The 56,543-nt window shown below is 71.6% G+C and carries 51 protein-coding genes (1 of these 51 cut by a window edge); 29 read left to right on the forward strand and 22 right to left on the reverse strand.

All coding sequences use genetic code 11. The features are described 5' to 3' along the window. Positions 1-309: 309 nt before the first annotated feature. The 7 genes from glnII (at position 310) to ACFW01_RS20900 (ending at position 8,018) form a co-directional block, all read left to right on the forward strand. Complete coding sequence (glnII, locus tag ACFW01_RS20870) at positions 310-1,341, forward strand: glutamine synthetase (RefSeq protein WP_234953906.1); 1,032 nt, start codon at positions 310-312, stop codon at positions 1,339-1,341. Between the two features lie 86 nt (positions 1,342-1,427). After that, positions 1,428-2,357, forward strand: coding sequence for a DUF6891 domain-containing protein (locus tag ACFW01_RS20875; protein WP_384505403.1), 930 nt, complete (start codon positions 1,428-1,430; stop codon positions 2,355-2,357). 332 nt (positions 2,358-2,689) lie between these two features. Continuing rightward, positions 2,690-3,289 carry a winged helix-turn-helix domain-containing protein gene (locus tag ACFW01_RS20880; RefSeq protein WP_384505406.1) on the forward strand — a complete coding sequence of 200 codons (600 nt, stop codon included), beginning with the start codon at positions 2,690-2,692 and terminating at the stop codon, positions 3,287-3,289. A gap of 59 nt (positions 3,290-3,348) precedes the next feature. Beyond that, on the forward strand, positions 3,349-4,380 hold the full coding sequence (locus ACFW01_RS20885; protein ID WP_384505409.1) for an SDR family oxidoreductase: 1,032 nt from the start codon (positions 3,349-3,351) through the stop codon (positions 4,378-4,380). Between the two features lie 51 nt (positions 4,381-4,431). Then, a complete protein-coding gene (locus ACFW01_RS20890) occupies positions 4,432-5,691 on the forward strand; it encodes a sensor histidine kinase (RefSeq protein ID WP_384505412.1) in 1,260 nt (419 codons plus the stop codon). After that, entirely contained in the window at positions 5,682-6,335 is a 654-nt protein-coding gene (locus tag ACFW01_RS20895) for a response regulator transcription factor (protein WP_234953916.1), read from the forward strand. Before ACFW01_RS20890 ends, ACFW01_RS20895 begins: the two co-directional genes overlap by 10 nt. Positions 6,336-6,479: 144 nt before the next feature. Next, the gene (locus ACFW01_RS20900) at positions 6,480-8,018 is read left to right on the forward strand and encodes a DUF1996 domain-containing protein (protein WP_384505415.1); all 1,539 of its coding nucleotides are present in this window, start codon (positions 6,480-6,482) and stop codon (positions 8,016-8,018) included. A gap of 81 nt (positions 8,019-8,099) precedes the next feature. On the opposite strand, the gene ACFW01_RS20905 is transcribed toward ACFW01_RS20900, so the two are convergent. Beyond that, a complete protein-coding gene (locus ACFW01_RS20905; protein ID WP_384505418.1) occupies positions 8,100-8,540 on the reverse strand; it encodes a hypothetical protein in 441 nt (146 codons plus the stop codon). A 94-nt stretch (positions 8,541-8,634) separates the two neighbouring features. Here ACFW01_RS20905 and ACFW01_RS20910 point away from each other — a divergent pair, with 94 nt between their 5' ends. From ACFW01_RS20910 to ACFW01_RS20930, 5 genes are all read left to right on the forward strand, one after another. After that, positions 8,635-9,186 (forward strand): tetratricopeptide repeat protein, encoded by a 552-nt coding sequence (locus ACFW01_RS20910; protein WP_234953922.1) that lies wholly within the window; start codon positions 8,635-8,637, stop codon positions 9,184-9,186. A gap of 61 nt (positions 9,187-9,247) precedes the next feature. Further along, positions 9,248-11,179, forward strand: a complete 1,932-nt coding sequence (locus ACFW01_RS20915) for a hypothetical protein (RefSeq protein ID WP_384505421.1) — start codon at positions 9,248-9,250, stop codon at positions 11,177-11,179. A 99-nt stretch (positions 11,180-11,278) separates the two neighbouring features. Continuing rightward, positions 11,279-12,160: a metal-dependent hydrolase gene (locus ACFW01_RS20920; RefSeq protein WP_384505424.1), complete on the forward strand. Its 882-nt coding sequence runs from the start codon at positions 11,279-11,281 to the stop codon at positions 12,158-12,160. Further along, a complete protein-coding gene (locus tag ACFW01_RS20925) occupies positions 12,157-13,215 on the forward strand; it encodes a PDR/VanB family oxidoreductase (protein WP_384505427.1) in 1,059 nt (352 codons plus the stop codon). The genes ACFW01_RS20920 and ACFW01_RS20925 overlap by 4 nt, the downstream gene beginning before the upstream one ends. An 80-nt stretch (positions 13,216-13,295) precedes the next feature. Next, the gene (locus tag ACFW01_RS20930; RefSeq protein ID WP_234954662.1) at positions 13,296-13,961 is read left to right on the forward strand and encodes a TetR/AcrR family transcriptional regulator; all 666 of its coding nucleotides are present in this window, start codon (positions 13,296-13,298) and stop codon (positions 13,959-13,961) included. Between the two features lie 23 nt (positions 13,962-13,984). Here ACFW01_RS20930 and ACFW01_RS20935 read toward each other — a convergent pair whose 3' ends face one another. The 7 genes from ACFW01_RS20935 to ACFW01_RS20965 all read right to left on the reverse strand — a co-directional run bounded on the left by ACFW01_RS20935 (position 13,985) and on the right by ACFW01_RS20965 (position 26,595). Further along, positions 13,985-14,338: a 5-carboxymethyl-2-hydroxymuconate Delta-isomerase gene (locus tag ACFW01_RS20935; protein WP_384505430.1), complete on the reverse strand. Its 354-nt coding sequence runs from the start codon at positions 14,336-14,338 to the stop codon at positions 13,985-13,987. A 50-nt stretch (positions 14,339-14,388) separates the two neighbouring features. Continuing rightward, positions 14,389-19,806 carry a pullulanase-type alpha-1,6-glucosidase gene (gene pulA / locus ACFW01_RS20940; RefSeq protein ID WP_384505433.1) on the reverse strand — a complete coding sequence of 1,806 codons (5,418 nt, stop codon included), beginning with the start codon at positions 19,804-19,806 and terminating at the stop codon, positions 14,389-14,391. A 133-nt stretch (positions 19,807-19,939) separates the two neighbouring features. Beyond that, positions 19,940-21,310 carry an alpha-amylase family protein gene (locus tag ACFW01_RS20945; protein ID WP_234953934.1) on the reverse strand — a complete coding sequence of 457 codons (1,371 nt, stop codon included), beginning with the start codon at positions 21,308-21,310 and terminating at the stop codon, positions 19,940-19,942. 146 nt (positions 21,311-21,456) lie between these two features. After that, the gene (locus tag ACFW01_RS20950) at positions 21,457-23,163 is read right to left on the reverse strand and encodes a glycoside hydrolase family 13 protein (protein ID WP_234953936.1); all 1,707 of its coding nucleotides are present in this window, start codon (positions 23,161-23,163) and stop codon (positions 21,457-21,459) included. Between the two features lie 121 nt (positions 23,164-23,284). Continuing rightward, complete coding sequence (locus ACFW01_RS20955; RefSeq protein ID WP_234953938.1) at positions 23,285-24,196, reverse strand: ABC transporter permease subunit; 912 nt, start codon at positions 24,194-24,196, stop codon at positions 23,285-23,287. 13 nt (positions 24,197-24,209) lie between these two features. Beyond that, a complete protein-coding gene (locus tag ACFW01_RS20960; protein WP_384505437.1) occupies positions 24,210-25,214 on the reverse strand; it encodes a carbohydrate ABC transporter permease in 1,005 nt (334 codons plus the stop codon). Between the two features lie 109 nt (positions 25,215-25,323). Next, positions 25,324-26,595 carry an extracellular solute-binding protein gene (locus tag ACFW01_RS20965; protein ID WP_234953942.1) on the reverse strand — a complete coding sequence of 424 codons (1,272 nt, stop codon included), beginning with the start codon at positions 26,593-26,595 and terminating at the stop codon, positions 25,324-25,326. A 378-nt stretch (positions 26,596-26,973) separates the two neighbouring features. Here ACFW01_RS20965 and ACFW01_RS20970 point away from each other — a divergent pair, with 378 nt between their 5' ends. Further along, complete coding sequence (locus tag ACFW01_RS20970) at positions 26,974-28,008, forward strand: LacI family DNA-binding transcriptional regulator (protein ID WP_234953944.1); 1,035 nt, start codon at positions 26,974-26,976, stop codon at positions 28,006-28,008. Between the two features lie 86 nt (positions 28,009-28,094). Further along, the gene (locus ACFW01_RS20975; protein WP_234953945.1) at positions 28,095-28,949 is read left to right on the forward strand and encodes a phosphatase PAP2 family protein; all 855 of its coding nucleotides are present in this window, start codon (positions 28,095-28,097) and stop codon (positions 28,947-28,949) included. 24 nt (positions 28,950-28,973) lie between these two features. Here ACFW01_RS20975 and ACFW01_RS20980 read toward each other — a convergent pair whose 3' ends face one another. Further along, positions 28,974-31,967 carry a bifunctional [glutamine synthetase] adenylyltransferase/[glutamine synthetase]-adenylyl-L-tyrosine phosphorylase gene (locus ACFW01_RS20980; protein WP_234953947.1) on the reverse strand — a complete coding sequence of 998 codons (2,994 nt, stop codon included), beginning with the start codon at positions 31,965-31,967 and terminating at the stop codon, positions 28,974-28,976. A 165-nt stretch (positions 31,968-32,132) separates the two neighbouring features. On the opposite strand from ACFW01_RS20980, the gene ACFW01_RS20985 reads away from it, so the two are divergent. Next, positions 32,133-32,579, forward strand: coding sequence for a VOC family protein (locus ACFW01_RS20985; RefSeq protein WP_234953949.1), 447 nt, complete (start codon positions 32,133-32,135; stop codon positions 32,577-32,579). A 19-nt stretch (positions 32,580-32,598) separates the two neighbouring features. Here the strand turns inward: ACFW01_RS20985 and ACFW01_RS20990 are convergent, their stop codons facing one another. The 3 genes from ACFW01_RS20990 to ACFW01_RS21000 form a co-directional block, all read right to left on the reverse strand. Then, on the reverse strand, positions 32,599-34,353 hold the full coding sequence (locus ACFW01_RS20990) for an NAD+ synthase (protein WP_384505443.1): 1,755 nt from the start codon (positions 34,351-34,353) through the stop codon (positions 32,599-32,601). A gap of 112 nt (positions 34,354-34,465) precedes the next feature. Beyond that, a complete protein-coding gene (locus ACFW01_RS20995; protein ID WP_384505446.1) occupies positions 34,466-35,092 on the reverse strand; it encodes a DUF305 domain-containing protein in 627 nt (208 codons plus the stop codon). Next, on the reverse strand, positions 35,089-35,757 hold the full coding sequence (locus tag ACFW01_RS21000; RefSeq protein ID WP_234953956.1) for a DUF3105 domain-containing protein: 669 nt from the start codon (positions 35,755-35,757) through the stop codon (positions 35,089-35,091). Before ACFW01_RS21000 ends, ACFW01_RS20995 begins: the two co-directional genes overlap by 4 nt. Before the next feature lie 292 nt (positions 35,758-36,049). Here ACFW01_RS21000 and glnA point away from each other — a divergent pair, with 292 nt between their 5' ends. Continuing rightward, entirely contained in the window at positions 36,050-37,411 is a 1,362-nt protein-coding gene (glnA, locus tag ACFW01_RS21005) for a type I glutamate--ammonia ligase (protein ID WP_365642950.1), read from the forward strand. A gap of 55 nt (positions 37,412-37,466) precedes the next feature. Here the strand turns inward: glnA and ACFW01_RS21010 are convergent, their stop codons facing one another. Together ACFW01_RS21010 and ACFW01_RS21015 are read right to left on the reverse strand one after the other, a co-directional pair. Further along, a complete protein-coding gene (locus ACFW01_RS21010; RefSeq protein ID WP_384505451.1) occupies positions 37,467-37,904 on the reverse strand; it encodes an RNHCP domain-containing protein in 438 nt (145 codons plus the stop codon). A 28-nt stretch (positions 37,905-37,932) separates the two neighbouring features. Beyond that, positions 37,933-38,304 carry an RNHCP domain-containing protein gene (locus ACFW01_RS21015; RefSeq protein WP_384505454.1) on the reverse strand — a complete coding sequence of 124 codons (372 nt, stop codon included), beginning with the start codon at positions 38,302-38,304 and terminating at the stop codon, positions 37,933-37,935. Between the two features lie 593 nt (positions 38,305-38,897). Here ACFW01_RS21015 and ACFW01_RS21020 point away from each other — a divergent pair. After that, positions 38,898-39,107, forward strand: a complete 210-nt coding sequence (locus tag ACFW01_RS21020; RefSeq protein ID WP_283015061.1) for a hypothetical protein — start codon at positions 38,898-38,900, stop codon at positions 39,105-39,107. Between the two features lie 234 nt (positions 39,108-39,341). Here the strand turns inward: ACFW01_RS21020 and ACFW01_RS21025 are convergent, their stop codons facing one another. Beyond that, the gene (locus ACFW01_RS21025) at positions 39,342-39,566 is read right to left on the reverse strand and encodes a hypothetical protein (protein ID WP_234953964.1); all 225 of its coding nucleotides are present in this window, start codon (positions 39,564-39,566) and stop codon (positions 39,342-39,344) included. A gap of 99 nt (positions 39,567-39,665) precedes the next feature. Then, on the reverse strand, positions 39,666-40,208 hold the full coding sequence (locus ACFW01_RS21030) for a flavoprotein (RefSeq protein ID WP_234953965.1): 543 nt from the start codon (positions 40,206-40,208) through the stop codon (positions 39,666-39,668). A gap of 116 nt (positions 40,209-40,324) precedes the next feature. Between ACFW01_RS21030 and ACFW01_RS21035 the strand changes: the two genes are divergently transcribed. The 8 genes from ACFW01_RS21035 to ACFW01_RS21070 all read left to right on the forward strand — a co-directional run bounded on the left by ACFW01_RS21035 (position 40,325) and on the right by ACFW01_RS21070 (position 45,464). Then, complete coding sequence (locus ACFW01_RS21035; RefSeq protein ID WP_384505457.1) at positions 40,325-41,509, forward strand: helix-turn-helix domain-containing protein; 1,185 nt, start codon at positions 40,325-40,327, stop codon at positions 41,507-41,509. A 224-nt stretch (positions 41,510-41,733) separates the two neighbouring features. After that, positions 41,734-41,931: a hypothetical protein gene (locus ACFW01_RS21040; RefSeq protein WP_234953969.1), complete on the forward strand. Its 198-nt coding sequence runs from the start codon at positions 41,734-41,736 to the stop codon at positions 41,929-41,931. Then, on the forward strand, positions 41,928-42,296 hold the full coding sequence (locus ACFW01_RS21045) for a DUF6415 family natural product biosynthesis protein (RefSeq protein ID WP_234953971.1): 369 nt from the start codon (positions 41,928-41,930) through the stop codon (positions 42,294-42,296). The genes ACFW01_RS21040 and ACFW01_RS21045 overlap by 4 nt, the downstream gene beginning before the upstream one ends. After that, positions 42,293-42,505 (forward strand): hypothetical protein, encoded by a 213-nt coding sequence (locus ACFW01_RS21050; RefSeq protein ID WP_384505461.1) that lies wholly within the window; start codon positions 42,293-42,295, stop codon positions 42,503-42,505. Before ACFW01_RS21045 ends, ACFW01_RS21050 begins: the two co-directional genes overlap by 4 nt. A 221-nt stretch (positions 42,506-42,726) precedes the next feature. Further along, positions 42,727-42,963: a DUF397 domain-containing protein gene (locus tag ACFW01_RS21055; protein WP_114533869.1), complete on the forward strand. Its 237-nt coding sequence runs from the start codon at positions 42,727-42,729 to the stop codon at positions 42,961-42,963. 73 nt (positions 42,964-43,036) lie between these two features. Beyond that, complete coding sequence (locus tag ACFW01_RS21060; protein WP_384505464.1) at positions 43,037-43,564, forward strand: hypothetical protein; 528 nt, start codon at positions 43,037-43,039, stop codon at positions 43,562-43,564. Positions 43,565-43,681: 117 nt separating this feature from the next. Then, positions 43,682-44,470, forward strand: a complete 789-nt coding sequence (locus tag ACFW01_RS21065; RefSeq protein WP_384505466.1) for a JmjC domain-containing protein — start codon at positions 43,682-43,684, stop codon at positions 44,468-44,470. A gap of 658 nt (positions 44,471-45,128) precedes the next feature. Beyond that, complete coding sequence (locus ACFW01_RS21070; protein ID WP_384505469.1) at positions 45,129-45,464, forward strand: hypothetical protein; 336 nt, start codon at positions 45,129-45,131, stop codon at positions 45,462-45,464. A gap of 51 nt (positions 45,465-45,515) precedes the next feature. Here the strand turns inward: ACFW01_RS21070 and ACFW01_RS21075 are convergent, their stop codons facing one another. From ACFW01_RS21075 to ACFW01_RS21085, 3 genes are all read right to left on the reverse strand, one after another. Beyond that, positions 45,516-46,079 carry a Uma2 family endonuclease gene (locus ACFW01_RS21075; RefSeq protein ID WP_384505472.1) on the reverse strand — a complete coding sequence of 188 codons (564 nt, stop codon included), beginning with the start codon at positions 46,077-46,079 and terminating at the stop codon, positions 45,516-45,518. 120 nt (positions 46,080-46,199) lie between these two features. Continuing rightward, positions 46,200-47,420 carry an MFS transporter gene (locus ACFW01_RS21080; RefSeq protein WP_384505475.1) on the reverse strand — a complete coding sequence of 407 codons (1,221 nt, stop codon included), beginning with the start codon at positions 47,418-47,420 and terminating at the stop codon, positions 46,200-46,202. 101 nt (positions 47,421-47,521) lie between these two features. Continuing rightward, a complete protein-coding gene (locus ACFW01_RS21085; protein WP_234953986.1) occupies positions 47,522-48,574 on the reverse strand; it encodes an endonuclease/exonuclease/phosphatase family protein in 1,053 nt (350 codons plus the stop codon). A gap of 308 nt (positions 48,575-48,882) precedes the next feature. On the opposite strand from ACFW01_RS21085, the gene panB reads away from it, so the two are divergent. The 3 genes from panB to ACFW01_RS21100 all read left to right on the forward strand — a co-directional run bounded on the left by panB (position 48,883) and on the right by ACFW01_RS21100 (position 51,755). Further along, complete coding sequence (panB, locus tag ACFW01_RS21090; RefSeq protein WP_161331065.1) at positions 48,883-49,758, forward strand: 3-methyl-2-oxobutanoate hydroxymethyltransferase; 876 nt, start codon at positions 48,883-48,885, stop codon at positions 49,756-49,758. A gap of 162 nt (positions 49,759-49,920) precedes the next feature. Continuing rightward, positions 49,921-50,946, forward strand: a complete 1,026-nt coding sequence (locus ACFW01_RS21095; protein WP_384505480.1) for an ATP-binding cassette domain-containing protein — start codon at positions 49,921-49,923, stop codon at positions 50,944-50,946. Further along, on the forward strand, positions 50,943-51,755 hold the full coding sequence (locus ACFW01_RS21100; protein ID WP_122620423.1) for an ABC transporter permease: 813 nt from the start codon (positions 50,943-50,945) through the stop codon (positions 51,753-51,755). The genes ACFW01_RS21095 and ACFW01_RS21100 overlap by 4 nt, the downstream gene beginning before the upstream one ends. 32 nt (positions 51,756-51,787) lie before the next feature. On the opposite strand, the gene ACFW01_RS21105 is transcribed toward ACFW01_RS21100, so the two are convergent. Further along, positions 51,788-55,204, reverse strand: coding sequence for a BTAD domain-containing putative transcriptional regulator (locus ACFW01_RS21105; RefSeq protein WP_384505484.1), 3,417 nt, complete (start codon positions 55,202-55,204; stop codon positions 51,788-51,790). A 164-nt stretch (positions 55,205-55,368) separates the two neighbouring features. On the opposite strand from ACFW01_RS21105, the gene ACFW01_RS21110 reads away from it, so the two are divergent. Then, complete coding sequence (locus ACFW01_RS21110) at positions 55,369-56,166, forward strand: site-2 protease family protein (RefSeq protein WP_234953992.1); 798 nt, start codon at positions 55,369-55,371, stop codon at positions 56,164-56,166. A gap of 6 nt (positions 56,167-56,172) precedes the next feature. Here ACFW01_RS21110 and ACFW01_RS21115 read toward each other — a convergent pair whose 3' ends face one another. Both ACFW01_RS21115 and npdG read right to left on the reverse strand, forming a co-directional pair. After that, entirely contained in the window at positions 56,173-56,433 is a 261-nt protein-coding gene (locus tag ACFW01_RS21115) for a hypothetical protein (protein WP_384505488.1), read from the reverse strand. Between the two features lie 4 nt (positions 56,434-56,437). Beyond that, a protein-coding gene (gene npdG / locus ACFW01_RS21120) for an NADPH-dependent F420 reductase (RefSeq protein ID WP_384505491.1) crosses the window boundary here: on the reverse strand, positions 56,438-56,543 show its final stretch. 602 nt of this gene lie beyond the right edge of the window; the window shows 106 of its 708 coding nt (coding positions 603-708); its start codon lies beyond the right edge, outside the window — the gene reads right to left on this strand; it ends in the stop codon at positions 56,438-56,440.

Consider the following 56,543-nt stretch of genomic DNA (forward strand, 5'->3'; position numbering starts at 1 on the left):
TGGGGGGCTGGGCGGGGGGGTCTTTTTGTTTTTGGGGGGGTCGGTCTCCCCCCCGGGCGGGGTTGCTCGGCCGGGGGGGGGCGCGCCCCCGGCCGCCCCCCCACCCCGGCGGGGTCATGGCCCGCTGTTCCCGTGCGCGCCGTGAGAGACGGGCCACACTCACCCCAGGTAACACGGGGTTCACACATGGGCAACGGTCGGGAAATCGCCTGTTGACACGCTGCTGCGCAGTAGAGGCGGCGCCCCAGTGCCGCAGCGCCGCAGCACCCGCAAGTGCGCCCGTAGACCCACCCCGAAGGATGTGGCCCCGTGACCTTCAAGGCTGAGTACATCTGGATCGACGGCACCGAGCCGACGGCCAAACTCCGTTCCAAGACGAAGATCATCACGGGTGCCCCCGCCGGTCTCGACGCCCTGCCGATCTGGGGCTTCGACGGCTCCTCCACCAACCAGGCCGAGGGCAGCTCCTCGGACTGCGTGCTCCGGCCCGTCTTCTCCTGCCCCGACCCGCTCCGCGGCGGCGACGACGTGCTGGTGCTGTGCGAGGTCCTGGACACGGACATGACGCCGCACCCGTCCAACACCCGTGCCGCGCTGGCCGAGCTGTCGGACCGGTTCGCCGCGCAGGAGCCGGTCTTCGGCATCGAGCAGGAGTACACCTTCTTCAAGGGCGCCCGCCCGCTCGGCTTCCCCGAGGGCGGCTTCCCGGCCGCGCAGGGCGGCTACTACTGCGGTGTCGGCTCGGACGAGATCTTCGGCCGTGACGTCGTCGAGGCGCACCTGGAGAACTGCCTGAAGGCCGGTCTCGGCATCTCCGGCATCAACGCCGAGGTCATGCCCGGCCAGTGGGAGTTCCAGGTCGGCCCGCTGGCGCCGCTGGAGGTCTCCGACCAGCTGTGGGTGGCCCGCTGGCTGCTCTACCGCACCGCCGAGGACTTCGAGGTCTCCGCCACCCTCGACCCCAAGCCGGTCAAGGGCGACTGGAACGGCGCGGGCGCGCACACCAACTTCTCCACCAAGGCGATGCGCGAGGGCTACGAGGCGATCATCACCGCCGCCGAGTCGCTCGGCGAGGGCTCCAAGCCGCTCGACCACGTCAAGAACTACGGCGCCGGCATCGACGACCGTCTGACCGGCCTGCACGAGACCGCCCCGTGGAACGAGTACTCCTACGGCGTCTCCGACCGCGGCGCCTCGGTGCGCATCCCGTGGCAGGTCGAGAAGGACGGCAAGGGCTACATCGAGGACCGCCGCCCCAACGCCAACGTCGACCCGTACGTGGTGACCCGCCTGCTCGTCGACACCTGCTGCTCGGCGCTGGAGAAGGCCGGCCAGGTCTGACCAAGGCCCCACCCGCTCCCGAGGGGCGTCCACCGCGACGGTGGACGCCCCCGCGCTTTGTCAGTGGCGCGTGCCATGGTGGGGACATGGAGAACGACGGGGGCCTCACCATCAAGGTCGAGACGGAGAACGGGCGGACGCACTCCCGGATCACGGCGGCGGAGCTGCGCGGGCTGGTGACGCGGATCGGCGCCGCCGGCGACCGGTTCCTGGTGGTCCAGCGGATACCCGACATCCCCGACGTGTTCGCCCAGGTGTGGCACGAGGAGGGCGGGGACTACCGGCTGGAGCACCGGGCCGCCGAGGACGCGTTCTTCGGGGCGGATCTCGCGGACCCCGGCCGCGTGGCGGACCTGCTGACCGGCTGGGCGCGCCAGGAGACCGGCTGGGACGCGGGCGTCGGCTGGGAGCCGATCGCTCTCGGACCGGAGGAGGACGTCCCGGACCTGCCGGACGAGGTCCGCGAGCAGGTCGAGCGGCGGGTGCGCGAACGGCTGCTCTGCGGCTACGACGACCGGTCGGTGCTGGCCGAGATCGCCGAGGACCACCTCGTGGGCGGCGACCACGGCGAACGGCCGGTGTCGAGGGCCCAGGCGCGGCGGTTGGTGGACCGGCTGTGGCTGGAGCGGCTGGCGGAGCAGGAGTCCTGGGGCGAGGCGGCCACCGACCCCGACCGGCTCACCCGGGTCTTCGCGGCCCTGGACGCGGCCGGACTCACGGCCCGGGAGAACTTCACCTGCTGCCGCCGCTGCGGCACTACGGAGATCGGCGCGGAGCGAAGGGGGGCGCGCGGCTTCGTCTTCTTCCACCAGCAGAGCACCGAGGCCGCCGCCGAGGGGTACGGACTCACGCTGTACTACGGCGGTTTCGACGGTTCCGAGGAGACGAGCGCGGCCGTCGGGCGCGAGGTAGTGGCCGCGTTCGCCGGGTCCGGGCTGTCCACGGAATGGGACGGCGATCCGGGCCGCGCGATCACCGTCACCCCGCTGAACTGGCGCAGACGGCTGGAGGGATGATCCGGCCGGGGATCACTTCACGCCAGTCCGCGTCCACGCAGTGAGAGGAGTCTCCTGCCCGGCGCCGCCGTCTGCTTCAATGGGCCCATGGCCAGCTTCCGGAAGTACGCAGCGACGGGTCGCCATGACCTCGAGCCCTTCTGGCCCTCCCGTCAGCACGACGACTTCGACCGGGTGTGTTGCCGCGCGACGATCGCGCCGGCCCGCTAGAAAGCCGCACATCCCAGGCCTTCGGCCGGCGCGCACGACGTACGTCCCGCGACGCGCCCGACCATGAACTCGCGCCCGTCGCCCCTCCCGACGAACTTCTCGCGCGAAAGAGCTGACGTCTCATGGCGACCACCCGTTCCCTGTCCACCCTCACCGTCGACTCCCCCACCCCCGCCGCCGGCCTGCCCGGTTCCGGCGGTCCCCGTCACCGGCTGCGCGCCGTCGACCGCGACGAGGTGGTGGACGTCGCGGACCTGCTGCCGCCGGGCGCCACCTGGCTGCCCGCACCCCCGCACACCCTGCCGTCGCTGCCGGGGCGCCCGCCGATGGTCGGCTACCTGGTGCTCGTCCCGGCCGACCAGCAGCCGCCGTTCCCGCGCGAGGCCGGACCGGCGGCCGTGCCGTCCCGGCCGGACGCGGAGGACGGCGACGCGCTCGTCCGGATCGACGCCGCGCGGCGCACCGCGGCCGTGGACGGGCGGGAACTCGACCTGACGTACCTGGAGTTCGAGCTGCTCGCCCACCTCGTGACGCATCCGCACCGGGTGCACACCCGCGACCAGCTGGTCACCACGGTGTGGGGCTACGGGTACGTGGGCGACGGCCGGACCGTCGACGTGCACGTGGCCCGGCTGCGGCGCAAGCTCGGCGCGGCCCACCGGCAGACGATCCAGACCGTGCGGCGCGTCGGCTACAAGTACACGCCGCCCACGGGGCGCTGAGCGTCTGCTGTCGGCAGAGCGCCGTTCCCTCCGGGCGGCGGGCCGGGCACAGTGATCGCATGAGGCTACTGGTGCTGGGCGGTACGGAGTTCGTGGGGCGGGCCGTGGTGGAGGAGGCGCTCGGGCGCGGCTGGGAGGTGACCGTCTTCCACCGCGGGCGCCACGCGCCGCCGCCCGGGGTGCGGGCGCTGCACGGTGACCGCACCGCGCCCGACGGGCTCTCCGCCCTGGCCGACGGCTCCTGGGACGCCGTCGTCGACACCTGGTCGGGGGCGCCCCACGCGGTGCGGGACACGGCGCGGCTGCTGCGCGAGCGCGTCGGCCGGTACGTGTACGTGTCGAGCTGCTCGGTGTACGCCTGGGCCCCGCCCGCCGGGTACACCGAGGAGGCGCCGCTGGTCGAGGGCGCCTCGGCGGACGCCGGGCGGCTCGACTACGCCCGGGACAAGCGCGGCGCCGAGCTGGCCGTGCTGGACGCCTTCGGCGCCGATCGCTCGGTACTCGTCAGGGCGGGGCTGATCCTCGGCCGGTACGAGAACATCGGCCGCCTCCCCTGGTGGCTGAACCGTGTCGCGCGCGGCGGCCCGGTCCTCGCGCCCGGCCCGCACGACCTGCCCCTCCAGTACATCGACGTCCGTGACCTCGCCGACTGGGTGCTCGGCGCGGTCGAGCGGGAGCTGAGCGGCCCCTGCAACCTGGTCTCCCCGCCGGGGCACACCACCATGGGCGCCCTGCTCGAAGCCTGCGTGCGGACGACGGGCGGCGCGGCTCAGCTCCGCTGGACCGACCCCGGCACCCTGCTCGCCGCCGGTGTCGAGCCCTGGAGCCAACTGCCGGTGTGGACGCCGCCGGGCAGCGAGCTGCACGACGCCGTGCAGAGCGCGGACGTCTCCCGGGCGCTGGCCTCGGGCCTGCGCTGCCGGCCCGCCGAGGACACCGTCGCCGACACCTGGAGCTGGCTGCGCGGCATCGGCGGCACGGCACCCCACCGCCCCGACCGCCCGCCGGTCGGCCTGGACCCGGAGACGGAGGCGAGGATCCTCACCGCGGCGGACGGGCCCGGCGTGGGTGTACCTGGCACCACCCCCTGACCGGGTGCCCGGCCCCGTGACCGGCGCCGCCGCCTCCGGAAGACTGACGGCATGAGCATCGAGACGAAGAGCGGGAACCGTTCGGAACGCACCCGGGGTGTGGCGCTGTCGGCCGTGCGGGGACTCGCGGTGGCACTCATCGCCCTGCCCGGGGCGGTGCTGTGCTTCTGCCTGGCGCTGGTGTCGATCGCCCTCGTCCCGATCGGTGTCGGCATCGTGACCACGCCGTGGGTGCTGACCGGGGTACGGGCGTTCGCGGACTGGCGTCGGCTGCTCGCCGCCCGGTGGGGCGGGGTGCGGATCCCACGGGCGTACCGGCCGCTGCCCGCGGACGCCAACCCGTGGGCGCGCACCTTCGGGATGCTCCGTGACCCGGCGACCTGGCGGGACCTGCTGTGGCTGCCCGTCGACATGACGGCGGGCTTCGTCACCGCGCTGCTGGCCTTCGCGCTGGCGCTCTACCCGCTGGAGGGCTTCGCGATCGCCGCCGGACTGTGGCGGGTGCTGCCCGAGGGGTACTGGTACGGGTTCGTCCGGGTCACCGACCAGACGTCCGCCCTCTACGCCGCCGGCCTCGGGGCGGTGCTGCTCGTCGTCGCCCACCGGCTCACCCCGCTCCTGCTGCACGCCCACTTCCGGCTCACCGGCGCGGTCCTCGGCTCCGGCCAGGGGGAACTGGCCGAGCGGGTGCGGGTGCTGACCGAGACCCGTCGCGACGCCGTCGACACCTCCGCCGCCGAACTGCGCCGCATAGAGCGGGACCTGCACGACGGGGCACAGGCCCGGCTGGTCGCCATGGGCATGGACCTCGGCACCGTCGAGGCGCTGCTGGAGAAGGACCCGGCCAAGGCCCGGGAGCTGCTCGCGCGGACCCGTGCCTCCTCCGCCGAGGCCCTGACCGAGCTGCGCGAACTCGTGCGGGGCATCCACCCGCCGGTCCTCGCCGAACGGGGTCTCGGCGACGCCGTGCGGGCCCTGGCGCTGCGGCTGCCCGTCGCGTCCGAGGTGAACGTGGACCTGCCCGGCCGCGCCGACGCGCCGGTGGAGGCCGCCGCCTACTTCGCGGTCAGCGAGGTCCTCACCAACGCCGTGAAGCACTCCGGCGCCGACCGGCTCTGGATCGACCTGCACCACACCGAGGGACGGCTCCGCGTCACCGTCACCGACAACGGCAAGGGCGGAGCGGTGGTCGGAGCGGGGTCGGGGCTGGCCGGGGTGGAGCGGCGGCTCGGTACATTCGACGGCGTCCTGGCCGTCAGCTCGCCCGCGGGCGGCCCCACCATGGTCACCATGGAGATCCCTTGCGCGTAGTCCTGGCCGAAGACCTGTTCCTGCTGCGCGACGGCCTGGTCCGGCTCCTCGAAGCCCACGGCTTCGAGATCGCCGCGGCCGTCGAGACCGGCCCCGAGCTGTCCCGGGCCCTGGCCGAACGGGAACCGGACGTGGCGGTGGTCGACGTACGGCTGCCGCCCACGCTGACGGACGAAGGGCTCCAGTGCGCCCTGAAGGCCCGCCGCGACCGCCCGGGGCTGCCGGTCCTGGTGCTCTCCCAGCACGTGGAGCAGCTCTACGCGCGCGAGCTGCTGGCCGACGGCAACGGCGGGGTGGGGTACCTGCTCAAGGACCGGGTGTTCGACGCCGAGCAGTTCGTGGACGCCGTGCGGCGGGTGGCGGCGGGCGGTACGGCCATGGACCCGCAGGTCATCCAGCAGCTGCTCAGCCGGCGTGCGGCGGAGGACCGGCCGCTGGAGCGGCTGACGCCCCGGGAGCTGGAGGTGCTGGAGCTGATGGCACAGGGCCGGACCAACGCGGCGATCGCCGGGCGGCTCGTCGTGACGGAGCGGGCGATCGCGAAACACACGGCGAACATCTTCGCCAAGTTGAGCCTCGAGGTTTCGGACGACGACAACCGCCGTGTCCTGGCGGTTCTCGCCTATCTGGACCGCGGACGCTGACCCATTCGCCCCTCTCACGCGCCCCACGGGCCCCAGCAATCTCCGTGACGGGTGAACACCCCTGCGGCGGCTTGCGTATCCATGGGAGCCGCTTCACTCCTGTCGGGCGCCCTCGATGCCCCGCAAGGAAGTCAGAGGAGTTCCATGGGACGCAATACAAGAAAACGTCGTTCGCCGCTGGCCACCAAGGTCGTAGCCGGGGCGGCGGCCCTGGCGGTCGGCGGGGGCGGGCTGGTCTGGGCCAACTTCTACGCCTCGGCGCACGAGTCGGAGTCGTCGCACAACCGCACCAGGTCCGCGGGGGCGCAGGTCGCCACGATCCAGTGCCCGGACGTCGGCCAGAAACTGCGGAAGGTGCCGAGGGGGGCGCGGGCCGGCGTCGACAAGGAACTGGCGCAGCTCGACAAGCAGATCACCGAGGCCTACGCGCGGCTCGCGTCGACGCGCCAGGCGCAGGCCGGGGACGCGAGCTACGTCCAGAACGCCATCCTCGGCCCCCTCAAGTCCAAGCGGACCGCCGCCCTGGACCGGATCGGGACCAACATCCGCCGGGTGGGGGGCAACGCCCCGCAGGGCCTCGACCGCTTCGCCGAGTGCCGGGGCATGGGCGTCGACCAGCCGAACGACGGCAACGGCAACGGCGACGAAGGGAACGGCCAGGACGACCAGAACAACGACGGTCAGGGCCAGGACAACGGCCAAGGCCAGGACGGCGGTCAGGACGGCGGTCAGAACCAGGGCGACAACGGCAACGGTGCCGCGGGCCCCTTCGCCGACGACTTCGTGGACATCAACGACGTCCAGCCCGGCTCCAGGGACCTGGAGAACGGCTTCGCCGCCAACGGGGACGGAGGGTCCCAGGGCTCCTTCACCGCGGTCTGCGGCGTGAACGAGAACAACCTGTTCAACAGCGACAACCTGATCGTCGCCCCCGGTGTCGACAACGGCGCGCACCACACGCACGACTATGTCGGCAACCAGGACAACGACGCCTTCTCCAGCGACGAGGACCTCGCGAACGCCGAGACCTCGTGCCAGAACCAGGGCGACAAGTCCACGTACTACTGGCCGGTGCTGCGGCTCCAGGACGGTACCCAGGAGTTCGACGCGGGCGACCTGGGCGGTGGCGCCGAGGGCAACGTCGGCAAGATCCTCAAGGCCTCCGAGGCGGAGATCAAGTTCGTGGGCAACCAGCAGAGCGACGTCGTCGCGATGCCGAAGTTCCTGCGCATCATCACCGGTGACGCCAAGGCCTTCACGAACGGGGTCGCCAACGCCAACAGCTCCTTCAGCTGCACCGGCTTCGAGGACAGGCAGGTGACGGACAAGTACGTGCTGTGCCCGGAGGGCAGCCAGGTCGTGCGGACGTCCAACTTCCAGAGCTGCTGGGACGGCCAGAACATCGACAGCGCCAACCACCGGGACCACGTCGCCTTCGTCCAGCAGGACGGCAGCTGCCCGAACGGCTTCCAGGCGATCCCCCAGCTCCAGGTCCGCCTGGTGTACGACGTGCCCGCCCCGACCATCGAGAACGGTCAGGTGCAGAACCCGTACGCCGTCGACGGTTTCCCGGAGCAGCTGCACAAGCCGATCACCGATCACAACGACTTCATCAACGTGATGGACGAGAACCTGATGAACGAGGTGGTCGACTGCATCAACAGCGGTGAGGACTGCCAGTAGTCCGCACCGGAACGGGGTGAGCAGACGAAGGGGGCCGGTGGCGGATTCCGCCACCGGCCCCCTTCGTCGTGCCCCGGGAGGTCAGCCGCCGTGCCCGGCGTGTTCGCCGCCTCCGCCCGAGTGTCCGCCGCCGCCGTGCACCGTTCCCTGCTCCAGGGTCCCGCCGAGCCTGCCGCGCAGGCCGGCCACCACGTCCTCGTGGCCGACGGCGACCCACTTGCGGCCGACGAGGTAGAAACCGCCGTAGTCCTTGGCGGTGTTGATCCACTCCCGCTGGCCGCGGTCGGTGGAGAAGGTGGCGAGGACGTACTTCTCGTCGCCCTGCTCGCAGATGGCCTGACGGATGGTGTCGGCGTCGGTCTGCATGTTCGGGGCGCACTTCGCCTCGGCGGCCAGGTGTTCCAGGCTGCCGGTCGCTGTCTCGGGCACGGCGGCCTCGCCGTCACCGCCGGATCCGCAGCCCGTCAGCGCCAGTACCGCCGCCAGGGCGGCCGGCGCGAGCATCGGTCGGGTCAGCCTCATGTGTTCCTCCGGTCCGTTCCGGCGACATGCCGCACGGAGCCCCGGCCAGGGGCTCTGGTCATCGGTACGGGCGCGGGGCCCGAAGTATTCACGGATGCGGGTGACCTTCTGGTGGCACCCGTGCGAAAGTGGCGCCGTGGACCAGGACTGGGAAGACCGCGTGAACGCCGCCTGGACGGCGTTCGACGCTTACGCCGAAGACGACGCCGCCGAGTTCCGGGCGGTGATCGACGCCCTCGCCGACGAACTGCCGGCGGACAGCCCGCTCGCCCTGTTCGAGAGGGCCTGCGCCTGGGACTCCACCGGCCACTCCGACCGCGCCGTGCCCCTCTACCGGGAGGCCCTGGAGCGCGGACTGGGCGAAGCGAGCGCCTACAAGGGGCGCCGGGCGAAGATCCAGCTCTCCAGTTCCCTGCGCAACACCGGGCACCCGGAGGAGGGCGTGAAGCTGCTCTCGCCGGAACTGGTCGCTCCCTCGGACGAGTTGGACGACGCCGTACGGGCCACACTGGCGCTGTGCCTGTCGAGCATGGGCCGCGACCGGGAGGGCCTGTCGCTGGTGCTCGGCGCCCTGGCCCCCCACCTCCCGCGCTACCAGCGGTCGATGGCCGCCTACGCCCGGCTGCTGGTGGAGCCGGAGGAGTAGCCCTCCCCCGCCCCGGTGGCGCCCATGGTGACCATCCCCCCGTTCGCTCGTTCTGCTGAACGTGCAGCCACAGGATGTCGCCCCGCGCCCCGCACCGCCCTCAACCTCCCCGGCCGACCCGGTCGTCGACGTCGAGCAGGCCGAGGCGGCGCTCGTCGAGCACTATCCGCGCCTGGCCCGGCTGGCCTATCTGGTGCTGCCGCAGGGTCTCGGCCGCGGCCGCCGCGTCCTGACCGCGCACGCCCTCACCCAGCGCGCGCTGCCCCGCGGCCGGACGACGACCCCGGTGATCCCGGCCCAGTCGACCGGTCAGGAGGTCGATCCCGGCTACGCCCTGGTCCGCCTGCGGGTCGTCCGTACGGCGCTGGAGGCGGGGCGTCCGCTGCGGCGGCGGGCCTGGCCCACGCGGGCCCAGCTGCCGCCCCTGCTGCCCCACGTCCGCGGCCTCAAGCTGTTCCCGCGTTCCGGCGGCGCCGACGAACTCGCCCTGGACCAGCGGCTGTCCGCGCTCTCCGGGCCCGCCCGGGCGGCGTACGCGCTGCGGGGTCTGGAGGGGCTCTCCGAGGACGGTGTCCGCCAGGTGCTCCGGGCCGCCGGGGCCGAGGACGTGGACGCCGCCCTGCGGGAGGCCGGCGCGCTGCCGGACGAGCCCGCGCTCCTCGGCTCCCCCGAGTTCGACCCCTGCTCCCTCCAGGCCAGGCCGACCGATCTGATGCGCCGGCGCCAGCACCTGAAGGCGGCGCTGGTCGCCGGGGCCGCCCTGGTGGTGTGCGGGGCGCTGCTGGGCCTGCCCGGCGACGGCTGGGGTCCGGACGGTGCCGCCGCCCCGGCGTACGCGCAGAACCCGGCGGCCCGGGCGGCCCTCGATCCCGGCAGGCTCACGAAGGTGGCCCCCACCGCGTGGGAGACGTCCGCGCGCACGGACTTCTCGGTGTGGCCGGCGCGCGGTGACCGCACCGGCGACGAGGAGCTGCTGCGCCGCGCCCTGGCCGTCTGGGCGCGGCCCGGCGAGAGCGTGGGGGTGTCCGCGACGCCGGGCACCGTGACCGGCGGTCCGGCCGGGCCGCCGCAGCTGCTGTACGCCGGGGACGTCGACAACGCGCGCGTGGTGATCCTGCACGACGGTCTGCGCGTCGTCCGGTACGCCGAGCCGAAGGACGGCACGGCCGGTGCCGCCCTCGACCTGGCGCGGACCGACGGGGCCGACCGGGCCGGGGCGACCGCGGTGGTCCTGGGCCGGGCCGACGGCAACGTCCGCTATCTGACGGCGCCCTGGATCACGAAGGCGGCCGGGCGGGACCTCGGCGCGCCGGACGCCGCGGCGCGGGAGCTGGCGCTCACCGACGGTGTCACCGCGCCGCTGGCCAGCCCGGCGCAGCAGCGGTCGGGCGCGTGCACGTCCTGGAACGTGCTGGAGCTGACGGACGGCGCCGACACCCGCGTGGTGACCGACCTCGGCGAGCTGGTCCCGGCCCGACTGACCACCGGCCGTCCCGGCTCGGCGCGGGACGCCTCAGGCCCTCAGGCGCTGCGCTCCTGGGCGCCGTACGCCTGCTCGCTCGGCGCGGTGCGCGGGCAGGGGGTGCGGTCGGTGAACGCCTGGGAGTTCGCGAAGCAGCCGCTGCCCGACGCGACCGGGTCGGGCGCCTGGGTGTGCACCCGGGCCGAGACCTGGCGCGGCGACGGGGCCCGGGTGCTGGCCCAGTTCCGCACGCCGGGCGGCACGCAGGGGGCGGTGGCGGCCAAGGCGGAGTCCGTGCCCGCCTGCGGCGAACGCGACCCGCACGTCCTGGCCGGGGTGCTGTGGAAGTCGGCGGGCGGGCACTGGTACCTGCTCGCCGCCGGCAGCCGCGACACCGAGTCGATCGAGGCGACGGGCGGCATCAGCGACTCGGCGGACGGAAACCTGCTGACGGCCAAGGCCGAGCAGGGTGCCCGCGCCGAGCTGCAGGGCACGCTGGAGGACGGCCGGACCATCGGCGGACTGCGCTAACGGCCCCGGGCCACCAATCCCACCCCCCTGCTGACACCCGCGTCAACAAGTGGGCGCACGAGGGTTCCCTGCACCCTTACCCGTCAGTACATTGACGCCATGTCTAACACGCATGTCCCGCTCAAGGCCCGCAAGGTGTCCTTCGCCTGGGAGGCCACCCCGCTGCACTGGGTGCCGGGGGATCCGTTCACGACGCACACCATCAACGTGCTGCACCTGCTGCTGCCCGCCGGGGAACGCTGGTTCGTGCACGTCTACAAGCAGGTGCTGCCGCTCATCCGGGACGAGCGGCTGCGCGAGGACGTCATCGGGTTCATCGGGCAGGAGGCGATGCACTCCCAGGCCCACGACGAGGTGCTGCCGCACCTGCGGGACCAGGGGCTCGACCCGACGCCGTACACCGCGCAGGTCGACTGGCTCTTCGAGAAGCTGCTCGGCGACCGCACCCTGCCGCCGGGCCGGCCGCGCCGCTGGTGGCTGATGGAGCGGGTGGCGCTGATCGCGGCCATCGAGCACTACACGGCGTTCCTCGGCGACTGGGTGCTCAACGCCGAGGCACTCGACCGGCACGGCGCCGACCCGACCATGCTGGACCTGCTGCGCTGGCACGGCGCCGAGGAGGTCGAGCACCGGTCGGTGGCCTTCGACCTCTTCGAGCACCTGGACGGGGGGTACGCGCGGCGGGCCCGCACCTGGGCGACCGCGTTCGCGGCCCTGGTGTTCCTGTGGCAGCGCGGTGCCCGGTTCTTCATGGCGAACGACCCGACGCTGACCGACGGCCGCGCCACCTTCGGCGACTTCCACCGGCGCGGGCGCAGCGGCCTGCTGCCCGCCACCGGCGCCGTACTGCGCTCCATACCCGGCTATCTGAGCCGGGACTACCACCCGTCCAAGTTCGGCTCCACCGAGCAGGCCGTGGCCTATCTCGCGGCCTCCCCCGCCGCCGTGGCCGCCGAGAAGTTCCAGGAGGCGTCCGCATGAGGCCCGTACCGACGGCTCTGCTGCTCGCGGCCGGTGCCGCGCTGGTCGCCCGGCGGGCGCTGCGGCGCCGCGTCCAGGGCTCTCCGCTGTGGCCGATGCCCGCCCTGGACCCGCCGGTCTCGGGGCGGCCGCGCTCGCGCGCGCTGACGCTGCTGGTCACCTCGCGGGAGCTGGTGGCCGACGGGGTGGTCCGGATCCGCCTGGAGGGTCACGACCTGCCGCGCTGGGAGCCGGGGGCGCACCTGGACCTGGTGCTGCCGTCGGGTCTGGTGCGGCAGTACTCGCTGTGCGGCGACCCCGAGGACACCTCGTCGTACACCGTCGCCACCCGGCTGGCCGAGGGCGGGCGGGGCGGTTCGCGCGAGGTGCACGAGCAGGTGCAGGAGGGCACGGAGCTGGAGGTGCGCGGGCCGCGCAACCGCTTCCCGCTGGTCGAGGCGCCCGCGTACGTCTTCGTCGCCGGCGGCATCGGCATCACGCCGGTGCTGCCGATGCTGCGGGCGCTGCCGGAGGGCGCCGAGTGGCGGTTGCTGTACGGCGGCCGGACGCGGGCCTCGATGCCGTTCCTGGAGGAGATCGGGAAACTGGACCGGGAGGGCGGGAGGGTGACCGTCGTCGCCGAGGACGAGGACGGGCGGCCCGGGCTCGACGCCTTCCTGGCTCAGCTGCCCGAGGGCACGGCCGTGTACTGCTGCGGCCCGGAGGGGCTGATCGCGGCCGTCGAGGAACGCCTCCCCGCGGGCACCGCCCTGCACCTGGAGCGGTTCGCGCCGCGCACCACGGCCGACGGCGAAGGCGAGTTCGAGGTCGAACTGCACCGCAGCGGGCGCACGCTGACCGTGCCCGGCGACTCGTCGGTGCTGGCCGCGGTGCGGGCCGAGCTGCCGGGCACCCCGTACTCCTGCGAGCAGGGCTGGTGCGGGACCTGCCAACAGAAGGTGCTGGAGGGCGAGATCGATCACCGGGACGAGCTGCTGACCGACTCCGAGCGCGGCGACTCGATGCTCATCTGCGTGTCCCGTGCCCGCGGCACCCGGCTCGTGCTCGACATGTGAACACCGATGCCCGGTCCGGCCCTTCGGGGGCTGGATTCGATCGGTAAGGTGTTCGTATGACTACCGGGGTACGCCGCAGAATGGGCGTCGAGGAGCGGCGGCAGCAGTTGATCGGCGTCGCGCTCGAACTCTTCAGCCGCCGCTCGCCGGACGAGGTGTCCATCGACGAGATAGCGTCGGCCGCGGGCATCTCGCGCCCGCTGGTGTACCACTACTTCCCCGGCAAACTCAGCCTGTACGAGGCCGCGTTGCAGCGTGCCTCGGACGATCTGGCGGCCCGGTTCGTGGAGCCGGCCCAGGGCCCGCTGGGGGCGCGGCTGCTACGGGTGATGGGGCGCTACTTCGACTTCGTCGAGGAGCACGGGCCCGGTTTCTCGGCCCTCATGCGCGGCGGTCCGGCGGTCGGCTCCTCGACCACCAACGCCCTCGTGGACTCGGTGCGGCAGGCCGCGTATGTCCAGATCCTTTCGCACCTGGAGGTCACGGATCCGCCGGCGCGGCTGGAACTGGTGGTCCGCTCCTGGATCTCGCTCGCCGAGTCGACGGCCCTGATCTGGCTGGACGGGCGCCGCATCCCACGCGCCGAACTGGAGACGCAGCTGGTGCACGACTTCGCCGCGCTGACCGCGGTGAGCGCCGCCCACGACGAGGAGATGGGCGCCCTGCTGCGCCGCGTCATCGAGGCCGAACCGGCCGACGGCCCCTTCGGGGACCTGGTCGGCCGGCTGATCTCGCTGGCGTCCTGAGGGCCCTGTCGCAGCCCCCTGTCTCAGACCTCGGCCTTGCGGTAGGACGGGTCGAGATCGCGCACCTCGGCCGACAGGTGCAGGGTGACGCCGTCCCTGGGCGCGACGTGCTTGCGGAGCAGCTCCACCACGGCCTCGGTGAGCCGCGCCTTGGCCTCGTCGGAGCGTCCGGCGAGCAGCGCGATCGAGACGTCCACGATGGCGTGCCGCTCCTTCTCGCCGCCGACGACCTCGTCCTCGCCGCGCAGGACCCGCGTCTTGCACGCCTGCAGCCGCGCGGCCACCGTTTCCACGATCACCGGGTGCAGGGCGAGAGCGAACTCCTCCCAGTCGACGTCGTCGAGAGACGGGGAACGGTCGATGGTGATCTGCGGCATGGGTGCTCCTGTTCTACGGCGGACAGGAGCACCCTAACCGCAGCGTTCCGCTAGCCCGCGCGGGTGAAGACCGCCACCGTGCGCGCCGGGACCGTGAAGGTCCCCGACGCCTTCGCGTAGGCGGCGTCCCGGACGACCGGGTCCGCTCCGGACGCCTGGGCCGGGTGCAGCCGGTATCCGGTGCCGGCCGACCCGCTCAGCCGCTGCCGCTGCTCCTGCGGGGTGGCGTTGAAGACGACCACCAGGTCACCGAGGCGCATGGTGATCACGCCGGGTGTCTCGTCCTTCCCGGAGAGCGGGAAGGAGAGCCGGGACTGCACCTGGCCCGCCGTGGCGAGGGAGAAGTCCCGCTCGCCGGTACGGATCTTCAGCAGGTCCCGGTACGCGGCCGAGGCACCCGTGATCTGCGGGCAGCCGACCGAGACCGAGCCGAGCAGCGGCTTGGCGTACGGCCACTTGTCCTGGTTGTCAGCCGCCGGCGGCAGCCCGCGTCCGAAGCCGTTGCCGTCGGCGCAGCTCCAGTGGATGGCGTTGAACCAGTCCCCGCTGTCGTAGGAGTTGCGGTCCAGCGACTTGGAGCGCAGCAGGTCGGTGCCCGCCTGGGAGAGCGCCGGGCCCTGCGAGAGCGCGGCGGTCGCCATGGCGAGGACCTGCATGCGGGCCCGGTCGGCGGCGGACGTGTCCTTCGGCAGCTTGAAGGCGAGCGCGTCGAACAGGGTCTCGTTGTCGTGCGCGTCGGCGTAGGCGAGGGCGTCGCCGGGTGCCGCCGCGTATCCGGCGGGGGCGCCATTGTAGTCGACCTCGGAGCCCCGGACCTCCTTGCCGCTGGTGTCGGTGAAGCGGTATCCGGCGAGGTTCCCGGAGAGGCCGACCTTGATCAGGTCCTGGTAGTGCAGCAGGCGGGCCTTCTGCTCGGCCTCGGTGCCGTTGGCCTCCGCGGAGTTGGGGTCGGTGAACAGGCCCGAGGCGAAGCCCTGGACGCCGGGGTCCTCGTCGAAGGGGCCGCCGCCGCGCACGGCGTCGCGGGCGCGGTCGGAGAAGGTGGCGACGCCGGTGCCGGCCATGTTCTTCTGGGTGGCCTGGGTGAAGCGGGCGTCGTCGGCGACCTCGCCGAAGTTCCAGCCCTCGCCGTACAGGATGATCTTCTTGCCGTCGACGCCGTCCTTCTTGAGGGTCAGCGCGTCGAGGGCCTCGCGGACGGCGAGGATGTTGGCCTTCGGGTGGTGGCCCATGAGGTCGAAGCGGAAGCCGTCGACCTTGTACTCCTTGGCCCAGGTGACGATCGAGTCGACCACCAGCTTGCCCATCATGGCGTTCTCGGTGGCGGTGTTGGCACAGCAGGTGCTGTTCGCCACCGATCCGTCGGCGAGGAGCCGCTGGTAGTAGCCGGGCACGATCCGGTCCAGGACGCTGGTCTTCGCCTGGCCGCCGGCGGCGGTGTGGTTGTAGACGACGTCCATGACGACCCGCAGTCCGTCGTCGTTGAGCGCCTTGACCATCTCGCGGAACTCGACGGTGCGGGCGGTGCCGTCCGGGTCGGTGGCGTAGGAGCCCTCGGGGACCGTGTAGTGGTACGGGTCGTAGCCCCAGTTGTAGGCGTCCTTGGCGGCGGCCCGGGCCACGCACTCCTGCTGCTCGTCGGAGTCGGCCGGCAGCGCGGCCAGGTCGCAGTCGACGGTGGCCTGGTCGGACTTCTTCTCGGGGATCGTGGCGATGTCGAAGGCCGGGAGCAGGTGGACGTACGAGGTGCCCGCCTCGGCCAGTTCGCGCAGGTGGATCGAGCCGTCGCTCTGCTTGTCGGTGAAGGCGAGGTAGGTGCCCCGGTGGCCGACGTCCGCCGTCCGGTCCGCGACGGAGAAGTCACGGACGTGCAGTTCCTGGATCTGGGCGTCCCTGAGCGGCACGGCCTTGGGCTTGTCGTACCCGTTCCAGCCGCGCGGGGCGAGGTCGCGGTCGGCCAGGTCGACGACGAGGCTGCGCTCGGAGTCGGTGGTCAGGGCGAGCGAGTAGGGGTCGGTGACCTTGTTGGTGACGACCTCGCCGGCGTCGGGCGCCCACACCTTCACGACGTAGCGGTACTCCTTGCCCTTCCAGGACTTCGGACCGTTGACGGACCAGACGCCGGAGTCGTCGTCGCGCCGCATCCGGACCGTGCGGTCGCCGATCTCCAGCCGCACGCTCTGCGCGGTCGGCGCCCACAGGGAGAGCGTGGGGCGGCCGTGCCGGAAGACGGCTCCGAGGTCGGCCCCGGTCGCGTCCCGCGCGTACAGGTCGTCCAGCGCGCCGGCGATCTGCACGCCGGTCGCCGCGAGGACGGCGCCGGTGGCGGCGCGCTGGGAAGCGACGACCTGGCCGCGCAGGGCCTCGCGGACCCGGTCGCGGTCGCGCGGGTCGACCGACCAGGCGGCGTACTCCTTCAGGTGCGGGTACTTCGCCTTCTGGGCGTCGGTGAGGGAGGTCTTGGTGAGGCGCAGCCAGGTGGCCCCGTCGTCACCGGTCAGTCTGCCGTTCGCGGCCTTGACCGAGCCGGTGCGGGAGGCGAGCAGCTGGGTGGAGGCGGCTCCCTCGGCGCCGTTCCAGGCGATGGTGTTCCGGTCGATCCAGACCGCCTTGGAGGTGGCGAGGTCGACGGCCGCCGCCGAACCCGCGGGCTGGGGCAGCAGGTAGGTCTCCTGACCGCTCAGCAGCCACACCTCGTGGCCGTCGGCGGTGAGGTCCAGGGCCTGGTCGGTGGGCAGGTCCTTCTCGTCGCCCTTGTGGATGATGTAGCTGAGGCCGGTGGCGCCCTCGGTGAGCGGTACCTCGAAGACCGCGCCGTAGGAGTCGGTCCGCACCGGCATCAGCGGTTTCGCCCAGTCGGTGGGGTTCGCGGCGCCGCTCCAGACGTGCATGCCCCAGCCGTCGTAGTTCCCGTCGGCGCGGTGGTAGTGGAGGACGGCCTTGGTCTTGTCCTGGGCCGGGTACTCGGGCCGTTCGGTGACGACCTGCTCCTTGCCCTGCTCGATCCAGACCTCGCCCGTCCGGGTGACGTCGATGGTGCGGTCGGCGGCGACGTCCTTGTTGCCGTCCTTGTCGACGACGAGGAAGTCGACGTCGCTCGCGCCGGGCTTGAGCTTGACGTAGGCGAAGGCGCCGTAGGCGTCCCGGCCGACGAAGGGGTGGCTGTCCGGCCACTCGGTTGCCTCACCGTCGGCGAGGTCGCCCCAGGCGTACAGGCCCCAGTCCTCGTAGTTCCCGTCCGCCCGCTTGTAGTGGACGATCGCGTGGTCGCGGGAGGCGGCGGCGGGCGGCTCCTCGGCCGGCGGGGTGCCGGTCGTCGAGGCGGCCGTGGCGCTCGCGGTGCGGCCCGCCGAGTCGACGGCGACCGCCTTGTAGCGCAGGGCGGTGCCGGCCGGGGTGTCCTCGCCGATGGTGTGGGTGACCTTGTAGGGGGCGTGGTCGGCGGAGCCGAGGGTGCGCCACTCGCCGTCGCCGGTCTGGGCGGCGAAGACGACGCGGTTGAGCTGTCCGCCCTCGACGTCGGCGGTCAGTTCGACGGTGCCGGTGGCGCCGGGGCCGGGGGCGGTGAGGGTGACCGTGGGCCTGGTGGCGGGCTCGGCGAGCTTGTCCGCGGCCTTGAGGACGACGGCCGACCCGGCGGGCACGGTGACCGTGACCTTCTTGTCGGCGCCGGACCTGGCGTCGTCGTCGGTGCCGTAGAGGGCGCGGAAGGTCATGTCCGCCGAGCCGGTGGCGAAGGTGGCCGTCCTCGCCTCGTCGGCGTTGTTGAAGGCGACGACGTACTCGGTACCGCGGGCGGCGTCGGTGCGCGAGAAGGCGTAGACGCCGGCGCCGTCGTCCGCGTGGCGCTCGGTCTGGACGCCGTCGGCGAGGGCCGGGTGGGCCTTGCGGAGCTTGGCGAGGGTGCTGATCTGCCGGTACAGCGGCGCGTTCGGGTCGTAGGCCGGCTCGGCGTGGGTGCGGTCGGTGCCGAGCTGGTCGTCGTCCAGGTAGTCGGCGGTGCGGGAGGCGAACATCGGCTGGCGGGCGTCCTTGTCGCCGCCCGCGCCGGTGAAGCCCTGCTCGTCGCCGTAGTAGACCACCGGGTTGCCGCGGCTGAGGAACATCAGCTCGTTGGCGAGCCGGTCCTTCTTCAGCAGTTCGGCGTCGGTGGCCGTCGGGTCGTCCTGCCTGAGGAAGGTGCCGATGCGGCCCATGTCGTGGTTGCCGAGGAAGGTGACCTGCTCGTACGCGTTGGCCTTGTCGGTCGTGTACTTGTAGTCGTCGCCGAAGACCGAGGCGAGCTTCTGTGCGCTGCCGCCCTGGGAGGCGTAGGCGCGGGCCGCGTCCTGGAAGGGGAAGTCCAGCGTGGAGTCCAGGCGGCCCTCGGTGACGTACGGGGAGGTGACGGCGGTGTCGGCGGAGTAGACCTCGCCGAACATGAAGAAGTCGTCGCGGCCCTTCCTCGCGGCGTACGCGTCCAGCGCGGTCGCCCACTGGGTCCAGAACTCCATGTTGACGTGCTTGACCGTGTCGATGCGGAAGCCGTCGATGGCGAAGTCCTTCACCCACCGCTGGTAGATCTTCTCCATGCCGCTGACGACCTCGGGACGCTCGGTCCACAGGTCGTCCAGGCCGGAGAAGTCGCCGTACGTGGTGGACTCGCCGGCCCAGGTGGAGTCGCCCCGGTTGTGGTACATCGCGGGGTCGTTGAGCCAGCGCGGAACCTTGAGGTTCTTCTTCTCGGCGGGGACGACCGGCGTACGCGGGAAGGAGCCGGTGCCCACGCGGGGGAACCCGCGGTCGCCGTCCGCGTGGTCGGCGTCGTCGAAGGGCTTCCCGTCCTTGGTCAGATAGGGGAAGGCGCCCTTGGAGAGATAGTCGTACGACTTCTCCTCGTAGTCCACGACGTCGGCGGTGTGGTTGGTGATGACGTCGAAGAAGACCTTCATGCCCTTGGCGTGCGCCTTGGAGACGAGGTTCTTGAGGTCCTGGTTGGTGCCGAAGTGCGGGTCGACCTGGGTGAAGTCGGTGATCCAGTAGCCGTGGTAGCCGGCCGAGGCGTTCTCCCCCGTGCCCTGCACGGGCTGGTTCTTGAAGAGGGGCGCCATCCAGATGGCGGTGGTGCCCATGCCCTTGATGTAGTCGAGCCGGTCGGTCAGGCCCTTGAGGTCGCCGCCCTGGTAGAAGCCCTTGTCGGTGGGGTCGTAGCCGGTGGCGAGACGGGTGCCGGTCAGGCCGCCCCTGTCGTTGCGGGTGTCGCCGTTGGCGAAACGGTCCGGCAGGACGAAGTAGAACTGCTCCCGGGTGAGGTCGTGCCGGGTGTCCGCCTTCGCGAGCTTCGCGTCGGACGGGGGCGCGGGCGGGGTGTCGGCCCGCGCGGCCAGGGGTGGGAGGAGGGCTGCGGCGAGCGCGGTCACGGTGACGGCCGCGACCCGTCTCACTCGTGTGGTGCGGCGCGCGACAGGCACCGGCCATCTGGGTATCACGGGCGTGAACTCCTTGTACTGACGGCTCGATCGGGTCCGACCCCGGCGTGACCGTAGCGCTGCCGCAAGTCTTGCGGCAAGGGTCGTGAAAGTACCGGTAAGAATTTTCACGACCCCTGCCCTCGGGGCCCGTTCAGCAGGCGGACCTGCCCGCGTGCAGCGCGAGCGCGGTGTGGGCGCCGAGCGTCGCCGTGAACTGCCCGGAGCCGTTGACGCTCACCGTGTTGCCGCTCTGGACGTCGCAGTACGTCCCGGCGGGCAGCGAGGTCTGGTAGGTGCGGTTCAGCGCGCCCGACTCGTGGTTGACGGCGACGAAGCCCTTGTTGCCGCGCCCGAAGGCGATGGCGTCGTTGCCGTTGTCCCACCAGTTCGTGACCGCCTGCCCCCGGGTGGCGTTGCGGAAGGCGACCATCGACTTGATCTCGGGCCAGGCGTGCTGGCACTTCCAGCCGTCCTGCCAGCAGGCGTCCACCCGTCCGCCGTTGGGCGGTCCGGCGTCGGCGTTCGACCACTCGTAGCCGGAGTTGACGTCGGGGGCGCCGTAGGGCCAGGCGAGCATGAAGACGTTGGCCAGGGTGTAGGTGGCGTTGTCCTTGTAGCTGAGCGTGGAGCCGTTGCGCTCGGTGTCGTGGTTGTCGACGAAGACGCCGGAGACACCGCTGCCCATGTACCCCCAGCCCTCGCCGTAGTTCTTCAGGTAGGCGAGGTTCTCGTTGTTGAAGACGCGCTTGAGGTCGTAGGCGTACCGGAACTCCTGGACGTCCCCGGTGCCGGTGTACTCGCTCGGCTGGACGGCCTCGCCGGCGCCGAAGATGGCCTCCTGCTTCCAGTACACGCCCGGGTTGCTCAGCCGCGACTTGATGTTGGCGAGGTCGGCGGCCGGGATGTGCTTGGCCGCGTCGATCCGGAAGCCGTCGACGCCGAGCGAGAGCAGGTCGTTCAGGTACCCGGCGACGGTCTTGCGGACGTACTCCTCGCCGGTGTCGAGGTCGGCGAGGCCCACCAGTTCGCAGTGCTGGACGTTGTAGCGGTCCTGGTAGTTGGAGATCTGCGAGCGGCAGTCGTCGAAGTCGGGCGACGAGTAGAGCCCCGGGTAGTCGTACTTCGCGTACGTGGAGCCGCCGGTGCCGGTGCCGCCGCCCGCCGACATGTGGTTGACCACGGCGTCGGCGACGACCTTCACACCGGCCGCGTGGCAGGTGTCGACCATGTTCTTGAAGGCGGCGCGGTCCCCGAGCCGCCCGGCGATCTTGTAGCTGACGGGCTGGTACGAGGTCCACCACTGCCCGCCCTGTATGTGCTCGGCGGGCGGCGAGACCTGCACGTAGCCGTAGCCGGCGGGGCCGAGGGTGCTGGTGCACTCCTTGGCGACGGAGGCGAAGTTCCACTCGAAGAGGACGGCGGTGACGTCCTTGGCGCCGGGCGGGGAGGCCTGCGCTCCAGTCGGGGTCATGACAAGGGCAGCCGTGAGAGCGACGGCCGCCGTGAGGAATCTGCGTGCCATGTGGGGGTTCCTTCTTCTTTGAAGGCTCTTGCTGAAAGCTTCAGCAAGAGTTGCGGGTGACGCAGATGGTAGAGGCCCGCCGCCCGAAAGGGCAGCGGGCCGTACCAACTTCAAAGAAAAAAGGCCGTTCGGCGAGCGGCGGCCCGTCAGGCCGTCGTCCACCACACCGTCGTGTCCCCCGGCACCTTCGCCTCGCCGTCCGCCTCCGTGATCTCGCCACTGGACAGCAGCAGACGGCCGTAGGCGGGGGTCGTCACCGACTCGCCGGTGGTGTTGGCGACGCACACGAAGTCGCCGCGGCGGAAGGCGAGGACGCCCTCGGGGGCGCGGAGCCATTCCACCGCGTCGCCCGCGCCCAGGTCGGGCTGGTCGCGGCGGGTCGCCAGTGCGGCGCGGTACAGCTCCAGGGTCGAGCCGGGCTCGCCGGTCTGGGCCTCGACGCTCAGCTCGGCCCAGCCCGCCGGCTGCGGGAGCCAGCTGCCGCCCGCGCCGAAGCCGTACGACGAACCCGTGCGCGTCCAGGGGATCGGCACCCGGCAGCCGTCGCGGAAGCCGTCCTGGCCGGCGCCCCGGAAGTAGGCCGGGTCCTGGCGTACCTCGTCGGGGAGGTCGACGACGTCCGGCAGGCCCAGCTCCTCGCCCTGGTAGACGTAGGCCGAGCCGGGCAGGGCCAGCATGAGGAGGGTGGCGGCGCGGGCGCGGCGCAGGCCGAGCGCGCGGTCGCCGGCCAGGCGGATCTGGGTGCCGAGGCCCGCCGGGTTGGCGAAGCGGGTGGCGTGGCGGGTGACGTCGTGGTTGGAGAGGACCCAGGTGGCGGGGGCGCCGACGGGGCGCATCGCGTCCAGGGTGCGGTCGATGACCGTGCGCAGCTCCTCGGCGTCCCAGTGGGTGCCCAGGTACTGGAAGTTGAAGGCCTGGTGCAGCTCGTCGGGGCGGACGTAGTTCGCGGTGCGCTCGACGGTCGGGGTCCACGCCTCGGCGACGAAGATGCGCTCTCCGCTGTATTCGTCGAGGATCAGCCGCCACTGGCGGTAGATGTCGTGGACGCCGTCCTGGTCGAAGAACGGCATGACATCGTTGCCCAGCAGCTTCAACTGCTCATGAGATCCAAGGTCCGGCAGGCCCTGCGCCTTCACCATGCCGTGCGCCACGTCGATGCGGAAGCCGTCCACGCCCATGTCCAGCCAGAAGCGCAGGATGGAGCGGAACTCGTCGCCGACCGCCGGGTGCTCCCAGTTGAAGTCGGGCTGCTCGGGCGCGAAGAGGTGCAGGTACCACTCCCCCGGTGTGCCGTCGGGCTCGGTGACCCGGGTCCAGGCCGGCCCGCCGAAGATGGACTCCCAGTCGTTGGGCGGAAGTTCGCCGTTCTTCCCCTTGCCGGGGCGGAAGTGGTACCGGTCCCGGGAGGGGGAGCCGGGGCCCTCGGCGAGGGCGCGCCTGAACCACTCGTACTGGTCCGAGGAGTGGTTGGGGACCAGGTCCACGATGACGCGCAGGCCGAGACCGTGGGCGTCGCGGATCAGCGCGTCGGCGTCCAGGAGGGAGCCGAACATGGGGTCGACGGCCCGGTAGTCGGCGACGTCGTACCCGGCGTCGGCCTGCGGCGAGGCGTAGAAGGGGCTGAGCCACACGGCGTCCACGCCCAGGTCGCGCAGGTACGGCAGACGGGTGCGGACACCCTCCAGGTCGCCCATGCCGTCACCGTTGCTGTCGGCGAAGCTGCGCGGATACACCTGGTAGATGACCGCGTCCCGCCACCAGTCGCGGCGCCCCGCGACGGTGGCCGTGGCGGAGGACGTGGCGGAGGAGGTGACGGAGGTGGGGGCCGGTGCGGCGGAGTGCTGCTGGCTCATGGCGTCCTTGGTGTGTCACAGGGTTCTGGTCATGGAGGCATGGGTGGGGGGGGAAGAGGCGGCCGGCCGCGGTGCTGCGGGGTCGGATGGGCACCGCGGCCGGACGTTTCCCGGTCGGGCCTCAGCCCTTGGTGCCGCCCGCGGTGAGGCCGGTCACCAGGTTCTTCTGCACGAGGTAGAAGAACGCGGAGACGGGTATCGCGACGAGCACGGCGGTGGCGGCCATCAGGTGGCGCTGCGCGTCGTGTTCGCTGACGAAGCTCTGCAGGCCGACCGCGAAGGTGTACTTCGTGTCGCTGAGCATGAACGTCGAGGCGAAGGCGACCTCACCGAAGGCGGTGATGAAGCTGTAGAAGCCGGCGACGGCCAGGCCCGGCCGGGCGAGCGGCAGGATCAGCCGGAAGAAGGTGCCGAACGGGGTCAGCCCGTCCACGCGCCCGGCCTCGTCGATCTCGAACGGGATGGTGTCGAAGTAGCCCTTGAGCAGCCACGCGCAGTACGGCACCGCGGTGGAGCAGTACACGAGGACCAGGCCGAGGTAGCTGTCGACGAGCTGAAGGTCGGACAGGATCTGGTACATCGGCACGATCAGGACGGCGATGGGGAACATCTGGGTGACCAGCAGCACCCACATCAGCTTGCGGTAGCCGGGGAAGCGCATCCGCGAGACGGCGTAGCCGGTGGTGGCGGCGACCAGTACGCCGATGACGGTGGTGCCCAGCGAGACGATCAGCGAGCTCTTCAGCCACTCGAAGAAGTTCGTGTGCTGGAGCACGAAGGCGTAGTTGTCGAAGGTCATCTTCGACCAGATGCGCCCGGGGTGCAGGTAGTCGTCCTTGTCCGGGCCGAGGGACAGGTAGACCAGCCAGGCGACCGGGAAGAGCGCGACGAGGCTCGCGACGGTCAGGATGCCGTGGGAGGCGGCGCTCGCGGCACGGCTTCGTTCGCCGCGCCGCCGGGTTCGGGGCGGCTTCGCGGCGGACCCGGTGACCTGCTCGGCGGGCGCGGTGGTCGGCACTGCGGTCGTGCTCATGGTGGCTCCTGCCTCAGATCGCGAGCTGCTGCTCATTGCGGTTCAGCCAGCGGCGGTAGAAGGAGGTGAAGACGATCAGGATGGCCAGCAGCAGGATCCCGTACGCCGCGGACTGCGCGAAGTCGCGCGGCTGCTGCCCGAAGCCGAGGTGGTAGGCCCAGGTGACCAGGATCTGCGCGTCCGGGGCGGTGTTGCCGAAGAGCAGGAAGATCACGGCGAACTGGTTGAAGGTCCAGATGATGCCCAGCAGGACGACGGTGGAGCTGACCGACCTGAGCCCCGGCAGGGTGACGTACCGGAAGCGCTGCCAGGCGCTCGCGCCGTCCATCTCGGCCGCCTCGTAGAGGCTGTTGTCGATGGACTGGAGGCCGCCGAGGAGGGAGACCATCATGAACGGCACCCCGCACCAGGTGTTCACCATGATCGCGGAGAACCGCTGCCAGAAGGTGTCCTCCAGCCACGCGGGCGTCGGCAGGTGCAGCCAGTCGAGGGCCGAGTTGATGATGCCGGCGTCGGCGAGCATGAAGCGCCAGCCGAACACGGTGACGAAGGTGGGCACGGCCCAGGGCAGGACCAGGAGCAGCCGGTAGAAGGTGCGGCCGCGCAGGTTCTGGTTGAGCAGCAGCGCGAGACCGAGCCCGATGAAGAAGTGCAGGCCGACGCAGACCGCCGTCCAGACGATGGTCCAGATGAAGTGCGACCAGAAGCGGTCGTACGCCGTCGGGCCCCACAGGATGTCGGCGTAGTTGTCCAGGCCGATGAACTTGTAGGTGGCCTCGATCTCGTTGACGCCGATGGTGCGCCCGGTGTTGAGGCTGTTGGCGTCGGTGAGGGTGAGGTAGAGGCCGTACCCGAGGGGGTACAGCACGAGGACGCCGATCACGACGGCCACCGGGGCGATCATGGCGTAGGCGTACCAGTACTTCTGGTAACCGTCTCTCAGACGGCGGCCGAGGCCGGGCCGCGGCGTGCGGTCACCGCGGCGCTTGCCGGTCGCACTGTCGATGGTGACTGTCATGGTTCGGCACCTTCGGGAGCATCGGGCTGGGCGGGTCGATCGAGGGCTGCGGCGCGGCGGCCGCCGGGTCCCTCCCCCCCTCAAGCGGGGACCCGGCGGCCGCGCGGACTCACTTGGAGAAGTCCGGCACCAGCTTGGCGATCGCGGCCTCGGCGTCGCCCAGACCCTCGTCCAGGGACTTCTTGCCGCCGGCGATCTGCGGAAGCTGCTCGTCGAGCGGGGTCCACAGGGAGCCGTACTCCGGCAGCGCCGGGCGCGGCTGGGCGGCGGGCAGGACCGTCTGGTAGCCGGCGATGCCCGGGTCGGCCTTGACCTTGTCGGTGTAGGCGTCGTCGCGGGTCGGCAGCGTGGAGTTCTTCAGGGCGATGGTCTCCTGGGACTTCGCCGAGGTCATGAACTTCACGAGCTTCAGCGACGCCTCCTGGTGCGCCTTGTCCGAACCGGCGTAGACCGACAGGTTGTGGCCGCCGGTCGGGGCGCCCGCCTTGCCGGTGGAGCCGGCCGGGACGGTGGCGATGCCGAGGTTGTTCTTGTCCTTGAAGGCGGTGCCCTTGTAGAAGTTGGTGATCTCCCACGGGCCCTGGACGATCGAGGCGACCTTGCCGCTGACGAACGCCTCCTGGATGTGGGCGTAGGCGTCGGCGGTGGTGTCGGCCTTGTGCAGGCCCTTGCCGTCGAAGAGGCTCAGCCAGGTGGCGTACGCCTTCTTCGCCTCGGGCGAGTTGACGGTGATCTTCTTGCCCTCGGCGTCGACCGTGTCGGTGCCCTCGCCGAAGAGGAACGGCTGGCCGTAGTAGCCGGCCGTGGAACCCCAGTAGCCGTCGGCGCCGGTCTTGTCCTTGATGGTGGCGGCGGCCTTCTTCAGGTCGTCCCAGGTCTTGGGGGCCTCGACGCCGGCCTTCTCGAACAGTTCCTTGTTGTAGACGAAGGCGAGGGTGTCGGTGACCAGCGGGACGCCGTAGGTCTTGCCCTCGTACTTGGCCTGCTCGATCAGGTTGGGCTGGAACTTGTCCTGCTCGGCGAGGGCCTCGGTGCCGTCCAGCGGCAGGAAGAAGCCCTTCTTGGCGAAGGCGGGGGTCCAGCCGACCTCGGAGCGCAGCACGTCGGGGGCACCCTTGGAACCGGCGGCCGTGTCGAACTTGTTCTGCGCCTGGTCGAAGGGGACGTTGACGAAGTTGACCTTGATGTCCTTGTTGGCGGCCTCGAACTCCTTGACCAGGGCCTTGTAGGTCGGCGCCTCGTTGGTCGCGTTCGAGGTGTCCCAGTAGGTGATGGTCACCGGTCCGCCGGACTCGCTGTCGCTGTCGCCGTCCCCGCCGCACGCCGTCGCCGCCAGGGCGAGGGACGCCACCAGCGCGGTGGCCGCTATGCCACGCCGCATGAGTTCTCCTTGAGGGTGAAAGCCCGTGTGGTGCAGGGTGCGGGCCCGTCCGCCGCTCCTGCCGCTGCCGACCGCGTCGTTGCTGCCGTCGGGCGACGTGAACGTAACAGCGTTGTAAGCGCGGCGAAAGGTCTTGCAGCAAAAAAGTGCAAGACATCTCCGAAGTTATCCGGGCGTGACCTCCTGGCGACCACCGTGAGACGCTTGTTTACAGGGGTCGAGCGGTATCCGGCCGGTTGTGCAAGACTCTGCAAGCTCTTGCCGCCACTTTCTCGAGGGAGCGCGATGACGCAGCAGCCCGCGCCGGGCCGTCCAACAGGCCGTCCACGGCGCCCGATCGGTGTGCAAGGCGGCGGCCGACAGGTACAGTCCACCCCTGTGACCACACGGCTTGCCGACATCGCCGCCCAGGCGGGGGTGAGCGAAGCGACGGTCAGCCGGGTCCTCAACGGGAAGCCGGGCGTCGCCGCCACCACCCGCCAGTCCGTACTCGCCGCCCTGGACGTGCTGGGCTACGAACGCCCCGTGCGGCTGCGCCAGCGCAGCGAGGGCCTGGTGGGCCTGATCACCCCGGAGCTGGAGAACCCGATATTCCCGGCGCTGGCCCAGGTCATCGGCCAGGCGCTGACCCGCCAGGGGTACACGCCGGTCCTCGCCACCCAGACCCCGGGCGGCTCCACGGAGGACGAGCTGACGGAGATGCTGGTCGACCGCGGGGTGGCCGGCATCATCTACGTCTCCGGACTGCACGCCGACACCACCGCCGACATGCAGCGCTACGAACGGCTGCGCGCCCAGGGCGTGCCCTTCGTCCTCGTCGACGGCTTCTCGTCGAAGGTGCAGGCGCCGTTCATCTCCCCGGACGACCGGGCCGCGATGAGCCTCGCGGTCACGCACCTCGTCTCGCTCGGCCACACCCGGATCGGGCTGGCCCTGGGGCCGAAGCGGTTCGTGCCCGTGCAGCGCAAGATCGAGGGCTTCGTCCGCACCGTCCAGGACCAGCTGGACCTCAGCGCGGAGACCGTGGAGAAGGAGCTCGTCCAGCACTCGCTGTACACCCTGGAGGGCGGCCAGGCGGCGGCCACCGCGCTCATCGCCCGCGACTGCACGGCGGTGGTCTGCGCGAGCGACATGATGGCGCTCGGTGCGATACGGGCGGCCCGGCAGCAGGGGCTCGACGTGCCCAAGGACGTCTCGGTCGTCGGCTTCGACGACTCGCCGCTGATCGCCTTCACCGACCCGCCGCTGACGACCGTCCGCAAGCCGGTCCCCGCGATGGGGCAGGCGGCCGTGCGCACGCTGCTGGAGGAGATCGCCGGGACCCCCGCGCCGCACAGCGAGTTCGTCTTCATGCCGGAGCTGGTGGTCCGCGGCTCGACGGCCTCCGCGCCGGGCGAGCGCAACCGCTCCTGACGTCCGCCTTCCGCGCGGCGGATGCGGGCCACAGCGGACGGGGGGATGATCGGTGGGAGAAGGCTTTTCTGGCAGACTCCATGCCTATGGGTGACGCGACTGTGAGGACTCCGGAGCGCCGTGCAGAGGCCGTTCCGCACCCCGTCACAGAGGAGACGGGGCAGGGGCTCCTGCGCCGCCTCCGTGCGCCGCGCCGCCCCCGGCTGTGGTTCGAGATCCTGCTGATCGCGGTGAGTTACTGGACGTACTCGCTGATCCGCAACGCGGTGCCGGAACAGCGGTCGCAGGCGTTGCGCAACGCCGACTGGATCTGGCGGGTCGAGCAGCAACTGGGCGTCGCCGTCGAGGAGTCGGTGAACCACGCCGTGAACTCGGTGACTTGGCTCATCATCGGCATGAACTACTACTACGCCACGTTGCACTTCGTGGTCACCCTCGGTGTGCTGGTGTGGCTCTACCGCAGCCATCCCGGCCGCTACGCCGCGACCCGTCTCGTCCTCTTCGCGACCACGGGCGTCGCGCTGGTCGGTTACTACCTGTATCCCCTCGCCCCGCCCCGTCTGATGAACGGCGAGCGCTTCATCGACACCGTCATGGTCCACCAGACGTGGGGGTCGATGGCGTCCGGCGACCTGAAGAACATGTCCAACCAGTACGCGGCGATGCCCTCGATGCACATCGGGTGGTCCGTCTGGTGCGGGCTGACGATCTTCGCGCTGGCGTCCGTGCCGTGGGTGAAGGTGCTGGGGCTGCTGTACCCGGCGCTGACGCTGGTGGTGATCGTGGCGACCGCCAACCACTTCTGGCTGGACGCGGTGGGGGGCGTGCTGTGCCTGGCCTTCGGCTACCTGGTGGCGGCGGCCTGGTACGGCAGCCTGCCCTACGCGCTGCCGCGGGTGGCGGCGGCGCGGAGGGGGGCGTGGCTGCCCACGCGGGCGTAGCCGCCGGGCATCACGCGCCCGGCATCACGCGTAGAACAGCTCCTCCACCACCGCGCGTGCCCTGCGCGCCGTGCGGCGGTACTCGTCCAGCATGTCGCCCGCGTGGCCCGGGCCGTGGCCCAGGTAGCGGCCGACCGCGGCCAGCTCGCGCGGGTCGGTGGGGAACGTGTCACCGGCCCGGCCGCGGACCAGCATCACGGCGTTGCGCACCCGCGTCGCCAGCACCCACGCCTCGTCCAGGATCCCGGCGTGCTCCGCGGAGATCAGCCCGGCGCCGGACGCCGCGGCCAGCGCGGCGCGCGTCCGGGTGGTGCGCAGCCCGGCCTCGGTGTGGCCGTGCCGCAACTGGACCAGCTGCACGGTCCACTCCACGTCGGTCAGCCCGCCAGGACCCAGTTTGGCGTGCAGCTTGGGGTCCGCGCCGCGCGGCAGCCGCTCGGATTCCATCCGGGCCTTGAGCCGCCGGATCTCCCGTACGTCGTCCTCGCCGAGTCCGTCGGCCGGGTACCGCAGCGGGTCGACCAGCTCGGTGAACCGCCGCCCCAGGTCGGCGTCGCCGGCCACGAACTCGGCCCGCAGCAGCGCGTGCCGCTCCCAGGCCAGCGACCAGCGCCGGTAGTACGCCTCGTACGACTTCAGCGTCCGCACCAGCGGCCCGGACTTGCCCTCGGGCCGCAGGTCGGCGTCGATCAGCAGCGGCGGGTCGGCGCTCGGCACCTGGAGCAGGCGGCGCAGCTCGGCGACGACCTTGTTGGCCGCCTCCCCGGCCTCCCGCTCGTCGACGCCCTCGCGGGGCTCGTGCACGAACAGCACGTCCGCGTCCGAGCCGTAGCCCAGCTCGTGGCCGCCGAAGCGGCCCATGCCGATGATCGCGAACCGGGTCGGCAGCGTGTCGCCCCAGCCTTCCCGCACGACCGCCCGCAGCGTCCCCGCCAGCGTCGCCGCCGTCAGGTCGGAGACCGCGTCGCCCACCAGGTCCACCAGGGCGCCCTGGTCGGCCTCGACGGGCTGCGCCTCGGTGCCGTAGGAGCCGACGATGTCCGCGGCGGCCGTACGGAACAGCTCCCTGCGCCGCACCCCGCGGGCCGCGGTGACCGCCTGTTCGCCGCCGTCGGCGCGCCGGACCGCGGCCAGTATCTCCTGCTCCAGCTGGGGGCGCCCGCGCGGCGCCAGGCCGCCGGTGGCGCCGTCGCCGAGCAGCGCGACCGCCTCGGGGGCCCGCATCAGCAGGTCGGGGGCGAGCCGGCCGGCGGAGAGCACGCGGGCGAGGTTCTCGGCGGCCGCGCCCTCGTCCCGCAGCAGTCTGAGGTACCAGGGGGTCTTGCCGAGGGCGTCGGAGACCTTGCGGAAGTTGAGCAGGCCCGCGTCCGGGTCGGCGGAGTCCGCGAACCAGCCGAGGAGCACGGGCAGCAGCGTGCGCTGGATGGCCGCCTTGCGGGTGACGCCGGAGGCCAGCGCCTCCAGGTGCCGCAGCGCGGCGGCCGGGTCGGCGTACCCGAGGGCGACCATCCGTTCCCGGGCCGCCTCGGGGCTGAGCCGGGCCTCGCCGGGGGCGAGCTGGGCGACGGCGTCGAGCAGCGGCCGGTAGAACAGCTTCTCGTGCAGCCGCCGCACCACGGAGGCGTGCCGCTTCCAGGCGCGCTGCAACCCGGCCACCGGGTCGGTGCGCAGACCCAGGGAGCGGCCGAGGCGGCGCAGGTCGGCCGGGTCCTCGGGCACCAGGTGGGTGCGGCGCAGGCGGTGCAGCTGGATGCGGTGCTCCATGGAGCGCAGGAAGCGGTACGCCTCGTCGAGCTGGGCGGCGTCCGCGCGGCCCACGTACCCGCCCGCGGCGAGCGCCTCCAGGGCGTCCAGCGTCGTACCGCTGTGCAGGGAGGTGTCGGACCGCCCGTGCACCAGCTGGAGCAGCTGCACGGCGAACTCGACGTCCCGCAGGCCGCCGGGGCCGAGCTTGAGCTGGCGGTCGACCTCCGCGGCGGGGATGTTCTCCACCACCCGGCGGCGCATCTTCTGCACGTCGGGGACGAAGTTCTCGCGGTCGGCGGCCTGCCACACCAGGGGCTGGAGGGCGGCCACGTACTCGGCGCCCAGGCCGGGGTCGCCGGCCACCGGGCGGGCCTTGAGCAGCGCCTGGAACTCCCAGGTCTTGGCCCACCGCTGGTAGTAGGCGACGTGGCTGCTGAGGGTCCGCACCAGCGGGCCGTTGCGGCCCTCGGGGCGCAGGTTGGCGTCGACGGGCCAGATGGAGCCCTCGACGGTCGTCTCGGAGCAGATCCGCATCATGTGCGAGGCCAGCGAGGTCGCGGCCCGCAGCGCCTTGGTCTCGTCGGCGTCGCCGGCCGCCTCGCCCACGAAGATGACGTCCACGTCGGAGACGTAGTTCAGCTCGTGGCCGCCGCACTTGCCCATCGCGACCACGGCCAGCCGGCACAGCGCGGCGTCCCCGGGCGCAGCCTCCTCGGCGATGGCCAGGGCGGCGCGCAGGGTGGCGGTGGCGAGGTCGGCCAGCTCGGCGGCGGTCTCGGCGAGGTCGATGGTGCCGCACACGTCGCGGGCGGCGATGGAGAGCAGGCAGCGCCGGTAGGCGACGCGCAGCGCGACGGGGTCGGTGGCCTCGGCCAGGCCGCGCTCGAACTCCTCGACGCCGGGGTGCAGGTCGCGGGGCTCGTAGGTGACCAGGGCCTGCCAGTCGCCGGCGTGCCGGGCCAGGTGGTCGGCGAGGGCCTCGGAGGCGCCGAGCACGCCGAGGAGCCGGTCGCGCAGCGGCTTGGCCGCCACCAGGGTGTCCAGCAGCTCCCGGCGGGCGGTGGGGTCGGGCTGTGCCTCCAGGAGCCGGACCAGGCCGTGCAGGGCGAGGTCGGGGTCGGCGGTGGCGCCCAGCGCCTCCAGGAGCACGGGGTCGGAGCGGACCTCGGTCAGCTCCGCGCCGTCCAGCAGCTCCTCGGCGGCCGAGGGGTCGGTGAAGCCGTGCCGGAGCAGCCGTGTGAAGGTACTGCTCCTGCGCCCCGGCGCCGTCATCTCGGCCTCCTGTCGGACCTGCTGGGATCAAGGTCGTACGGCCCGAGCGTAACCGGACTGCGACGGCACGGCACCGAACGGACCGCGTCCCCGCCGGGAAGCCGTTAGCTTGAGAGGCACCGCGGTCGGCGCCCGAGCCGGCACGGAAGCCGAAGGAGTCATGCCATGGACTTCACCCTCGAGGTCGTTCCGCTGCCCGTGAGTGACATCGACCGGGCCCGGGACTTCTACCGGGACAAGGTCGGCTTCCACGTCGACATCGACCAGGAGGTCATGCCGGGGATGCGCATCGTCCAGCTGACGCCCCCGGGCTCGGGCTGCTCGATCGCCCTCGGTGACGCCATCTGGGACATGGCGCAGGGGCAGACCCGGCCGGAGCCCGGTTCGTACCAGGGCCTCCAGCTGTGCGTCGCCGACATCAAGGCGGCCCACGCGGAGCTGTCCGGGCGGGGCCTGGACGTCTCCGAGCCGGTGCAGTACGCCCCGGACGACGGCGCGACCTTCATGTACTTCAAGGACCCGGACGGAAACGGCTGGGCGGTCCAGGAGTACCGGCGCCGGGTGGCGGAGCCGCTGCACAAGGTGCTGTCGGACCAGCAGCGCCAGGGCTGACGGGTGCCGTACCGCCGTCTCAGCCGGTCTCCCGCCAGCGGTTGGTGACCGGCAGGCGGCGGTCCTTGCCGAAGCCCTTGGCCGAGATCTTGGTCCCCGGCGGGTACTGCCGCCGCTTGTACTCCGCGGTGTCCACCATGCGCAGCGTCCGTGTCACCAGGTCGCGGTCGTACCCGGCGGCGACGATCTCGTCCGCGCCCCGGTCCCGGTCGACGTACAGGTCGAGGATGGCGTCCAGCACGGCGTAGTCCGGCAGCGAGTCCGTGTCGACCTGGCCGGGGCGCAGCTCCGCGCTGGGCGGCTTGGTGATCGAGTTCTCCGGGATCGGCGGGGTCTGCCCGCGGGCCTCGGCCGCGCGGTTGCGCCATTCGGCGAGGCGGAAGACCGACGTCTTGTACACGTCCTTGATGGGCCCGTACGCGCCCACCGAGTCGCCGTACAGCGTCGAGTAGCCCACCGCCAGCTCCGACTTGTTGCCGGGCGCCAGCACCAGGTGGCCCTCCTGGTTGGAGAGCGCCATGAGCAGCGTGCCGCGCAGCCGGGACTGGAGGTTCTCCTCGGCCAGGCCGGTCAGTCCCAGCGCGCCCATGTAGGCGTCGAACATGGGTGCGATGGCGACGGTCCGGTAGTGCAGGCCGGTGCGCCGGGCCAGTTCGGCCGCGTCGTCCTTGGAGTGCTCGGAGGAGTACCTGGACGGCATCGACACGCCGTACACGTGCTCGGCGCCCAGCGCGTCGCAGGCGATCGCCGCGACCAGCGCGGAGTCGATGCCGCCGGAGAGGCCGATCAGCACGGAGCGGAAGCCGTTCTTGGTGATGTACGCGCGCAGCCCGGCGACCAGCGCCGAGTAGACCTCCTCGTCGTCGTCCAGCGGCTCGGCGCGGCCGCCGGACAGCGCGGCCCCGTCGGCCGGTACCGGTTCCCCGGACAGCACGACCCGCTGGATGCGCAGACCGTCGTCCACCACGCCGGTGGGCGCCTCCGGTTCGGCGGCCGGCAGGTCGAGGTCCAGGACCACGCACTCCTCGGTGAACTGCGGGGCGCGGGCCACGACCGCCCCGTCCCGGTCGACGACGATCGAGTCGCCGTCGAAGACCAGCTCGTCCTGCCCGCCGGTCATGGCCAGGTAGGCGGTGGTGCACCCGGCCTCCTGGGCACGCTTGCGCACCAGCTCCAGCCGGGTGTCGTCCTTGTCGCGCTCGTACGGGGAGGCGTTGACGGAGAGCAGCAGGCCGGCCCGTGCCGAACGGGCGGCGGGCACCCGGCCGCCGTCCTGCCACAGGTCCTCGCAGATGGCCAGCGCCACATCGACGCCGCGCACCCGGACCACGGGCATGGTGTCGCCGGGGACGAAGTAGCGGAACTCGTCGAAGACGCCGTAGTTCGGCAGGTGGTGCTTGGCGAAGGTGAGCGCCACCTCGCCGCCGTACAGCACCGCCGCCGCGTTCTGCGGGGCGCCGGCCGGCTGGCCGTACTTCGGCTGGGCGGTCGCCGAGCGGTCCAGGTAGCCGACGACCACCGGAAGGCCGCCGAGGCCCTCCTCGGCGAGGCGCGCCGCGAGGGCGCGCAGGGCGGTGCGGGACGCCTCCACGAACGACGACCTGAGGGCCAGGTCCTCGACGGGATACCCGGTCAGCACCATCTCGGGGAACGCCACCAGGTGGGCTCCCCGGTCGGCGGAGTGCCGGGTCCAGCGCAGGACCGCCGCCGCGTTCGCGTCGAGGTCGCCGACGGTGGAGTCGATCTGGTTCAGGCCGAGTCGTAGTCGAGGCACCCGCCCAGTGTAATCGTCAGAACGACACAATGGGGTGACGTACCGGTGTCGGCCTCATGTCGGGGGCTGCCTCATGTCCGGGGTTTCGCGCTCACGCCCCGGGACTTCGCGCTCACATCCGGGGTTTCCCGCCCCGCTCCGCCAGCAGGTCCGCCATCAGCCGGATCTCCGACTCCTGCGATGCCACCATCCCGTCGGCCAGGCGCTTCTCCACGCCGACGGTGCACTTCTCGACGCACCCCTGGGCCATGTGGACGCCGCCCTTGTGGTGCTCGGTCATCAGCTGGAGGTAGAAGACCTCGGCCCGTTTGCCGTTCAGCGTGCCGAGCTTCTCCATCTCGGCGTCGGTGGCCATCCCCGGCATCAGGGAGCCCTCACCGGCCGACGGCGCCCCGCCCATCCCCATCCAGCTCATCGGCGGGTCGGACGACACCTTCGGCAGCCCCCACAGGTCGAGCCAGCCGATCATCATGCCCCGCTGGTTGGCCTGGGTCTGCGCGATGTCGTACGCGAGCCGCCGCACCTCCTCGTCGTCGGTGCGGTCGCGCACGATGTACGACATCTCCACGGCCTGCTGGTGATGGACCGACATGTCCCGCGCGAACCCCGCGTCCGCGGAGTCGGCGGACGGCACCCGGCTCGCCCCGTCGTCGCCCGCGACGGCGTAGGTGATCCCGCCGGCCGCGACGAGGACCGCGGCGGCGGCCCCCGCGGTCCAGCCGGCCCGTTTCGGCGTCACTGGGAGAGTCCGCCGGTGCACGCGGCCCCCGGCTCGGGGGTCTGCTCGCCCTGGACGAACTTCTCGAGGAACTTGTCCACGTTCGGGTCGTCGGCGCCGGTCACCGTGCGCTGGTGGCCCCAGGCGGTGAGCATGATCGGGTCCTGCTGCTTCTCGTCCGGGCTCATCAGCGAGTACGGCGTCTTCTTGACCTTGGCGGCCAGCTTCTCCACGTCGGCCTTCGGGGCCGCGTCGGTGTACGTCACCCACACCGCTCCGTGCTCCAGCGAGTGCACGGCGTTCTCGTTGTTCAGCGGCTTGGTGTAGACGTCGCCGTTGCAGTTCATCCAGACCTGGTTGTGGTCGCCGCCGACCGGGGGGTCCACGGGGTAGGTGACCTTCTTGGTGACGTGGTTGCGGGCGAGGTCGCCCTTCCAGGTCTTCACGCCGTCCTCGCCGGTGACGAACTTGCCGGAGGTCTTGCCGTCGGACGCGGTGTCGTCGGAGGAGTCGTCGGACTGTCCCCGGACGAGGAAGACGCCGCCGACGACGAGACCGGCGACCACCACGGTGCTGACCGCGATCGTCAGGATCCGCCTCCGGCGCTCACGCGCCTCCTCGGCACGCCGCATCTCGGCTATGCGGGCCTGTCGCGCCGTGTTGCTGTTCTTCTTCGCGGAACCCATGGGGTGCAGCCCTTCTGGGAAGTCTTCTGCCGTCGAGCGGGGTGGCCGGGTCCGCTGATCGTAAGGGTGGAAGGCCGCTCCTTCGTAGGGAGATCACAGGATCCGCCCCGGCCGGATCCCCGGAATGGCCCGATCGAACAGGTGGCCTCTACGCTGCGGTCATGGGGCGGGCCGGCCGGCCGGGGTCCGCAACGCGTTCGAAACGGCGCTGTGGTGTGATGCTCGGGTGCGGGGCCGCCTCCCGCCGTACCGGAGACAGGCGGCCTGACCAGCGAGGATGGGGATGCGGAAGATGGACAAGCAGCAGGAGTTCGTGATCCGGACGCTGGAGGAGCGCGACATCCGGTTCGTACGCCTTTGGTTCACGGACGTGCTGGGCTTCCTCAAGTCCGTCGCCGTGGCCCCCGCCGAGCTGGAGCAGGCCTTCGACGAGGGCATCGGCTTCGACGGCTCGGCCATCGAGGGCTTCGCCCGGGTGTACGAGTCCGACATGATCGCCAAGCCCGACCCGTCGACCTTCCAGGTCCTGCCCTGGCGCGCGGAGGCCCCCGGCACGGCCCGCATGTTCTGCGACATCCTCATGCCGGACGGTTCCCCGTCCTTCGCGGACCCGCGCTACGTCCTCAAGCGCGCCCTGGCCCGCACCTCCGACCTGGGCTTCACCTTCTACACCCACCCGGAGATCGAGTTCTTCCTGCTGAAGGACAAGCCGGTCGACGGCTCGATCCCCACCCCCGCCGACAACTCCGGCTACTTCGACCACACCCCGCAGAACATCGGCATGGACTTCCGCCGCCAGGCGATCACGATGCTGGAGTCGATGGGCATCTCGGTGGAGTTCTCCCACCACGAGGGCGCGCCGGGCCAGCAGGAGATCGACCTCCGCTACGCGGACGCGCTGTCGACGGCGGACAACATCATGACGTTCCGCCTGGTCATGAAGCAGGTCGCGCTGGAGCAGGGCCTCCAGGCCACCTTCATGCCGAAGCCGTTCTCCGAATACCCGGGCTCGGGCATGCACTCGCACCTTTCGCTGTTCGAGGGCGACCGCAACGCGTTCTACGAGTCCGGCGCGGAGTACCAGCTCTCCAAGGTCGGCCGCTCGTTCATCGCGGGCCTGCTGCGGCACGCGGCGGAGATCTCGGCGGTCACCAACCAGTGGGTGAACTCGTACAAGCGCATCTGGGGCGGCTCCGAGCGCACGGCCGGCGCGGGCGGCGAGGCCCCCTCCTACATCTGCTGGGGCCACAACAACCGCTCGGCCCTGGTCCGCGTCCCCATGTACAAGCCCGGCAAGACCGGCTCGGCCCGCGTCGAGGTCCGCTCCATCGACTCCGGCGCCAACCCGTACCTCACCTACGCCGTCCTGCTGGCCGCCGGCCTCAAGGGCATCGAGGAGGGCTACGAACTCCCGCCGGGCGCGGAGGACGACGTCTGGGCCCTCTCCGACGCGGAACGCCGCGCCCTGGGCATCGAGCCCCTCCCCCAGAACCTCGGCGAGGCCCTCGCCCTGATGGAACGCAGCGACCTGGTCGCCGAGACGCTCGGTGAACACGTCTTCGACTTCTTCCTGCGCAACAAGAAGTCGGAGTGGGAGGAGTACCGCTCGCAGGTGACGGCGTTCGAGCTGCGGAAGTCGCTGCCGGTGCTGTAGCGGCGACTCAGCCCCAGGTCGGGGACCTGGGGCTGAGCTGCTTCGGCTGTTCCGCTCACAGGGTGAGCAGGGCGCGGCCGGCGGCCCTGGGGTCGGCCAGGGGTCTGAGGGCGAGGCGGACCAGGGCGAGCGGGTTGTCGTCACCGGCTACGCGGTTGGCGCTCAGCTCGCCGCACGAGGCGCACTGGTGGATGATCACCCACTCGCCGTCGGCCCGGACCGACATGCCCAGCGCCTCCATCCGCCCACGGCAGTCCGCGGCGCGGTCGCCCGGGATCCTCCGGTCGACGTGCAGGCTGGCCAGGCAGTTCGGGCAGTGGTTGCGGTGCGCGGTGCCGGGTGCGGCCAGGGAGACGTCCAGCCGGCAGGACACACAGCGGAAGCCGCCGGCGCGATGGCCGCCCTGGCCGTGCAGGACGTCCTTGTGCCGCTGCGGGCGGCGCCGCCCACGACTGCTGTTGCTGTCGCGGTTCTTGCGGTTGTTGCGTGACACGGTGGTGTGCTCCCTTCCTGTCGGGCGGTCAGAGAGTTCCGAACGCTTCGAGCGGGAAAGGCGGTTGTGCCAGCGGGCGGACCGCCATGCGCATCAGGATGAGCTGGTTGTCGTCCACGCAGACCGGGGTGGAGGTCAGCTCGTCGCAGCGTACGCAGCGGTGGATCACCATCCAGTCACCGGTGCGGAGCACGGCGATGGCGATCGGGGACATCCGGCCCTCGCAGTCACTCGGACCGCCCTCGACATGGTCGACGACGTGCCGGGAGTGCAGGCAGGACGGGCAGTGGTTGCGCGGCACGCCGTCGGCGGCGTACGCGGACACGGTCAGCCCGCACCACGCGCAGGCGAAGGTGCTGAGGCCGAGAGTGTTGTTGTTGGTGGTGGTGTGGCTGGACACCCGGGTGCTCCTTGCTGGGAGATTGGCCAAGACAGCAAGAGCAGGCCGAGTGGCCTCGTCGGAAGGCAGCCCGATGAGCCGTCAGGACGGCGGAAGGGCAGGTCGGAACACCGGAGGAAACGTCCGGCAGCCACCCGGAGAAACGGATGACGGAAGGCAGCGGACGGTTACGCGGTGCGGCGAGGCGCACTCGGCGCGGGCCGGAACATAAAACACCCATTTCCAGGGCACACTGGCCCAGAACGAATCAGAACGACCTGCTGAGGCTAACAGGGCGCCTTCCAGAGGTGCCACACATTAATTCGACGTGGCGCGTTCATCAGTGTGCGAATGTGGTCAGGGAAAGAGCCCGTCCCTTCACGCTTCCCACCGGTCGTGCGACTCTCCGGGGCCGGGTATGCGCGCGGTCGGACCGGTGCGCCGCCGCCACGCCCCTCCCGTGCGACCTTGCTATGAACGGTGTGCAGGTACGACGGATTTTTGGGGCTCAGGGCCCCACGGCGGCAGACGGGTGGGGCGTTCACCCCGTGCTTTGATCGGTGCCGAGTTGTACCGCTCCCCCATTTTCGTCGGCACGAAAGGTAAGACCTGCCATGAACCTCGTCCCCCAGGTCGAAACGGCTGAGATCTCCGACGCGGCCCTTGACCAGGTGTCCGGCGGCAACATCGCCATCGGCGCGGCCCTTATAGCGGGCGACGGCCAGTTCGGCGCCGGCCTCCACGCGGAGTCCGGCTGCCTCGGCCTCACCACCGGCGTCGGCGCCTCCGCGATCCACGGCGACGCGCACACGACGGTGGCCTGAGCCCCCCGACCTACGCGCGCGGGCCCCGGATCATCGCGTCCGGGGCCGCCTCACGGCGGGGGCTTCTCTGCATTCCAAGAGGTTGTGATTTCCAGCCTGGCCCATCGTTGGCGCTCCACCGCCTCACTGGTGCTCCCGCAAGGGTCCGGCGCCTCCCGGGGGCGGTGGGCCTGCTCCCGACTGCTTCCCAGGCGTTGGTGGCCCCGCCCCCGCTGTGCACCCTTCGGCGGGGGCTCACTCGTGTTCAGTGTTCCCAGGTGTCCGGCCCCCGCCCCGCCACTCGATCAGCGCCGAGCCGGCCACGTCCAGACCGTCCCAGCCCTCCAGGCGGGCGCTCTGGATGAAGGCTGTCAGGTCGCGCAGCGAGTAGGCGGTGCCCAGGATCGTGCCGTCGATCCGGACGCAGCGGCCGCCGGTCTCAGTGGGCGGGTACACGACGACGGGTGGGTTGCTGGCCATGGTCCCAGCGTGCCCCCGTGATCGGGCATCGGGGGGATGCGCGGTGAGGGCTCCCTACGGGCGAGACGTGGCCGCTCTTCTGCTGGGCCGACCGTGTGGTCAGCCCTGGTGCATCTCCACGGCGGCTTCGAGGACCAGGTGCCACGGGTACTCGCTGGGGTGGCCCTGGCCCGGCTGGTTCGGCTGGAAGCCGTCCTCTCCATAGAGGACGCGTACGCCCATCGCGCGCAGCTCGCTGACGCTGCGCTCGAACTGGCGGTGCTGCACGTACGCGGCGTTGACGCACGGCATGGTCACGGTGGGGATGCGCTTGCCGATGCCTTCGGCGACTACGCCCACCACGAAGTCGTGGGTCATGCCGAGGGCCCACGAGTTCACCGTGTTGAAGGTGGCCGGGGCGAGAGCGATGACGTCGGCCTTCGGCCACACGTCCGGCGTCCCGGGCATCTTGTACTCGCTGCGGACCGGGTGGCCCGTGAGCCGCTCCAGCTCGGTCAGTTGCGGTGCGAGCCAGCGAGCGGCGGTCGGTGTGAGCCCGAGGCACACGTCGAAGCCGCGGTGCTGCGCGTCCGTGATGACGCCGGCGACGTCGGCGACGGGCGGGGCGGCCGAACCGAACAGGTACAGGACGGGTGTGGTCATGCAGTCCATCGGATCACACAACCGCTTCCGCTCACGGATGAGTCGGGAGCGGAAGCGGTGCCCCGCCCGAAGGGCGGGGGTACTGTTCCGAGTGGCTGCTTGGAACGGAGACCAGTATGCATTCACTGGACGACAACCACACGGGCGCCCGCATCAAGGAGCAGCGCAGACTCGCCAGGCTGACACAGCGCCAGCTCGCCGACCTGCTGCCGTACTCCTACAGTCTGCTCAACCAGGTGGAATGCGCGGCCCGACCTGCGACAGCCGACTTCGTCGCGGCTGTGGCGCAGGCCCTGAACATCGACGTCACGGTCCTGACCGGCCAGCCGTACGTGTCTGAATTGCAGCGTGACCGGCTCGCCGAACTGGTCCGGCCCATCCGAGAGGCGCTGGACCTCTACGACCTGGGCTCGAACCCGGACTTGACCGTACGACCGGCCGACGAGCTGATCGCCGGCGCAGAGCGCATGTGCGCGGACGTACGAGCAACGCACCTTCGGGCCGCCGCCCGGAAGCTGCCGGGCCTCATGGCGGAACTGACGCACGCCGCCTGGTCGTCGCCGTCCACCGAGTTGTGGCAGGCCCTCGCGTCGACCTACCGCACCGCCCACGACATCAGCATCAAGCTCGGGTACTACGACCTCTCCTCCGTGGCGTTGGACCGCATGGACTGGGCGGCCGAGCGCGCCTCCGATCCGTGTCTGGCCGCCGTCCGCCAGTACATGCGTGCCTTGGTCTACTTCCGCGAGGGCGAGTACCGGATCGGGAAGCGCCTGGTCGCCTCCGGGCACGGCATCGTCGGCCAGGCGGAGCAGACGCGGGAGGCTCTGGCGGTCACCGGGCAGCTGCACCTGGGGGCGTCGGTCCTCTCCGCGCGGGCGGCGGACCATGCGGCCGTGGACCTCCACATCGGGGAGGCCCGCCGGATCGCCAAGCGCATCGGTGACGCCGGCGATGTGCACTGGCTCAGCTTCGGGCCGGCCAACGTGGCGCTGCACAAGATGTCCGCCGCAGTCGAGATGCGCCGCTACGACGACGCGCTGAAGCAGGCGAGGAAGATCAAGCTTCCGGCGCAGCTGGCGACGTCCCGCCGCGCGCACTTCCTGGTAGACAAGGCCCGCACAGAGGTGGAGACCGGTCACACCGACGGGGCATTGAAGTCGCTGGTCGAAGCGCGGCGGCTGGCGCCCGAGCAGACCCGCTACCACCCGGCCGCCCGGGAGACGATCACGGGCTTGGTGCACCTGTCGCGCCGGACGCCCGACACGTTGTCGCACATGGCGGCCTGGGTCGGTCTGTAGACGCTCACACCGCGCTCACAGATCTGTGAGCGTTCCGCCCTTCCCGGAGGGTCACGCTGTACTCACACCAAGTTAACGACGGTGTGAGGACGGCGCGATGACTCACCGCTGGAAATCCGAACAGCAGGTCCTTCGCAGCCGCGCCCCAGCAGTCGTTACCTGGTGCGCCCCGGCAGCCGCGCGAACGACTCCGGGGCCGGCCAACGCTGCGAAGGAGCGTCGACATGAGGAACGCTACAGCCCCGCGAACGCCCGGCGTCAAGATGACCCTGCACGTGTACCGGGTCAACCAGGACGGCGCGGTCACCGAGGACTGCGGCACGGTGAACGTGAGGGGCGGCAAGATGCCGCCGCCCCTGCGGGACGTCTACCCGCCGTGCGGCTGCCACCGCCACCGCGCGGAGCGGGCGGCCACCCGGTGAGCGCCACAGAGCAGAGCAGCGCCCCCGTCGACCTGGAGGCCATGCGCAGGTCCGTGCGAGCGGTCCTCCTGCCCGACGGCGGAAGCCCCATAGAGGTGGAGGCGGAGGACGCTGCAATGGCGGTGATCGAAGAACTCCGCAGCCACCTGGAACGGCTGATCCCCGACGTGGAGTCCAGGGCCGACAAGGCGTCGGGCAGCATCGCCCGGTACTGCACCCTCGCCTGCGTCGGAGAGGCCCGCGGCAAGCTCCGCGCACAGCCGCTGCCGCGCCCCGGCGGGCCCCTCGGATACGCCAGACGCCTCGCCCGGGTCCTGACCGCCCTCTGCGACCACCACGAGCGGATGGACGGCGAGTCCAAGTGACGGCCGAGGTGCACGTCTGCCAGCACTGCGACGAACCGATCACCGATCCGGACGACGCGGTCCTCGTCGCTCAGGAGGCCGACAACTCCGGGCCCGGCTGGAACGTGTGGGCGCACAGTGCTCACGTCGGCCCGCTGGAGATGCGCCCGGTGGCCGTCCGCGTCATGGCCCGCATCCTGCTCGCGCGGGTCTTCCCCCGGGGCGGCTGACCGCGCCCCGCCAGCCTCGGCGTACGGGGCCCCACGGCGACCGTCGGGTCAGGGTCGCACCCATGAACGCCCGTCCCGTCGGAGGTCCGCAAGCCTCCGGAGGGGCGGATGCCGAGAACCCCCGCCCCAGATCCCCGAACCCTGGACAGGTCGAGCCCTGGGGCGGGGTGCACAACGGCCGGAGACCGCTTCTCCATCATCAGATCAGTGGAGGTCAGTGAATGAGGAATCTGTACGAGTTGCCGGTGGCCGACGCGCCCACCAGGAAGTGGTGCGGAGGCAACCTCGGAGGCGACAACGAGACCTGCATGACCACCGCGCCGCTGGCGGGCGTGGTGGATGCGTTCGCCGTCGGCGACTCCAAGTCCGAGGCGAAGGGCAGCGAGCTGCGCATGACCGGGGCGGAGCTCGACTCGTTCGCCATCGAGTGGATCCGGAACCGGGGCCTGGCGCTCTAGGCAGACCGCTCTCTCACCCTCCTCACCACGGGCCGCTCCAGCGCGCGGGGCGGCCCACTTCCGGAAGGTCCCCATGACCGCTACCGCACCCGAACGGTTGAGCCTGACCAGCCAGACGTGGACTGGCCACTGGCACGGCTTCGGCCCCTGGACCGGCTCACCCGAGACCTACTTCAAAGAGGGCAACCGGCGGCCCGCCCACGATGTCCTGCCCGACGCCGGTGCGTCCTGCGCTGACCGGTACCGGGAGGCCGCCGGCGAGTTCACCAACGGTGCCCTCCCCCCGCTGATGACCGGGCACTGGCTGCTGAAGCGCGGACAGGCCACGAAGGCCCGTACCTGGGCGGATGTCGGTGACGCGACAGCTTGGCTGAAGCAGCAGTACATCGGCAGTCCGCCCTTCGAGCGGGCTGATGGTCTGCGAGCGTACGCGGGCCTCGACGTCAAGCTCGCCTACGTCCGCAACGTCCTCCCCCGAGGTGTTGACGTCTCCTGGGTTCACTACACGCCGTCTCGCACCCTCTTCGCCGTCCAGGTCGTGTGCTGCCCGAACTTGCACCACCCAGACCTTGCCTGCCCGCTACCCCCTCATGATCTGTGAGGAGACACCATGTCGCTTCGCTTACTGCTTCCTCCCAACGGAGTAGCTGACCTCCTGGCCGCCTGGCCCGACCAGCCCCGTGTGTACGACCGGGGACGGACCGAGGTGGACGAGGCCATGAGCCTGGAATCCTTCAACGAACTGGTCGACACCGGCTGTGCGCCTCCTGGTGAGATCGCCGTGATCAAGGCCGGGCCCTCCAACCGGACCGCGTTCCTCACGGACGGCCGCACCGACCCTTCCAAGTTGAGCCGACTGCGCGTTCAGGGCTACACGATCCGGTTCGGGAACATGCAGCGCTGGTTGCCCGCCTTCCACCGCATCTCCCAGGGCATTCAGCGCGAGACGGGCTACTCGAACTACATGCACGCCTTCCTCACCCCGGGGCGGGAGCAAGGACTGCTCCACCACTGGGACCAACAGATGGCCGTCATCGTGCAGGTGGCCGGCACCAAGACCTGGCAGCTGTGGAAGCCGCCCATCGAGTCTCCGATGCGCGGGTACAACGAGTCGTTCCGCGTCTGGCGCGAGGAGTACATCGCCGCCTGGGAGGCCGCAGGGCCGGATCTGACTGTCGAGCTGACGGCTGGACAGACCCTGATCCTGCCACGTGGCTGGGTCCACAACCCGCACGCCCTGCATCACGACGAAGCCAGCCTTCACCTGACCTTCGCCATACGGGAGCGCACCCCGCTCTGGCTCGCTGAACAGCTCATCGCACGGGCGATCGAAGAGCCAGAATTCCGGCGTGTTCTCCTGCCCGCGGAACTGGAGCCCCCGGTTCTCGCTGAGCGGCTGGGGGAGACGACACGTGCTCTCATGTCGCTCCTTGGCGCACTGGACATGACCGAGATGGCGAACCGAGTACGTAAGGCGGCTGTGACCGAGCTGGAGTACACGACCTGACCGAACGCGGCGGGCACCCGTGCCGGCCCCGCTCGTCTGCTCCCTCCGTGGAAGATGAGCGGGGCCTTCCCGTGCCAGCCGTTGATGAGCACGGTCACCCGCGTTTCGAGGACGACAGCGATCCGCATCAGCTCGCTGTAGCGGGGGTTGACTTCTCCGCGTTCGATGCGCTGGAGATTACTCCGGCTGAGGCCGGTCGTCTCGCAGAACCTTGTCCGCCCTCTCCAGCTACTCCCGCTGGGGAATCCTTACCACCCCCGACCTTGTAGACGAGGTCCTCTCCGTACCCGACCGCCGCCCCGAATTCGGCCGCCCGCATGTCCGCCGCCTCGCGGCGCAGTTTCAGTTGGCGTCCCACCGCGGTGATGACGGCCCCACCCCATGCGTCGTCCGGGTCGACCTCCCAACCCGACTCGTCCGCCTTGCCGTCTGCCGACATCCGCACCCCACCGTCGTACGCGTCGTATCGCGACCGGCATCACGGTAGGGGCCGCAAACCATGCCGTGGCGCCGGAACGGATCTCCGCCCGCGCCAACGGGTGACACGACGGGCGACGACCCGACACAGTCAACTCGGTCCCCAACGGCCCTCACCAGCACGGAGCTGGTCGTTCCGGAGGAGTTCTTCTCCTACAGGGCGCTTGACGAGGTGGAGCCGGTGGATTCGCCCCTCGGCACGCGCCTGATACGGTTCGGTTCTTTCGGACTGGGAACCTCAATGTACTTCGATGAGGCTTCGCAAGAAGTGCTGCATGGGCTGACTCCTCAAGACGTCGCAATGGTGAACACGTCACCGTCTCACTTCACTCAAGGCATTGTCCGACTGAGTGAGATTTTCCCGTTCTACGGTGAAGAATCCGATGTAGACGAGTGGGAAGCCGCGGCCAAAGGTGTCGAGGACATCATTCGGGAGGTAGACACGCGCGCGTATTACGAGGGCGCCTACTGGTATGAATTTCGATGGGACGTCTCGATCGGGGATTTCCACGAGTAACACAGTGCCTGCCCAGCCCGGCCCTGTTTGGTCCTCGCCGAGCAGGCGCCCCTACTGCCGCGACAGTGCAGCCGGATCGATGGCGAGCGGGAACGGGGCGTCCAGGCGGGTGGTCGCTCCCGCCAGGGCCGTGGCCTGCTCTGCATAGCGGCCGCCCTGCAGTTCGTAGGTCACGAGCATGGGGGCGGGGTCGAACTCCAGTCGCCAGAAGTGCGGGATGGCGGCCTCCGCGTAGAGCATCGGCTTGACCTTGCGGTCCACGGTGCTGTTGCCGGGCGATACGAGTTCGATGACGAGCTGCACGGCCTCGACGTCGACGGTGACAGGGTCGTCAGCGGTCGCGCCCGCGTCGGCCACCACCAGGTCGGGCACGACCAGCCCGGACGGCAGGACCACGTTGACGCCTTCCAGGATCTCCACGGGCGCGCCCGCGGCCCGGGCAGCGGCGTCCAGGGCGAGATGAAGGCGGAACGAGGCGCGCTGGTGACGAACGCCCGGAGCGGGGGACATCAACAGGGACTCCCCGAGGAGCTCGTAGCGGGTCGTTCGGTCTTCGGGCAGGGCCAGGACATCGGCGACGGTCCACGGCCCGGTGTGATCGAGGGCAACACTCATTCCCTTTCACCTCCTCGTCCGACCGGACAGTCTCGGTGCGAGCTTCCCAGGCCGTACACGGTCAGCATACGGGCGCCGGGCCGCGCGGGCGCCTGGTTCCGCTGCCGCGTAACGGGGCCCTCAGCCCCGCACCCTCTCCACCTCCTCCGGCACGTGGCCCGCGACCACACGCTCGCGTCCGACGGCCGCGGCGCCACCGCGCCGGTCCACCGCCCAGGCCGCCCCCGCGACCCCCAGACCGAGCACCGCCAGCCCCGCCCCCGCCAGGGCCGGGGACGTGACGCCGAAGCCCGCCGCGAGGGCCAGGCCGCCGATCCAGGCGCCGCCGGCGTTCGCGAGGTTGAAGGCGGCCTGGTTGGCCGAGGAGGCGAGGGAGGGGGCCGCTGTGGCCTTCTCCATCACCATCAGCTGGAGAGGGGAGCCGGTGACGAAGGCGGCCATGCCGAGCAGGGCCACCGACGCCGCCGCCGTGACCGGCGTGCGCATCAGGACGGGGAAGAGGGCGAGGACCACGACCAGCGCGGCGAGGCCGCCGAAGAGGGTGCCGCGCAGGGAGTGGTCGGCGAGGCGGCCGCCGAGCAGGTTGCCCGCGGTGGCGCCGACGCCGAAGAGGGCCAGCAGCAGGGTCACGCTGGTGTCGGCGAAGCCGGCGGCGTCCGTCAGCATCGGCGTGATGTAGCTGTACGCGGCGAAGAGCGCGCCGAAGCCCGCGACCGTGGTGCCGAGCGCCAGCCAGACCGGCACGGAGCGCAGGGCGGCCAGTTCGCCGCGCAGGCCCGTGGCGGGGGCGGGGGCGTCCTCGCGCGGGATCAGGACGGCCAGGGCCGCTATCGCCGCCACGCCGATCGCGCTCACGCCGAGGAAGGTGGCCCGCCAGCCGAGCGCCTGGCCCATGGCGGTGGCCGCCGGCACGCCGACGATGTTGGCGACGGTGAGGCCCAGGAACATGAGAGAGACGGAGCGGGCCTTGCGTTCGGGGGCCACCATGCCGGTGGCGACGACCGCGCCGACACCGAAGAAGGCACCGTGCGGCAGGCCGCTGACGAAGCGGGCGGCGAGCAGGGATATCTCGCCGGGTGCTACGGCCGACAGGGCGTTGCCCAGCACGAAGAGGGCCATCAGGGCGATGAGGACGGAGCGGCGGGACATCCGCGTGGTCGCCGCCGCCAGCAGCGGGGCGCCGATGACGACGCCGAGCGCGTAGGCGGAGACGAGGTGGCCCGCGGTGGGGATGGAGATGTCCAGGTCGTCCGCGACGTCGGGCAGCAGACCCATCATCACGAACTCGGTGGTACCGATGCCGAAGGCGCCCACGGCAAGGGCGAGCAGGGCCAGGGGCATAAGGGGACGTGCCTTTCGAGAGCGGAGTGCGCAGGGGAGGGACGACTGTATGTTCCCCTACGGAACAAAGGCTCTCAGGGCAGGTATTCCACGGGCGAACCTCAGGAGGCCGTTGTGTCGACCTTCACACGCGCGGCGATCGGCAGGTGGTCGCTGCCCGTCGACGGGAGGGTCCAGCTCGTCATCGGCTCGACCCCGTCGACCAGGATCTGGTCGATGCGGGCCATCGGGAAGGACGCCGGCCAGCTGAAGCCGAAGCCGTTGCCGACGGCGCCCTGCGGGGAGCGCATCTGCGAGGTGATCGCGGTGAGCGAGCGGTCGTTCATGGTGCCGTTGAGGTCGCCGAGCAGGATCTTGCGGGGCAGCTTCTCGTCGGCGATGGCCTCGCCGAGGGCGTCGGCACTCTTGTCCCGCTGCCGGGCGGTGAACCCCGCCTCCAGCTTCACCCGGACGGAGGGCAGGTGGGCGACGTACACCGCGAGCGGCCCGGACGGCGTGGCGACGGTGGCACGCATCGCGCGCTTCCAGCCCAGCTGGATGTCCACCGCCCGCACGTCGGCGACCGGGTACTTGCTCCACAGCCCCACGGTGCCGACGACGGCGTGGTGCGGGTACTTCGACTCCAGCGCCTTCTCGTACGTCGGCACGGCGGACGCCTTCAGCTCCTCCAGGGCCAGCACGTCCGCGCCCGACGCGGACACGGCGCGGGCGGTGCCGGCCGGGTCGGCGTTGTCGGCGTTGACGTTGTGCGTGGCCACCGTGAGATCGCCACCGCTGCCGGTCTTGTCGAAGAGCAGGCCGCCGAAGAGGTTCAGCCACACGCTCACCGGCAGCACCAGCGCGATCAGCGCCGTCGCCGACTTGCGGACCACGGCGATCACCAGCAGGACCGGGATCAGGAGGCCGAACCACGGCAGGAAGGTTTCGGTGAGGCTGCCGAGGTTGCCGATGGCGTTCGGGATGTGCGAGTGGGCCGCCATGACCACGGAGAGGAGGAGCGCGACCGCGGCCGTGACCAGGCCCCGGGTCCAGATCCGCCGGTCGCCGCGCCAGCCGGCGACCACCCGGCCGACCAGGCGCCGAAGCCGGTTCCCCCGGTGCTCGGGATCCGAGCCGCCGTTGTCCGTCTCCGTCATGTACGCCTGCTGCGCCATACCGTCGCCTCACTGCCCGCCGTGCTCACCGTCGCCCCCCGTGACTCAGCACCATAGGGGATGATCGGTTCCGATCCTGCCGTCCTTCGACGGCCGTACGGGCACTGGGACGAGCGAGTCGCCGCGCGGAGTTCCGCATCCCGCCGGGCCGGGTCGCTCTGTGACAGAACGGGCACATTTCACCCCGTGGGCCGATCGGTGGCACGTGACGAGGGTCCCCTAGCCGGGGAGACGGCGGAAGTGCCACCATGGAGGGGATCCGGGGACGCCGTCAGGGCGCCTCGAGATGACATGAAGGAGCCGTTGCCATGACGCAGCTTTCGGCTGCCCCGACGCCGCAGCGCACCCCCGGGGACGGGAGCAGGGCGCTGTACGGGGGCAAGATCAACCGTCGCATCACCGTACGGGACATCACCGCCGCCAAGGAGCGCGGCGAGAAGTGGCCCATGCTCACCGCGTACGACGCGATGACCGCGTCCGTCTTCGACGAGTCCGGCATCCCGGTGATGCTCGTCGGCGACTCCGCGGGCAACTGCCACCTCGGGTACGAGTCGACCGTGCCCGTCACCCTGGACGAGATGACGATGCTCTCGGCCGCCGTCGTACGGGGTACCAGCCGCGCCCTGATCGTCGGAGACCTGCCCTTCGGCTCCTACCAGGAGGGCCCGGTGCAGGCGCTGCGCTCGGCGACCCGGCTGGTGAAGGAGGCGGGCGTGGGGGCCGTGAAGCTGGAGGGCGGTGAGCGGTCGCACGAACAGATCCGGCTGCTCGTCGAGTCCGGCATCCCCGTGATGGCGCACATCGGCCTCACCCCGCAGTCCGTGAACGCCATGGGCTACCGGGTGCAGGGCCGCGGCGAGGAGGCCGCCCAGCAGCTGCTGCGCGACGCCAAGGCCGTGCAGGACGCGGGCGCCTTCGCGGTCGTCCTGGAGCTGGTGCCGGCCGAGCTGGCCGCCGAGGTGACCCGGACGCTGCACATCCCGACCGTCGGCATCGGCGCGGGCGTCGAGACCGACGCCCAGGTGCTGGTGTGGACCGACATGCTGGGGCTGACCGGCGGCCGGGTGCCGAAGTTCGTCAAGCAGTACGCCGACCTGCGCCAGGTCATCGGCGACGCGGCGAAGGCGTACGCCGAGGACGTCGTCGGCGGCACCTTCCCGCAGGACGAGCACTCCGTGCACTGACAAGCCACCGCGGTACGACACCGGCCCCGCCGATCTTCCCCCGTCGGCGGGGCCGGTGGTTTCGCGGCCCCGTCGGCGCGATGCCGGGGGTGTCGGTCGGCTGTCGGTGGCTGTCGGCGCTCTGTCGGTGGTTTGTCGGTGGGGGCTGACAACGTCGTCGGCATGAAGCGAATCGACGACAACCCCTCGGCCGCGGACCGCGCGGTCACCGTACGGGGGCTGGTCAAGCACTACGGCGAGACCAAGGCGCTGGACGGTGTCGACCTGGACGTGCGCGAGGGCACCGTGATGGGTGTGCTCGGGCCGAACGGCGCCGGCAAGACCACCCTCGTCCGCATCCTGTCCACCCTCCTCGCACCCGACTCCGGCCAGGCGCACGTCGCCGGCTACGACGTCGTACGGCAGCCCCGGCAGCTGCGGCGGGTCATAGGTCTCACCGGGCAGTACGCGTCCGTGGACGAGAAGCTCCCCGGCTGGGAGAACCTGTACATGATCGGCCGGCTCCTGGACCTGCCCCGCAAGGAGTCGCGCGCCCGGGCCGACGAACTGCTGGAGCGGTTCTCGCTCACCGACGCCGGCAAGCGGCCCGCGGCCACCTACTCCGGCGGCATGCGGCGCCGCCTCGACCTGGCGGCGTCCATGATCGGGCGCCCGAAGGTCCTCTTCCTCGACGAGCCCACCACCGGCCTGGACCCCCGCACCCGCAACGAGGTGTGGGACGAGGTCAAGCGCATGGTCGGAGACGGCGTCACCGTGCTGCTCACCACCCAGTACATGGAGGAGGCCGAGCAGCTCGCCTCCGAGCTGACCGTCGTCGACCGCGGCCAGGTCATCGCCAACGGCGGCATCGAGGAGCTGAAGGCCAAGGTCGGCGGCCGCACCCTGCGCGTCCGCCCGGCCGACCCGCTGCAACTGCGCCCGCTCGCCGCCTTCCTGGACGAGCTGGGCATCACCGGGCTGGCCAGCAGCACGGTCGACACGCAGCGCGGCGACGTCCTGGTGCCGATCCTGAGCGACGAGCAGCTGACCGCCGTGGTCGGCGCGGTCACCGCGCGCGGTCTCACCATCGGCTCCATCACCACCGAACTGCCCAGCCTGGACGAGGTCTTCCTGTCCCTCACCGGCCACCGCGCCAGTGCCCCGCAGGACCCCGCGCCCACCGACGCCCGCGAGGAGGTCGCCGTATGAGCGCCGCCACCACCACTCCCACGGACGACGCCCGCATCTCGCTGCGCGGGCACGCGCGTCACACCAGCGCCCTGGTCCGCCGCAACCTGCTCTGGATCCGGCAGGACCCGGAGTCGATGTTCGACGCGCTGCTGATGCCGGTCGTCTTCACCCTGCTGTTCGTGTACGTCTTCGGCGGGTCGATCGGCCAGGCCCTGGGCGGCGGGCAGGACGGCTATGTGCAGTACGTGATCCCCGGCATGATCGCGATGATGAGCATGACGCTGTCCCAGGGCGTCGGCACCGGATTCAGCCAGGACTTCAACTCCGGTGTCATGGACCGCTTCCGGTCGTTGCCGATCGGGCGCGGCTCGGTGCTCTTCGCGAAGATCGCGGTGGAGATGGTGCGGATGCTGTTCGCCACCGCCGTACTGATGATCGTCGCCGTACTGGTCGGCTTCGACATCAACCACTGGGTCGGGCTCTTCGCGGCCGTGGGGCTGTCCGCGGTGTTCGCCTCGTCGATCATGTGGGTGTTCCTCACCCTCGGGGTGATCCTCAAGAACGCGCAGTCCGTGCAGGCGATGGGCTTCCTGGTGCTGTTCCCGCTGCAGTTCGGCTCCTCGATCTTCGCGCCGCCGCAGTCGATGCCGGGCTGGCTCCAGGCCTTCACCGACTACAACCCGCTGTCCACGCTCGCCGACGCGGCGCGCGGCCTGATGGTGGGCGGCCCGGTCGCGCACGACCTGTGGATCACGCTCGGCTGGTCGGTGGCGATCACGGCGGTGATGGCACCGGTCGCCATCCACAAGTTCCGCACGAAGAGCTGAGTCGGGTACTCGGGTACGCGGTCACGTACGCGTCATACGAGGGCGGTGGCCTCCCCGGGGGAGAGGCGGCCGCCCTCGGCGTACGCGGAGTCGTACGCCTCGGCGCCGAGTGCCGTGCGGACGCGCTCGACGGCCCGCCCGCGCGCGTCCCGTTCCAGGCCGGACGACACGTGGCCGGGCGGCAGCATGGCGTCGGCGGCTCCGATGCACCGTGCGCCGTCCGCGGCCCGGAGCCCGCCGTCCACGCGCGCCATGGCCATCGCGGCGATGGTCAGGTAGGCGGACCGCATGTGCGGGGCGATGGCCGCGGACAGCGGGTCGTCGGCCCGCTCCAGCGACTGGCGGACCTTGGCCAGGCACTCCTCGTGCCGGTCCTCCAGCGTGGCGATCCAGGCTTCCCCGGCGAGGATGAAGGCGTCGAAGACCACGAAGTGGGCGATGCTGAACTCCTCGCGCAGCAGACGCAGTTGCTCGCCGGCTTCCGCGGTGCGGCCGGTCGAGCCGAGCCAGCCGGCGAGGAAGAGCCGGGCGGCCGGCATCGCGCCGTTGTGACCGGTGCCGCGGTTCCGCTCGATCACGTCGCGCAGGATGCGCTCCCCCTCCTCCCCGTCGCCCGATTCCAGCAGCACGCTGCCGAGCCGGGAGGCGAGGACGTCCACCTGGGCGTGTGCGCCGAGCCGTTCGGCGTGTTCCGCGGCGGCCCGGTAGTCGGCGGCGGCGAGCGCGTACTCGCCGGTGCGTTCGCGGGCCTCGGCGCGTCCGGAGAGGGCCTCGGCCATGCCCCAGGCGTCGCCGAGGCGGCCGTAGATCTCCAGCGACTCGTCGGCGTCGCGGGTGGCGTCGCCCGCCCAGTCGGTGCGGTTGGCCAGCATGTTGGCGCGCATCTGGAGGGCGCCGGCCAGCTCCCACTCGTAGCCCGGGGTCTCGCGGCAGGTCCGCACGGTGGCGTCCTGGATCTCGCGCAGCCGCTCGATGTCGCCGGCGAGCAGTACCGCGAAGAACCAGAGCACGCCGGGGCTGCGGCAGGTCTGCGGCATGCCCGGCTCGTACGTCGCCGCGATGACCCGCAGCTTGCTCTGGGCCGCGGGCCGCTGCCAGGCGTCCAGTTCCGTGTCCATGCAGGCCAGGTGGGCCAGGTGCACCCCGCGCCGGGCCTCGGCGAGGGTCTCGCCGGTCATCGGCGGCGGGGCGGCGGTGCAGCGCTCCCACACCGGCCGGGCGGGGCGGACCGGTTCGGCGAAGGGGTCGGGGCCGAGGGCCATGATCTCGACGAACCAGTTCCGGGCCTCCACCCGCAGGTCGCGCATCTGCCAGTACCAGACCAGGGACAGGGAGAGGGACAGCGCCTCCTGCTCGTCGAGCTCGGCGATGGCGTGGCGCAGGGCGGTGCGCACGTTCTCGTACTCGCGCTCCAGCCGCTCGATGGCGGCGAGCTGCTGCGGGCCGCGCAGCAACGGGTCCGTGGTACGGGCGAATTCGCGGTAGTGCGTCAGGTGGGCGCGTTCGGCCGCGGCGCGGCCACCGGTCTCGTCGAGGCGTTCGCCCGCGTACTCGGCGACGGTCTCCAGGAGCCGGTAGCGCATGCCGTCGCCGGTCTGCCGGTCGGTCACGGGCGCGGCGACGACGAGCGACTTGTCGACGAGGGAGCCGAGGGCGTCCAGGGCGGCGGGCCCGCACACGGCCTCGGCGGCGGCGAGGCCGCAGCCGCCGGCGAACACGGAGAGCCGGCCGAGCACCTCCCGCTCGTCCGCGTCGAGCAGGTCCCAGGACCAGTCGACGACCGCGCGCAGCGTCTGCTGGCGGGGCAGGACGGTGCGGCTGCCGGAGGTGAGCAGGCGGAAGCGGTCGTCCAGGCGGTCGGCGATCTGGCGCGGGGTGAGCATGCGCAGCCGGGCGGCGGCCAGTTCGATGGCCAGCGGCAGGCCGTCGAGTCGGCGGCAGATCTCGGCGCAGGCGGCGGCGGTGCCCTCGTCTGCGTCGGGGCGGAAACCGGGGCGGGCGGCGGCACCGCGGTCGGCGAGCAGCCGGAGCGCGGCCGGTTCGGGCAGCGGTTCCACCGGGCGCAGGCACTCCCCCGGTACGCCGAGGGGTTCGCGGCTGGTGGCGAGGACGGTCAGGTGGGGGCAGCGGGCGAGCAGTTCCTCGGTGAGGCGGGCGGCGGCCTCGACGACGTGCTCGCAGTTGTCGAGGACGATCAGCATGCGGCGCCGGCCGCAGTGTTCGACGAGGCGCTCGACGGCGGTGGCCCGCCGGTCGGCGCCGGCCGCCCGCATCTCCTCGGCACCGGCGCCGTACAGCACGGTCTCGCGGGCGCCGAGGGCGGTCAGCACGGCCTCGGGGACGGCGTCGGGGTCGTCGACCGGGGCCAGCTCGGCGAGCCACACGCCGTCCCGTGCGGTGTTCCCGGCGCTCTCGGCGGCCTCCTGCGACAGGCGGGTCTTGCCGGCGCCGCCGGGCCCGAGGAGGGTGACGAGACGCGTGGTCGCCAGGTCGGCGCGCAGGGATTCCAGGTCGGCGTCCCGGCCGACGAAGGAGGTGAGCCGGGCGCGGAGGTTGCCCCGGGGGCGGGGGGCCGCGGCGCGAGGTGCGCCGGCGGCATCGGCGCCGGCCTGGGGGGCTACGGCGGGATCCGCGCCGGACCAGGCGGTCGCGGCGGGATCCGCGCCGGCTCGCGGTGTCACGGCGGGGGCGGGCGACCGGCCGCCGGGCGTCGCGGGCGTCTGCCGTTCACCGGGTGCGAGCAGTTCCGCGTGCAGGGCCCGCAGCTCGGGCCCGGGGTCGGTGCCGAGCCGGTCGGCGAGCAGGTGCCGTACGGCCTCGTAGGCGGCCAGTGCCTCGGCGGTGCGGCCGGTGTCGCGCAGGGCGCGCAGCCGCAGCGCCTGGAGGGACTCGTCCAGGGGGTGGCCGTCGCAGAGCGCGGTCAGCTCGGGCAGGGAGCGCTCGGCCGCCCCGAGGCCGAGGGCGGCGGTGTGCCGGGCGCGCAGGGCGTCCAGGTGCCTGGTCTCCCAGCGGGCCGCCTCGGCGGTGCGGTCGGGCAGGTCGGCGAGGGCGGGCCCGCGCCACAGGGCGAGGGCGTCGTCGAGCACGACGGCCGCCTTCGCGGGGTCTCCGTCGGCGAGCGCGCGGCCGCCCTCCCCGACCAGCCGGTCGAAGCGGTGCAGGTCGATGTCGTCCGGGGCGGCGGCGAGCCGGTACCCGCCGTCGGCCGAGGCGACCGCGTCCGCGCCGAGCGCCCGGCGCAGCCGCCCGACCAGGGCTTGGAGGGCTCCCGGCGCGTCGGCGGGCGGATCCCCGTCCCACACCTCCTCGACCAGCAGCCCCACGGGCACGGCGCGGCCGGACCTGAGCGCGAGCACGGTCAGCAGCGCACGCAGCCGTGCCCCGCCGAGCGGGACGGCCGTGCCGTCGGGACGGAGTACCTGTGTGGGGCCGAGGATGCGATAGCGCACGGGCCCATTGTCCCTGGTGCGGTCGGAGCCGGTCACGGGGTTTCGGCGGCGCGGCGGGGCGCCCTCCCGGAACCGCCCGGCACCCGCGGGACGTTCTGCCGGTGGGCCCGGTACGGTCGGGCAGTCCCGCAGGTCTTACGTCTGTTCGAGTACCAGGGAGTTCCATGACCACCGCCACCGCCCGCCCCAGTGACCGGCGGGTCAGTCCCGTCTTCCTCGGGATCGTCGCCGTCGCGGCGGTCACGGGGTGGGCCACCTGGAGCGGGTTCGCCGAGCAGCCGGGGCTGGCCCTCTTCCTGTTCGTGACGGCGGCGTGGGTCGTCTCGCTGTGCCTGCACGAGTACGCGCACGCCCGCACCGCGCTGCACAGCGGGGACATCTCGGTCGGCGCGAAGGGCTATCTCACGCTGAATCCGGTCAAGTACACCCATGTCCTGCTGAGCATCGTGCTCCCGGTGCTGTTCGTGATCATGGGCGGGATCGGGCTGCCCGGCGGGGCCGTCTTCATCGAGCGCGGGCGGATCCGGGGGCGGTGGCGGCACAGTCTGATCTCGGCCGCGGGTCCGCTGACGAACGTCCTGTTCGCCGTGGTGTGCACGGCGCCGTTCTGGCTGGACGCGCTGGACGGCGTGCCGCGCGACTTCCGGCTGGCGCTGGCCTTCCTCGCGCTGCTCCAGGTGACGGCGGCGATCCTGAACTTCCTGCCGGTGCCGGGTCTGGACGGCTACGGGGTGATCGAGCCCTGGCTGTCGTACAACGTGCGGCGGCAGGTGGAGCCGCTCGCGCCGTTCGGGCTGCTGATCGTGTTCGCGCTGCTGTGGATCCCGGCCGTCAACGGGGTGTTCTTCGACGCGATCGACGTGATCCTGCGCGGGCTGGGGATCGGCGAGATCGACACGTACTGCGGCTTCGAGCTGTACCGGTTCTGGCAGACCGACGAGCTGTGCACGGTCGCCGGGTGACGCCGCTCAGCCCGTGACGGACGTGGAGCGGCGGTCGTCCCGGCCGCGCTTCACGTAGTACCAGCACATGTTGGACGACAGCCCCGACAGCAGCACCCACACGACGCCGATCAGCACGCTGCCCTGCACGAAGGAGACGACGGCGGCGGTCACCGCGAGGACGCAGACGACCAGGGCGTAGAGGGCGAGGCGGGGCATGGGACTGGCTCCTGTCGGGGGACACGTGCGGGTGACGCGGGTACCGCGGCACCCACCAGTGTCCCCCATCGGCTCACACGTCCGTGACGCGGAGCCCGGCGTGTGCCTTGTAGCGGCGGTTGACGGAGATCAGGTTGGCGACCAGCGACTCGACCTGGTGGGCGCCTCGCAGCCGTCCG

It is taken from the genome of Streptomyces sp. NPDC058985, from assembly GCF_042740985.1.
GTDB lineage: Bacteria > Actinomycetota > Actinomycetes > Streptomycetales > Streptomycetaceae > Streptomyces.

Coding starts and splice junctions, on each gene's coding strand:
- ACFW01_RS20875 (WP_384505403.1), top strand. CDS start 1,428: ATGGAGAACGACGGGGGCCTCACCATCAAGGTCGAGACGGAGAACGGG.
- ACFW01_RS20880 (WP_384505406.1), top strand. CDS start 2,690: ATGGCGACCACCCGTTCCCTGTCCACCCTCACCGTCGACTCCCCCACC.
- ACFW01_RS20885 (WP_384505409.1), top strand. CDS start 3,349: ATGAGGCTACTGGTGCTGGGCGGTACGGAGTTCGTGGGGCGGGCCGTG.
- ACFW01_RS20890 (WP_384505412.1), top strand. CDS start 4,432: ATGAGCATCGAGACGAAGAGCGGGAACCGTTCGGAACGCACCCGGGGT.
- ACFW01_RS20900 (WP_384505415.1), top strand. CDS start 6,480: ATGGGACGCAATACAAGAAAACGTCGTTCGCCGCTGGCCACCAAGGTC.
- ACFW01_RS20905 (WP_384505418.1), bottom strand. CDS start 8,540: ATGAGGCTGACCCGACCGATGCTCGCGCCGGCCGCCCTGGCGGCGGTA.
- ACFW01_RS20910 (WP_234953922.1), top strand. CDS start 8,635: ATGCGGGTGACCTTCTGGTGGCACCCGTGCGAAAGTGGCGCCGTGGAC.
- ACFW01_RS20920 (WP_384505424.1), top strand. CDS start 11,279: ATGTCTAACACGCATGTCCCGCTCAAGGCCCGCAAGGTGTCCTTCGCC.
- ACFW01_RS20925 (WP_384505427.1), top strand. CDS start 12,157: ATGAGGCCCGTACCGACGGCTCTGCTGCTCGCGGCCGGTGCCGCGCTG.
- ACFW01_RS20930 (WP_234954662.1), top strand. CDS start 13,296: ATGGGCGTCGAGGAGCGGCGGCAGCAGTTGATCGGCGTCGCGCTCGAA.
- ACFW01_RS20935 (WP_384505430.1), bottom strand. CDS start 14,338: ATGCCGCAGATCACCATCGACCGTTCCCCGTCTCTCGACGACGTCGAC.
- ACFW01_RS20945 (WP_234953934.1), bottom strand. CDS start 21,310: ATGGCACGCAGATTCCTCACGGCGGCCGTCGCTCTCACGGCTGCCCTT.
- ACFW01_RS20950 (WP_234953936.1), bottom strand. CDS start 23,163: ATGAGCCAGCAGCACTCCGCCGCACCGGCCCCCACCTCCGTCACCTCC.
- ACFW01_RS20955 (WP_234953938.1), bottom strand. CDS start 24,196: ATGAGCACGACCGCAGTGCCGACCACCGCGCCCGCCGAGCAGGTCACC.
- ACFW01_RS20960 (WP_384505437.1), bottom strand. CDS start 25,214: ATGACAGTCACCATCGACAGTGCGACCGGCAAGCGCCGCGGTGACCGC.
- ACFW01_RS20965 (WP_234953942.1), bottom strand. CDS start 26,595: ATGCGGCGTGGCATAGCGGCCACCGCGCTGGTGGCGTCCCTCGCCCTG.
- ACFW01_RS20975 (WP_234953945.1), top strand. CDS start 28,095: ATGGGTGACGCGACTGTGAGGACTCCGGAGCGCCGTGCAGAGGCCGTT.
- ACFW01_RS20980 (WP_234953947.1), bottom strand. CDS start 31,967: ATGACGGCGCCGGGGCGCAGGAGCAGTACCTTCACACGGCTGCTCCGG.
- ACFW01_RS20985 (WP_234953949.1), top strand. CDS start 32,133: ATGGACTTCACCCTCGAGGTCGTTCCGCTGCCCGTGAGTGACATCGAC.
- ACFW01_RS21000 (WP_234953956.1), bottom strand. CDS start 35,757: ATGGGTTCCGCGAAGAAGAACAGCAACACGGCGCGACAGGCCCGCATA.
- glnA (WP_365642950.1), top strand. CDS start 36,050: ATGGACAAGCAGCAGGAGTTCGTGATCCGGACGCTGGAGGAGCGCGAC.
- ACFW01_RS21020 (WP_283015061.1), top strand. CDS start 38,898: ATGAACCTCGTCCCCCAGGTCGAAACGGCTGAGATCTCCGACGCGGCC.
- ACFW01_RS21025 (WP_234953964.1), bottom strand. CDS start 39,566: ATGGCCAGCAACCCACCCGTCGTCGTGTACCCGCCCACTGAGACCGGC.
- ACFW01_RS21030 (WP_234953965.1), bottom strand. CDS start 40,208: ATGACCACACCCGTCCTGTACCTGTTCGGTTCGGCCGCCCCGCCCGTC.
- ACFW01_RS21035 (WP_384505457.1), top strand. CDS start 40,325: ATGCATTCACTGGACGACAACCACACGGGCGCCCGCATCAAGGAGCAG.
- ACFW01_RS21040 (WP_234953969.1), top strand. CDS start 41,734: ATGAGGAACGCTACAGCCCCGCGAACGCCCGGCGTCAAGATGACCCTG.
- ACFW01_RS21055 (WP_114533869.1), top strand. CDS start 42,727: ATGAGGAATCTGTACGAGTTGCCGGTGGCCGACGCGCCCACCAGGAAG.
- ACFW01_RS21060 (WP_384505464.1), top strand. CDS start 43,037: ATGACCGCTACCGCACCCGAACGGTTGAGCCTGACCAGCCAGACGTGG.
- ACFW01_RS21065 (WP_384505466.1), top strand. CDS start 43,682: ATGAGCCTGGAATCCTTCAACGAACTGGTCGACACCGGCTGTGCGCCT.
- ACFW01_RS21075 (WP_384505472.1), bottom strand. CDS start 46,079: ATGAGTGTTGCCCTCGATCACACCGGGCCGTGGACCGTCGCCGATGTC.
- ACFW01_RS21080 (WP_384505475.1), bottom strand. CDS start 47,420: ATGCCCCTGGCCCTGCTCGCCCTTGCCGTGGGCGCCTTCGGCATCGGT.
- ACFW01_RS21085 (WP_234953986.1), bottom strand. CDS start 48,574: ATGGCGCAGCAGGCGTACATGACGGAGACGGACAACGGCGGCTCGGAT.
- panB (WP_161331065.1), top strand. CDS start 48,883: ATGACGCAGCTTTCGGCTGCCCCGACGCCGCAGCGCACCCCCGGGGAC.
- ACFW01_RS21095 (WP_384505480.1), top strand. CDS start 49,921: ATGAAGCGAATCGACGACAACCCCTCGGCCGCGGACCGCGCGGTCACC.
- ACFW01_RS21100 (WP_122620423.1), top strand. CDS start 50,943: ATGAGCGCCGCCACCACCACTCCCACGGACGACGCCCGCATCTCGCTG.
- ACFW01_RS21110 (WP_234953992.1), top strand. CDS start 55,369: ATGACCACCGCCACCGCCCGCCCCAGTGACCGGCGGGTCAGTCCCGTC.
- ACFW01_RS21115 (WP_384505488.1), bottom strand. CDS start 56,433: ATGGGGGACACTGGTGGGTGCCGCGGTACCCGCGTCACCCGCACGTGT.